General features: G+C 63.8%; 59 protein-coding genes (2 of these 59 running past the window's edge). 16 read left to right on the top strand and 43 right to left on the bottom strand.

The genetic code is table 11. The features are described 5' to 3' along the window. The 4 genes in view from EXN22_RS15915 to EXN22_RS15900 are tightly spaced (at most 19 nt apart) and all read right to left on the bottom strand, a layout consistent with a single transcriptional unit that may run on beyond the window. Window positions 1–1137: the 5' portion of an ABC transporter ATP-binding protein gene (locus tag EXN22_RS15915; protein ID WP_130264972.1), read on the bottom strand. Its footprint begins 12 nt before the window's first position; 1137 of the gene's 1149 nt are visible here — the first part of the coding sequence; it begins with the start codon at window positions 1135–1137; the stop codon falls past the left edge of the window. A 19-nt stretch (window positions 1138–1156) separates the two neighbouring features. Then, window positions 1157–1966 carry an ABC transporter permease gene (locus EXN22_RS15910; protein ID WP_130264971.1) on the bottom strand — a complete coding sequence of 270 codons (810 nt, stop codon included), beginning with the start codon at window positions 1964–1966 and terminating at the stop codon, window positions 1157–1159. Window positions 1967–1972: 6 nt separating this feature from the next. Continuing rightward, entirely contained in the window at window positions 1973–2893 is a 921-nt protein-coding gene (locus EXN22_RS15905; RefSeq protein ID WP_130264970.1) for an ABC transporter permease, read from the bottom strand. Next, window positions 2890–3915: a polyamine ABC transporter substrate-binding protein gene (locus EXN22_RS15900; RefSeq protein WP_130264969.1), complete on the bottom strand. Its 1026-nt coding sequence runs from the start codon at window positions 3913–3915 to the stop codon at window positions 2890–2892. Before EXN22_RS15900 ends, EXN22_RS15905 begins: the two co-directional genes overlap by 4 nt. 239 nt (window positions 3916–4154) lie before the next feature. On the opposite strand from EXN22_RS15900, the gene EXN22_RS15895 reads away from it, so the two are divergent. From EXN22_RS15895 to EXN22_RS15885, 3 genes are all read left to right on the top strand, one after another. Next, window positions 4155–4343, top strand: a complete 189-nt coding sequence (locus tag EXN22_RS15895; protein WP_130264968.1) for a hypothetical protein — start codon at window positions 4155–4157, stop codon at window positions 4341–4343. 116 nt (window positions 4344–4459) lie between these two features. Beyond that, window positions 4460–4747 carry a DUF1330 domain-containing protein gene (locus EXN22_RS15890; protein WP_130264967.1) on the top strand — a complete coding sequence of 96 codons (288 nt, stop codon included), beginning with the start codon at window positions 4460–4462 and terminating at the stop codon, window positions 4745–4747. Window positions 4748–4852: 105 nt separating this feature from the next. Continuing rightward, window positions 4853–5860: an Ldh family oxidoreductase gene (locus EXN22_RS15885; protein ID WP_130264966.1), complete on the top strand. Its 1008-nt coding sequence runs from the start codon at window positions 4853–4855 to the stop codon at window positions 5858–5860. Between the two features lie 24 nt (window positions 5861–5884). On the opposite strand, the gene EXN22_RS15880 is transcribed toward EXN22_RS15885, so the two are convergent. From EXN22_RS15880 to EXN22_RS15765, 24 genes are all read right to left on the bottom strand, one after another. Next, complete coding sequence (locus EXN22_RS15880; RefSeq protein WP_130264965.1) at window positions 5885–7465, bottom strand: aldehyde dehydrogenase (NADP(+)); 1581 nt, start codon at window positions 7463–7465, stop codon at window positions 5885–5887. 58 nt (window positions 7466–7523) lie between these two features. Beyond that, window positions 7524–8441 (bottom strand): dihydrodipicolinate synthase family protein, encoded by a 918-nt coding sequence (locus EXN22_RS15875; RefSeq protein ID WP_130264964.1) that lies wholly within the window; start codon window positions 8439–8441, stop codon window positions 7524–7526. A 123-nt stretch (window positions 8442–8564) separates the two neighbouring features. Beyond that, window positions 8565–9593 (bottom strand): trans-3-hydroxy-L-proline dehydratase, encoded by a 1029-nt coding sequence (locus EXN22_RS15870; RefSeq protein ID WP_130264963.1) that lies wholly within the window; start codon window positions 9591–9593, stop codon window positions 8565–8567. 98 nt (window positions 9594–9691) lie between these two features. Then, window positions 9692–10414: an amino acid ABC transporter ATP-binding protein gene (locus EXN22_RS15865; protein WP_130264962.1), complete on the bottom strand. Its 723-nt coding sequence runs from the start codon at window positions 10412–10414 to the stop codon at window positions 9692–9694. Further along, window positions 10407–11057: an amino acid ABC transporter permease gene (locus EXN22_RS15860; protein WP_130264961.1), complete on the bottom strand. Its 651-nt coding sequence runs from the start codon at window positions 11055–11057 to the stop codon at window positions 10407–10409. The genes EXN22_RS15865 and EXN22_RS15860 overlap by 8 nt, the downstream gene beginning before the upstream one ends. A gap of 10 nt (window positions 11058–11067) precedes the next feature. Further along, the gene (locus tag EXN22_RS15855; RefSeq protein ID WP_130264960.1) at window positions 11068–11739 is read right to left on the bottom strand and encodes an amino acid ABC transporter permease; all 672 of its coding nucleotides are present in this window, start codon (window positions 11737–11739) and stop codon (window positions 11068–11070) included. After that, entirely contained in the window at window positions 11732–13447 is a 1716-nt protein-coding gene (lhpI, locus tag EXN22_RS15850) for a cis-3-hydroxy-L-proline dehydratase (protein WP_130264959.1), read from the bottom strand. Before lhpI ends, EXN22_RS15855 begins: the two co-directional genes overlap by 8 nt. Window positions 13448–13457: 10 nt before the next feature. Next, window positions 13458–14276: an ABC transporter substrate-binding protein gene (locus EXN22_RS15845; RefSeq protein ID WP_130264958.1), complete on the bottom strand. Its 819-nt coding sequence runs from the start codon at window positions 14274–14276 to the stop codon at window positions 13458–13460. Window positions 14277–14517: 241 nt separating this feature from the next. Further along, on the bottom strand, window positions 14518–15267 hold the full coding sequence (locus EXN22_RS15840; RefSeq protein ID WP_130264957.1) for an AraC family transcriptional regulator: 750 nt from the start codon (window positions 15265–15267) through the stop codon (window positions 14518–14520). Window positions 15268–15323: 56 nt separating this feature from the next. Beyond that, on the bottom strand, window positions 15324–16580 hold the full coding sequence (locus EXN22_RS15835; RefSeq protein WP_130264956.1) for an NAD(P)/FAD-dependent oxidoreductase: 1257 nt from the start codon (window positions 16578–16580) through the stop codon (window positions 15324–15326). Continuing rightward, complete coding sequence (locus EXN22_RS15830) at window positions 16577–16813, bottom strand: (2Fe-2S)-binding protein (RefSeq protein WP_130264955.1); 237 nt, start codon at window positions 16811–16813, stop codon at window positions 16577–16579. The genes EXN22_RS15835 and EXN22_RS15830 overlap by 4 nt, the downstream gene beginning before the upstream one ends. Continuing rightward, complete coding sequence (locus EXN22_RS15825) at window positions 16806–17921, bottom strand: NAD(P)/FAD-dependent oxidoreductase (protein ID WP_130264954.1); 1116 nt, start codon at window positions 17919–17921, stop codon at window positions 16806–16808. The genes EXN22_RS15830 and EXN22_RS15825 overlap by 8 nt, the downstream gene beginning before the upstream one ends. Further along, window positions 17918–18850 (bottom strand): 4-hydroxyproline epimerase, encoded by a 933-nt coding sequence (locus EXN22_RS15820; protein ID WP_130264953.1) that lies wholly within the window; start codon window positions 18848–18850, stop codon window positions 17918–17920. The genes EXN22_RS15825 and EXN22_RS15820 overlap by 4 nt, the downstream gene beginning before the upstream one ends. Window positions 18851–19055: 205 nt before the next feature. Then, entirely contained in the window at window positions 19056–19727 is a 672-nt protein-coding gene (locus tag EXN22_RS15815) for a GntR family transcriptional regulator (RefSeq protein ID WP_130264952.1), read from the bottom strand. A gap of 92 nt (window positions 19728–19819) precedes the next feature. Continuing rightward, on the bottom strand, window positions 19820–20383 hold the full coding sequence (locus tag EXN22_RS15810; protein WP_130264951.1) for an NUDIX hydrolase: 564 nt from the start codon (window positions 20381–20383) through the stop codon (window positions 19820–19822). A 2-nt stretch (window positions 20384–20385) separates the two neighbouring features. Then, a complete protein-coding gene (locus EXN22_RS15805) occupies window positions 20386–21138 on the bottom strand; it encodes a GntR family transcriptional regulator (protein WP_130266838.1) in 753 nt (250 codons plus the stop codon). A gap of 44 nt (window positions 21139–21182) precedes the next feature. Then, window positions 21183–21572, bottom strand: a complete 390-nt coding sequence (locus EXN22_RS15800) for a carboxymuconolactone decarboxylase family protein (protein WP_130264950.1) — start codon at window positions 21570–21572, stop codon at window positions 21183–21185. A gap of 18 nt (window positions 21573–21590) precedes the next feature. Beyond that, entirely contained in the window at window positions 21591–22076 is a 486-nt protein-coding gene (locus EXN22_RS15795; RefSeq protein ID WP_130264949.1) for a flavin reductase family protein, read from the bottom strand. A gap of 12 nt (window positions 22077–22088) precedes the next feature. Next, window positions 22089–23570 (bottom strand): aldehyde dehydrogenase, encoded by a 1482-nt coding sequence (locus EXN22_RS15790; RefSeq protein WP_130264948.1) that lies wholly within the window; start codon window positions 23568–23570, stop codon window positions 22089–22091. Next, on the bottom strand, window positions 23567–24400 hold the full coding sequence (locus EXN22_RS15785; protein WP_130264947.1) for an alpha/beta fold hydrolase: 834 nt from the start codon (window positions 24398–24400) through the stop codon (window positions 23567–23569). Before EXN22_RS15785 ends, EXN22_RS15790 begins: the two co-directional genes overlap by 4 nt. Before the next feature lie 26 nt (window positions 24401–24426). After that, complete coding sequence (locus EXN22_RS15780) at window positions 24427–25017, bottom strand: amino acid synthesis family protein (RefSeq protein ID WP_130264946.1); 591 nt, start codon at window positions 25015–25017, stop codon at window positions 24427–24429. 176 nt (window positions 25018–25193) lie between these two features. Continuing rightward, complete coding sequence (locus EXN22_RS15775; protein WP_130264945.1) at window positions 25194–26240, bottom strand: class I SAM-dependent methyltransferase; 1047 nt, start codon at window positions 26238–26240, stop codon at window positions 25194–25196. Between the two features lie 90 nt (window positions 26241–26330). After that, window positions 26331–27197 (bottom strand): alpha/beta fold hydrolase, encoded by an 867-nt coding sequence (locus tag EXN22_RS15770; RefSeq protein ID WP_130264944.1) that lies wholly within the window; start codon window positions 27195–27197, stop codon window positions 26331–26333. 28 nt (window positions 27198–27225) lie between these two features. Continuing rightward, a complete protein-coding gene (locus tag EXN22_RS15765; RefSeq protein ID WP_130264943.1) occupies window positions 27226–28281 on the bottom strand; it encodes a sugar phosphate isomerase/epimerase family protein in 1056 nt (351 codons plus the stop codon). A gap of 110 nt (window positions 28282–28391) precedes the next feature. On the opposite strand from EXN22_RS15765, the gene EXN22_RS15760 reads away from it, so the two are divergent. Next, a complete protein-coding gene (locus EXN22_RS15760; RefSeq protein ID WP_130264942.1) occupies window positions 28392–28988 on the top strand; it encodes a TetR/AcrR family transcriptional regulator in 597 nt (198 codons plus the stop codon). Between the two features lies 1 nt (window position 28989). Here the strand turns inward: EXN22_RS15760 and EXN22_RS15755 are convergent, their stop codons facing one another. Together EXN22_RS15755 and EXN22_RS15750 are read right to left on the bottom strand one after the other, a co-directional pair. Then, window positions 28990–29586 (bottom strand): eCIS core domain-containing protein, encoded by a 597-nt coding sequence (locus tag EXN22_RS15755; protein ID WP_130264941.1) that lies wholly within the window; start codon window positions 29584–29586, stop codon window positions 28990–28992. Continuing rightward, window positions 29573–30127, bottom strand: coding sequence for a TetR/AcrR family transcriptional regulator (locus EXN22_RS15750; RefSeq protein ID WP_130264940.1), 555 nt, complete (start codon window positions 30125–30127; stop codon window positions 29573–29575). Before EXN22_RS15750 ends, EXN22_RS15755 begins: the two co-directional genes overlap by 14 nt. A 91-nt stretch (window positions 30128–30218) precedes the next feature. Here EXN22_RS15750 and EXN22_RS15745 point away from each other — a divergent pair, with 91 nt between their 5' ends. From EXN22_RS15745 to EXN22_RS15725, 5 genes are all read left to right on the top strand, one after another. After that, window positions 30219–30950 (top strand): SDR family oxidoreductase, encoded by a 732-nt coding sequence (locus tag EXN22_RS15745; protein WP_130264939.1) that lies wholly within the window; start codon window positions 30219–30221, stop codon window positions 30948–30950. Between the two features lie 35 nt (window positions 30951–30985). Beyond that, a complete protein-coding gene (locus tag EXN22_RS15740; protein WP_130264938.1) occupies window positions 30986–31594 on the top strand; it encodes a 2-hydroxychromene-2-carboxylate isomerase in 609 nt (202 codons plus the stop codon). A gap of 79 nt (window positions 31595–31673) precedes the next feature. Beyond that, window positions 31674–32303, top strand: a complete 630-nt coding sequence (locus EXN22_RS15735; RefSeq protein ID WP_177414023.1) for a LysE family translocator — start codon at window positions 31674–31676, stop codon at window positions 32301–32303. A 17-nt stretch (window positions 32304–32320) separates the two neighbouring features. Further along, window positions 32321–33193 (top strand): alpha/beta fold hydrolase, encoded by an 873-nt coding sequence (locus EXN22_RS15730; protein WP_130264936.1) that lies wholly within the window; start codon window positions 32321–32323, stop codon window positions 33191–33193. Window positions 33194–33268: 75 nt separating this feature from the next. Then, the gene (locus EXN22_RS15725; RefSeq protein WP_130264935.1) at window positions 33269–37261 is read left to right on the top strand and encodes a glycosyltransferase; all 3993 of its coding nucleotides are present in this window, start codon (window positions 33269–33271) and stop codon (window positions 37259–37261) included. Between the two features lie 12 nt (window positions 37262–37273). On the opposite strand, the gene EXN22_RS15720 is transcribed toward EXN22_RS15725, so the two are convergent. Beyond that, on the bottom strand, window positions 37274–38182 hold the full coding sequence (locus tag EXN22_RS15720) for a LysR family transcriptional regulator (RefSeq protein WP_233281740.1): 909 nt from the start codon (window positions 38180–38182) through the stop codon (window positions 37274–37276). Between the two features lie 96 nt (window positions 38183–38278). On the opposite strand from EXN22_RS15720, the gene EXN22_RS15715 reads away from it, so the two are divergent. The 4 genes from EXN22_RS15715 (at window position 38279) to EXN22_RS15700 (ending at window position 41590) form a co-directional block, all read left to right on the top strand. Continuing rightward, window positions 38279–39169, top strand: coding sequence for a pirin family protein (locus EXN22_RS15715; RefSeq protein WP_130264933.1), 891 nt, complete (start codon window positions 38279–38281; stop codon window positions 39167–39169). Between the two features lie 27 nt (window positions 39170–39196). Then, window positions 39197–39883, top strand: coding sequence for a hydrolase (locus EXN22_RS15710; protein ID WP_130264932.1), 687 nt, complete (start codon window positions 39197–39199; stop codon window positions 39881–39883). Window positions 39884–39936: 53 nt separating this feature from the next. Next, window positions 39937–40563: an isochorismate family cysteine hydrolase YcaC gene (gene ycaC, locus EXN22_RS15705; protein WP_130264931.1), complete on the top strand. Its 627-nt coding sequence runs from the start codon at window positions 39937–39939 to the stop codon at window positions 40561–40563. A 109-nt stretch (window positions 40564–40672) separates the two neighbouring features. Further along, a complete protein-coding gene (locus EXN22_RS15700; protein WP_130264930.1) occupies window positions 40673–41590 on the top strand; it encodes an AlkA N-terminal domain-containing protein in 918 nt (305 codons plus the stop codon). On the opposite strand, the gene EXN22_RS15695 is transcribed toward EXN22_RS15700, so the two are convergent. The 3 genes from EXN22_RS15695 to EXN22_RS15685 form a co-directional block, all read right to left on the bottom strand. Then, on the bottom strand, window positions 41591–41818 hold the full coding sequence (locus EXN22_RS15695; RefSeq protein ID WP_130264929.1) for a DUF6555 family protein: 228 nt from the start codon (window positions 41816–41818) through the stop codon (window positions 41591–41593). A 98-nt stretch (window positions 41819–41916) separates the two neighbouring features. Then, complete coding sequence (locus EXN22_RS15690; RefSeq protein WP_130264928.1) at window positions 41917–42477, bottom strand: ATP-dependent Clp protease proteolytic subunit; 561 nt, start codon at window positions 42475–42477, stop codon at window positions 41917–41919. Between the two features lie 49 nt (window positions 42478–42526). Continuing rightward, entirely contained in the window at window positions 42527–42700 is a 174-nt protein-coding gene (locus EXN22_RS15685; RefSeq protein WP_130264927.1) for a KGG domain-containing protein, read from the bottom strand. A 211-nt stretch (window positions 42701–42911) separates the two neighbouring features. Here EXN22_RS15685 and EXN22_RS15680 point away from each other — a divergent pair, with 211 nt between their 5' ends. Continuing rightward, on the top strand, window positions 42912–43184 hold the full coding sequence (locus EXN22_RS15680) for a DUF1652 domain-containing protein (protein ID WP_130264926.1): 273 nt from the start codon (window positions 42912–42914) through the stop codon (window positions 43182–43184). Window positions 43185–43203: 19 nt separating this feature from the next. Here EXN22_RS15680 and EXN22_RS15675 read toward each other — a convergent pair whose 3' ends face one another. Together EXN22_RS15675 and EXN22_RS15670 are read right to left on the bottom strand one after the other, a co-directional pair. Continuing rightward, window positions 43204–43818 carry a Yip1 family protein gene (locus EXN22_RS15675; RefSeq protein ID WP_130264925.1) on the bottom strand — a complete coding sequence of 205 codons (615 nt, stop codon included), beginning with the start codon at window positions 43816–43818 and terminating at the stop codon, window positions 43204–43206. Between the two features lie 233 nt (window positions 43819–44051). Next, window positions 44052–44339, bottom strand: a complete 288-nt coding sequence (locus tag EXN22_RS15670) for a hypothetical protein (protein WP_130264924.1) — start codon at window positions 44337–44339, stop codon at window positions 44052–44054. A 212-nt stretch (window positions 44340–44551) separates the two neighbouring features. Here EXN22_RS15670 and ku point away from each other — a divergent pair, with 212 nt between their 5' ends. After that, a complete protein-coding gene (ku, locus tag EXN22_RS15665) occupies window positions 44552–45415 on the top strand; it encodes a non-homologous end joining protein Ku (RefSeq protein ID WP_130264923.1) in 864 nt (287 codons plus the stop codon). Here ku and EXN22_RS15660 read toward each other — a convergent pair whose 3' ends face one another. Further along, complete coding sequence (locus tag EXN22_RS15660) at window positions 45416–45811, bottom strand: nuclear transport factor 2 family protein (protein WP_130264922.1); 396 nt, start codon at window positions 45809–45811, stop codon at window positions 45416–45418. It lies immediately after the preceding gene. A 9-nt stretch (window positions 45812–45820) separates the two neighbouring features. Further along, on the bottom strand, window positions 45821–47017 hold the full coding sequence (locus EXN22_RS15655) for an MFS transporter (RefSeq protein WP_130264921.1): 1197 nt from the start codon (window positions 47015–47017) through the stop codon (window positions 45821–45823). A gap of 113 nt (window positions 47018–47130) precedes the next feature. On the opposite strand from EXN22_RS15655, the gene EXN22_RS15650 reads away from it, so the two are divergent. Continuing rightward, a complete protein-coding gene (locus EXN22_RS15650; protein ID WP_130264920.1) occupies window positions 47131–48054 on the top strand; it encodes a LysR family transcriptional regulator in 924 nt (307 codons plus the stop codon). Here the strand turns inward: EXN22_RS15650 and EXN22_RS15645 are convergent. The 5 genes in view from EXN22_RS15645 to ligD are tightly spaced (each overlapping or abutting the next) and all read right to left on the bottom strand, a layout consistent with a single transcriptional unit that may run on beyond the window. After that, window positions 48023–48688 carry a glycosyltransferase gene (locus EXN22_RS15645; RefSeq protein ID WP_130264919.1) on the bottom strand — a complete coding sequence of 222 codons (666 nt, stop codon included), beginning with the start codon at window positions 48686–48688 and terminating at the stop codon, window positions 48023–48025. The genes EXN22_RS15650 and EXN22_RS15645 overlap by 32 nt on opposite strands. Continuing rightward, window positions 48685–49284 (bottom strand): class I SAM-dependent methyltransferase, encoded by a 600-nt coding sequence (locus tag EXN22_RS15640; RefSeq protein WP_130264918.1) that lies wholly within the window; start codon window positions 49282–49284, stop codon window positions 48685–48687. The genes EXN22_RS15645 and EXN22_RS15640 overlap by 4 nt, the downstream gene beginning before the upstream one ends. Continuing rightward, window positions 49281–50045, bottom strand: a complete 765-nt coding sequence (locus EXN22_RS15635) for a PIG-L deacetylase family protein (protein ID WP_130264917.1) — start codon at window positions 50043–50045, stop codon at window positions 49281–49283. Before EXN22_RS15635 ends, EXN22_RS15640 begins: the two co-directional genes overlap by 4 nt. Beyond that, window positions 50042–51055: an acyl-CoA dehydrogenase family protein gene (locus EXN22_RS15630; RefSeq protein ID WP_130264916.1), complete on the bottom strand. Its 1014-nt coding sequence runs from the start codon at window positions 51053–51055 to the stop codon at window positions 50042–50044. The genes EXN22_RS15635 and EXN22_RS15630 overlap by 4 nt, the downstream gene beginning before the upstream one ends. Then, window positions 51052–53446: the 3' portion of a DNA ligase D gene (gene ligD / locus EXN22_RS15625; RefSeq protein ID WP_130264915.1), read on the bottom strand. The gene runs 44 nt beyond the window's last position; only the last 2395 of its 2439 coding nucleotides appear in the window; the start codon falls outside the window, past its right edge; its stop codon occupies window positions 51052–51054. Before ligD ends, EXN22_RS15630 begins: the two co-directional genes overlap by 4 nt.

Below are 53446 nucleotides of genomic sequence, written 5' to 3'. Positions count from 1 at the left end.
AGCAGCCTTGTTCAAATCACTCGGGGCCCATTGGCTGTACACACAGGCATCCGCCACCGCCCAGCGCACCTTGACGCTATCGCCCGGCTGCATCGGCATCCCCGCCGCTGACAGCGCCTTGACCGTCATCGCCGTACCGCCGCGGGTCACCACGCTGCAGGTCTGGCTCTCGCCCAGGAACAGCACTTCCCCGACCCTCGCCGTTACCTCGTTCCAGCCCGCAGGCAAGGCCTCGCGCGCCGCTTGCTCGACACTCAGGGCCAGGGCTTTTTCCGGGCGTACCATCAGCAGCACCTCCTGACCCTCAGCCAGCCCCGGCGTCAACCGCATCGCCAGCGGCTGCCCCTCGAAACTCGCTGCGCCATTGCCATGGGCCTTGACCCGCAGGAAGTTGGAGTTGCCCAGGAACGAGGCGACAAAAGCATTCGGCGGGTTCTGGTAGAGGTCATAGCCTGTGCCCAGGCCGACGATCTTGCCGTGGCTGAAGATGGCGATGCGCTGGGACAGGCGCATGGCTTCTTCCTGGTCGTGGGTGACATAGACGATGGTGATGCCCAGGCGCCGGTGCAACTGGCGCAGTTCGTCCTGCAGGTCTTCGCGCAGCTTCTTGTCCAGCGCCCCCAGCGGTTCGTCCATCAGCAAAATGCGTGGCTCGTACACCAGCGCCCGGGCAATGGCCACCCGCTGTTGCTGGCCGCCGGAGAGTTGCGCCGGGCGGCGTTGGGCAAAGCTGTCCAGTTGCACCAGCTTGAGCATGGCGTCCACTTGCCGGTCGCGTTCGGTGGCGCTGCGCTTGCGGATGGCCAGGGGGAAGGCGATGTTGTCGCGCACCGACAAGTGCGGGAACAGCGAGTAGCGCTGGAACACCATGCCGATGTCACGCTTGTGCGGCGGCACGTTGACCAGCGAGGCGCCGTTGACCAGGATCTCGCCGCTGCTCGGCGTTTCGAAGCCGGCGAGCATCGACAGCGTGGTGCTCTTGCCCGAACCGCTGGAGCCGAGGAAGGTGAGGAACTCACCGTCCTGAATGTCCAGGCTGATGTCGTCGACGGCGGCAAAGTCGCCGTAATGCTTGTTCAGGTTGCGCAGGCTGACCAGGGGCCTGGCCTGTTGTTTCTCAGAGAGGACTGCACTCATCTTGTTGTTCTCCAGGCGCTCAGGCGCTGACCGGGTTGCGCCGGCGCAGAGCGGCGGCAATCATCATCACCAGCACCGACAGGCCGATCAGCAGCGTCGAAGCGACGGCGATCACCGGGGTCAGGTCCTGGCGCAGGGTGGTCCACATTTTTACCGGCAGGGTCTGCAGGTTGGGGCTGGCCATCATCACGCTGAGTACCACCTCGTCCCACGACACCAAAAAGGCGAACAGGGCGCCGGCGATCATCCCCGGGCGAATCGCCGGGAAGGTCACCTTGACGATCGCTTGCAGCCGCGAGGCGCCGCAGATCACCGCGGCGTCTTCGATCGACTGATCGAACAGCTTCAGCGAGTTGATGATCGAGATGATGGTAAAGGGCAGGGCGACGATCACATGGCTGACCACGAAGGCAAACAGCGTGCCGGTGTAGCCAAGCTTGAGGAACAGCGCATACACCGCCACGGCGATGATCACCAGCGGCACGATCATCGGCAGGGTGAACAGGCCATAGAGCATCTCCCGGCCAGGGAAGCGCCCGCGCACCAGGGCAAAGGCGGTGGGCAGGCCCAGGGCCACGGCAAACACCGTGGTCAGCAGCGCGACCTTGAGGCTGGCCAGGGCTGCTTCCATCCATTCGACGTTGGAGAAGAACTGGCTGTACCACTTCAGCGTCCAGCCCGGCGGCGGGAACACCAGCCACTGCGACGAGCCGAACGACAGCAGGACGATGAACACGATCGGCAGCAGCAGGAACAGCGCGATCACCCCGGTGGTGGTGTACAGGCCCAGGCGCAGGCGCCGGCTCATGGCATTGGGTGTCAGGAGCATCTTGGCTTACCTCGCGTTACTGTTGCCGACCGGGGATTCCGGTTGCAGCTTCAAGTAGAAGTAGAACAGCACCAGGGTGATGGCGATCAGCAACGCGGCGGCGGCACTGGCCAGGCCCCAGTTGAGGAACGACTGCACCTGCTGGACGATGAACTCGGGCAGCATCATGTTCTGCGCGCCACCGAGCAGCGCCGGGGTCACGTAGTACCCCAGGGACATGACGAACACCATCAGTGCCCCGGAAAACAGCCCGGACCGGCACAGCGGCAGGAACACCTTGAAGAAGTTGGTCCAGGGGCTGGCACCGCAGATGGAGCCGGCCTGCAGCACCATCGGATCGATCGCCTGCATGGTCGCCTGCAGGGGCAGGACGATGAACGGGATCATGATGTAGCTCATGCCGATCACTACGCCGGTGAGGTTGTGCACCATTTCCAGCGGCGCATCGATGATGCCGATGGCCAGCAACGCCTTGTTGATCACCCCGGAAGCCTGCAGTAGCACCAGCCAGGAGTAGGTGCGGGCGAGCAGGCTGGTCCACATCGACAGCAGCACGATGTTCAGCAGCCAGCGGCCCCAGCCACGTGGCACCAGGGTGATCGCCCAGGCCAGGGGAAAGCCCAGCAGCACGCTGATCAGGGTAACCAGCCCGGCCACCGAAAAGGTGTTGAACAGCACCCGGGCGTAGGCCGAGTTGGCGAACAGTTGCTCGTAGTTGCCCAGGCCCGGAACGGGTTCGAGTACACCGCGCAGCAGCAGGCCGATCAGTGGCGCAAAAAAGAACAGGCCAAGGAACAACAGGGCCGGCAGCAGGTTGCGGCTGCCGCGCCAGCGTGCACGCAGTGGCGGCGAGTGCTTCATCGCAGCTCCCTTGGCGCCGGCTGCGGCGCCGGACGGGGTTTGCAGGGCATTGATGGCGACTTTCATTTGACCAGCCACTCATTCCAGCGGGTGGCGATTGCCTGGCCGTTCTTGGCCCAGTAGGCGAAATCGAGGGTCACCTGATCCTGAGCGTAGGCGGTCGGCAGGTTGGGCGCGAGCTCAGGCTTGAGCAGGCTGATGCTGTCGAGGTTGACCGGCGCATAAGCGGTGAGGTTGGCAAAGTCGGCCTGGCCCTGGGCGCCGCTGGCGTTGGCCAGGAACTTCATGGCCGCGTCCTTGTTTTTCGCACCTTTGGGGATGACCAGGAAGTCAGCCATGACCAGGTTCTGCTTCCAGCTCACGCCGACCGGCGCGCCATCTTGCTGCAGGGCGTAGACCCGGCCGTTCCAGAACTGGCCCAGGCTTGCTTCGCCTGAGGCCAGCAGCTGCTGCGACTGCGCGCCGCCGCCCCACCAGACGATGTCCTGCTTGATGGTGTCGAGTTTCTTGAAGGCGCGGTCCAGGTCCAGCGGGTAGAGCTTGTCGGCAGCGACGCCGTCGGCCAGCAGGGCCAGCTCGAGCACGCCGGGGCTCGGCCATTTGTACAGGGCGCGTTTGCCGGGGTAGGCCTTGGTGTCGAACAGCGCGCTCCAGTCCTGGGGCTTGTTGGCGCCAAGCTTGCCTTCGTTGTAGCCGAGGACGAAGGAGAAGAAGAACGAGCCGACGCCGTGATCGGAGACGAAACGCGGGTCGAGGCGATCACGCTTGATGCTGTTGAAGTCCAATGGCTCAAGCAGGCCTTCGCTGGCTGCGCGCAGGGCGAAATCCGCTTCGACATCGACCACATCCCACTGCACGTTGCCGCTTTCGACCATGGCCTTGAGCTTGCCGTAGTCGGTAGGACCGTCCTGGACCACGCGGATCTTGCTGCTGGCGCTGAATGGCTCGGCCCAGGCCTGCTTCTGCGCATCCTGGGTGGTGCCGCCCCAACTGACGAAATTCAGGCTGTCGGCGGCCAGGGCGGCCTGGCAGGTCAATGTCAGCAGGCTGGCAGCCAGCACTGCGCTTGCGCGTTTGGAAAACAGCATGGGTACGCCCTCGTTTCTTGTGTTTTGAGCGGGCTTGGCACTGCCCGCCTTGTAGTGGGGAGCATCAGCAGATTTCTAGGTCTACGGGATATCATATTATGGTATTCCAAGATTTTGACAAGGGCCTGCAGGCTACCGGCTATCACCCGGCACCGGGGGCGGGACGCGGATGCCCGCAGCAGAGCCTTCGCGGTCGACCGTCTATAGTGAAGTCATGTTTTTGCGCGGGAGCCATTGCCATGGAGTTGATCAGTCGCGAGCCCTGGTGGCGTAACCCGCCCAAGCCGGGCCAGCACGAACAGGATCTGGAGTGGGGCTATCTGGAGATCTACAAGGATGGCCATGCCGTATTTGTCGACCAGCGCCCAAGTGACAAGGAGCTGGCCGAGCGCAAGAGTTGCCGTAACTTCCCTGAGGCAGATGTATAGGCCGGGGATCGCGGGGCAAGCCCGCTCCCACAGACTGGACTGCCCCCAAAAAGGCAGTGCTGAATGCTCCATATTGGTATACCGTAATACCAATAAGTCTGGATGGAGAGCGTGCAATGAAGGCTTACTGGATTGCCCATGTCGATGTCAGCGACCCGGAGCAGTATCAGCAGTACACCCAGCGGGCGCCGGCGGCATTTGCCACCTTTGGTGGCAAGTTGCTGGCCCGTGGTGGGCGCAGCGAGGCCATGGAAGGCAGGCTGACGCCCCAGCGCAGTGTGGTGATCGAGTTCGAATCCTACGAACAGGCGCTGGCGTGCTACCGGTCGGATGCATATCAGCAGGCGTGTGTATTCAGGCACGGGGTGGCCAGGGCCGAGGTGATTATTGTCGAGGGGTTATGAGGGACTGTGCGGCTATGCCGAGTTCGTCATCGCACGGGGCTAAAGCGATCAAGTCGGCGCCAGCGGGTTTAGGGCAGGCTGGACAGTCTGCCCAAGGAGATGACCATGACCCGCCTGACCCTGTCCGAAGCTCATACGCTGGCGTATTCAATCCTCTTGCACAACGGCTTTTGCGCCGACCACGCCCAGGCGGTGAGCGATACCATCGTCGCCGGTGAACGTGATGGCTGCGCCTCCCATGGCCTGTACCGGGTACTGGGCTGCGTCAGTTCGCTCAAGGCTGGCAAGGTGGTCGCCGATGCCCGCCCGCAAGTGATTGACCAGGCGCCCTCGATCGTCCGTGTCGACGCCGGTGGCGGGTTCTCCCAGCTGGCGTTCCAGGCCGGCTTGCCGTTGTTGCAAGCCAAGGCCCGCAGCAACGGTATCGCTGCCCTGGCGATCAACCATTGTGTGCACTTTTCCGCATTGTGGGTGGAGATCGAACAACTGGCCGAAGCCGGCCTGGTGGCCCTGGCGTTCACCCCCAGCCATGCCTGGGTTGCGCCAGCTGGCGGGCACCGGCCGGTGTTCGGCACCAACCCGATCGCCTTTGGCTGGCCGCGGGCCGGCCAGCATCCATACGTATTCGACTTCGCCACCAGCGCCATCGCCCGGGGCGACATCGAACTGCACCGGCGTGCGGGCAAGGCCATTCCCCAAGGTTGGGGCGTCGACGAGCACGGCCAGCCCAGCACTGACCCCAATGTGGTTCTGGACCGTGGTGCGATGTTGACCTTTGGCGGGCACAAGGGCTCGGCGCTGGCGGCGATGGTCGAATTGATCGCAGGCCCCTTGATTGGCGACCTGACCAGCGCCGAATCCCTGGCCCATGCCGGCGGCAGCAAAGCCTCGCCTTACCATGGCGAGCTGCTGATTGCCCTGGACCCGCGCAAGTTTCTGGGTGATGCCGCCGATCTGCACCTGGCCCGCGCTGAAAATGTGTTTGCAAGTATTGAGGGGCAGGGCGCGCGGTTGCCGTCGCAGCGGCGCTATGCAGCACGCGCGCGCAGCGTGGAGGAGGGGGTAGAGATACCAGAAGCCTTGTACAACGACCTCAAGGCACTGCTGGCCTGACCCCCTGTGGGAGCAAGTCCTGTTCTACAGCGCGGCGCGGCTGCTCTGGCCGTCGACCAGGCGGGCGATGCCCAAGGGGTTGGCGTTCTGCAAGGCTTCAGGCAACAGCGCATCCGGGCAGTTCTGGTAACACACCGGGCGCAGGAAGCGCTCGATGGCCAGGCTGCCGACCGAGGTGCCACGGGCATCCGAGGTGGCCGGGTAGGGCCCGCCATGCACCATCGCATCACAGACTTCGACGCCGGTGGGGTAGCCGTTGAACAGCACGCGGCCGACTTTCTGTTCCAGCAGCGGTAGTAACTCGGCATGCTCTTGCAGATCCGCCGCTTCGCCAATCAGCGTCGCGGTGAGCTGGCCGTGCAAGCCGTTCAGGGCTTGATGCAATTCACCGACATCGGCCACTTCGACCAGTATGGTGGCAGGGCCGAAGACTTCTTCCTGCAACAGTGGATCACCCTCGATCAACAGCGCCGCATCGGCCTTGAACAACTGCGGTTGGGCCTGATTGCCCTGGTGCGCATGGCCCGCCAGGTGGCGGATGCGCGGATGTACAAGCAACGCCTCGACGCCCTTGCGGTAACTGGCGAGGGTGCCGCTGTTGAGCAGGGTCTGCGCCGGTTGTTCGGCCAGTTGCGCCGCCAGTTGCTCGGTGAAGCTGCTGAACGCGGGCGCGCGCAGGCCGATGACCAGCCCCGGGTTGGTACAGAACTGCCCGCCACCGAGCACCACCGAAGCGGCCAGTTCGCCGGCGATCTGCTCGCCACGCTTGGCCAGGGCCTGGGGCAGTACCAGCACCGGGTTGATGCTGCTCATCTCGGCGAACACCGGGATCGGTTGTGCCCGCGCGGCCGCCATGTCACACAGCGCACGGCCGCCCTTGAGCGAACCGGTAAAGCCCACGGCCTGGATCGCCGGGTGCTTGACCAGCGCTTCGCCGACGCCGGCGCCGTAAATCATGTTGAACACGCCCTTGGGCATGCCGGTGAGTTCGGCGGCGCGGATGATCGCGTCGGCGACCCGTTCGGCCGTGGCCATGTGGCCGCTATGGGCCTTGAACACCACCGGGCAGCCGGCGGCCAGTGCGGCAGCGGTGTCGCCGCCGGCGGTGGAAAAGGCCAGCGGAAAGTTGCTGGCACCGAACACCGCGACCGGGCCAACACCCAGGCGATACTGACGCAGGTCGGCGCGTGGCAGCGGTTGCCGATCGGGTTGGGCGCGGTCGATCCGCGCACCGAGGCAATCCCCCCGGCGCAGCACCTGGGCAAACAGGCGCATCTGTCCACTGGTGCGGCCACGCTCACCCAGGATGCGCGCAGTGGGCAGCGCCGTTTCGCAGGTCACCAACTGGACGAAGTCATCCCCGAGGGCGTCCAGTTGTGCGGCGATGGCTTCGAGAAATTGCGCGCGCCGCCCTGGTGCCACACTGCGAAACGCCGGGTACGCCTGTTGTGCTGCGCGAGCGGCGGCGTCCACCTCCTCGGGCGTGGCTTGATGGAAGCGATAAGGCAGGGCTTCACCACCGCTTGCCGCATGGCTTTGCAGGGTGACAGTGCCAGCGGCGCTGCGCGCGCCGCCGATGTAATTGTGGCCGATGATAGCCGTCATGGAACACTCCGGAAAAAGGGTGGGGTCAGGCCAGCGCACTGCACTGGCGCGCCGACACTCAGAGGCCGACATCCGGCAGATGCGGACGGTTGGCCAGGGCCTTGGCCATGATCTGCTCGACGTAGAGCCGATCACTCTCCGGCAGGGCCAGGCGTGGCGGACGAGTCAGCGCGCTGCCGCGACCGGCGATGGCTTCGCACAGCTTGATGCACTGCACCAGGTCCGCACGCGCGTCCAGGTGCAGGATCGGCATCAACCATTCGTAGATCGGCATGGCCTCGGCAAAGCGACCGGCTTTGGCCAGGCGGAAGATCGTCTCGCCTTCTTTGGGGAACACGTTGGACATGCCCGAGACCCAGCCCTGGGCGCCGACTGCGATGCTCTCCAGCACCACGTCGTCCAGGCCTGCGAACAGGATGAAGCGGTCACCCACTTGATTGCGCACATCGATAAAACGCCGGGTGTCGCCGGAGGAGTCCTTGAAGCACACCACGTTGTCGCAGTCGGCCAGGGAAATCAGGATGTCCGGGGTGACGTCGTTTTTGTAGATCGGCGGGTTGTTGTAGACCATCAGCGGCACGTCAGTGTGCTTGGCCACGTAGCGGTAGTGCTCGGCGGTCTCGAACGGCTTGGAACCGTAGACCAGCGCCGGCATGAGCATCACGCCATCGACGCCGACCTGGCGCACCGCGTTGGCCACCTTGGCGGCCTGTACGCTGGTGAACTCGGCTACGCCGCAGATCACCGGTACCCGGCCGCGGGAGGCATCGACGGCGACCTCGGTGACGGCGATTTTCTCGTCGGCGCTCAGCGAGGTGTTCTCGCCCACCGAGCCACAGACCACCAGGCCCGAGACGCCGTCGCGGATCACGTTGGAAATGACCTGGTGGGTCTTTTCCAGGTTGATCGAGAAGTCGTCGTTGAATTGAGTGGTGACTGCAGGGAAGACGCCGCTCCAGTTTACGTGCTTGCTCATGGTGTTCTCCGGTGGTTTATTGTATTTCGTATACGATATTTGAAGTGTGTATTCAGGACCAGTGCTTTTTCATGTTTGACACTGATCGGTTTCAAGGGTGTTTTTAAATCAACAGGTTAGGCTTCAGGCGCCGGGCCAGGTGTCCGACAACCGGTAGCCCTGTGGCCAGGGATCACTCGGGTCGAGCAGCAGTTGCTGAGTGCCGGTGATCCATGCACGGCCGGAAATGCACGGGTAGATGGCCGGGCGCCCGGCGATTTCGGTGAGCGATTCGATGTGGCAGTCGAACTGCGAACCGATGATCGAACGGCCGATGAAGCGATCGCCGGCCTTCATCAGACCTTTGGCCTGCAGCACCGCCATGCGCGCCGAGCAGCCGGTGCCGCAGGGCGAGCGGTCGATCTTGCCGGGGCGGATGACCACGGCATTGGCGGCGCTGGCGACGCCGTCCTGGTACTCGATGGGCGCTGCGATCTGGCAGAAGGAAATGTGTGCCCAGTCCGGGTTCAGCGGGTGGCGGAAACCCAGTTGTTCATTGGCGGCGCGGGTGATCTTAAGGCCCATCTCGACGATATCCCGGGCTTCGTCGGGGCGTATGGCAAAGCCCAGCTGACGGGCATCGGCAATGACGAAGCTGTCGCCGCCATAGGCCGTGTCGACCTGCAGCGAGCCATGGCCTTCGACCTCGATCCAGGTGTCGAGGCGGTCGGCGAAGGACGGCACGTTCTTTACCTGCACCCGCTGTACTTTGCCGTCGCGGCAGTGGGCGACGGCTTCGATCAGGCCGCCGGGGGCCTCGAGCACCAGGTGCGTTTCAGGCTCGGTCATCGGCAGGATGCCGCTGTCGAGCAGCACCGTCGACACGCACAGCGAGTTGGAACCGGACATCGGCGGGGTGTCGGCCGGCTCCATGATGATCCAGGCCATTTGCGCGCGCGGATCCTTGGCCGGGACCAGCAGGTTGACGTGGCGGAACACGCCGCCGCGCGGTTCGTTGAGGACCAGGTTGCGCAGGCTCTGGTCGCGGGCGATCCAGCGCGACTGCTCCCAGACGCTGGCGCCGGGTGGCGGGGCAACACCGCCGACGATGACGTCGCCGACTTCGCCTTCGGCGTGGCAGTTGACGATGTGGATGATTTTCGATGAGCGCATTTACAGGACTCCTTGTGTTGTACGGGAGGGCCTTATCGCGGGGCAAGCCCGCTCCCACAGGGATAGTGGTGTGGGAGCGGGCTTGCCCCGCGATGCTTCTATTTCACCGACTTCAAGAACGCCGCCGTCTCCGGCTGCAACGGGTTGCCGATGACTTGGTCCGGCGAGCCGATTTCGTGCACCAGGCCATTGCGAAAGAACGCCACCCGGTCCGACACATCCCGGGCAAAACGGATCTCGTGGGTCACCAGGACCATGGTCATGCCGTCCTCGGCCAGCATGCGCATGGTGTCGAGCACCTCGCCCACCAGTTGCGGGTCGAGGGCCGAGGTGGCTTCGTCGAACAGCATGTAGTCCGGCGACATCGCCAGCGCCCGGGCAATCGCCATGCGCTGCTGCTGCCCGCCGGACAACTTGCCGGGGAAGGTCTTGAGCTTGTCGCCCAGGCCCACGTGGGTCAGTTGCTTGACCGCCAGTGCCTCGGCGTCCTGCTTGCTCTTGCCCAGCACCTTGCGTGGCGCGAGCATGACGTTTTCCAGCACCGTCAGGTGCGGGAAGGCGTTCCACTGCTGGAAGACGATGCCGATCTTCTGGCGCAGGCGGTTCAGGTCGGTGGCGTGGTGGTGGACCTCGACGCCGTCGACGCGGATGTTGCCTTTCTGGATCGGCTCCAGGCCGTTAATGCACATCAGCAAGGTCGACTTGCCCGAACCCGAGCCGCCGATGATCGACACCACCTCGCCCTTGTCCACGGTCAGGCTCACGCCCTTGACCACCTCGAGGTCGCCGAAGGATTTGTGTACGTTCTGGATCTCAATCATTTTCCTGCCACCTTCTTTCCAGACGGGCGCCCAGACGGGCAACCACCAGGCTCATGACGTAGTAGATGAGGCCTGCGATGCACAGCACCAGCAGGGGTTCCTGAATCCGTGTAACGATGGTCTGCGAGGCGCGCAGCAGTTCGACGATGCCGATCCACATCACCAGCGCGGTGTCTTTCATCACCCCCAGGACCAGGTTAAGCCATCCGGGAAACGCCACCCGGGTGGCCATCGGCAGGACAATCCAGCGCAGATCCTGCAGGTAGCTCATGCCCAGCGAGCGGCTGGCCCGGCGCACGCTCAGCGATACCGCCAGCACACCACCACGGACGATCTCGGTGAAGTACGCGGCGGTGTAGACCCCCAGCACGATGCAGCCGACGCTGAAGGCGCTGATGTCGAGGCCGACGATGCTCTTGAACGAGTTGAACAGTACGAACTGGATCAGCAGCGGCACGCTGCGAAACACATCCAGCAACCACGCCAGCGGCAAGCTCAACCGTGGCCACAGGGCGCGGGCCAGGCCGAACAGCAGCCCGGCGAAGGTACCCAGCAGGATGGCCCAGAAGGTCAACTGCAAGGTGATGCGTGCCCCGTCGAGCAGGAACACCAAGTCGTTCCAGGTAAAACCGGTGGAAAACATGCCGAGCTCCTCAGTAACGGAACAGCCGCCAGGCCATCAGCCGGGCCAGCGCGACGATTGCCTTGGCAATCACGTAGTACAGCGCCGCCGCCAGGGCGAAGTATTCGAAGGTGCGGAAGGTCTTGACGTTGTAGTCCTGGGTTACGCCGGTGAGGTCGTTGTTAAGGCCGACGATCACCCCCAGCGAGGTCATCAGCACTGCCCAGACCATCTGGTTGGTCAGGGGATAGAACACCACCCGCAGCAGTTGCGGGATGACGATCATCCGGTAGGTCTGAAAGGCGCTCATGCCCAGCGAGCGCGCTGCGCGCATTTGCGTGGTCGGTACGGCCTTGAGGCCGCCGCGAAAGTTCTCCGCCAGGTACCCTGCGTTGTTGAAGGTGATGCCCGCCAGCAAGGCGACCCAGGAACTGACATGCAGGCCCAGGGAGCCCAGGCCGAAGTAGAGGATGTAGATCTGGAACAGCGAGGGCGTGTTGCGCGCGATCGACACCCAGCCATTGGCAACGCCGCGCAGCAGCGGTTGCTTGCCTTCGCGCATGACGGTCAGGGCCAGGGCAATCAATACCCCGAAGATCATCGACAGCGCGGCGGTCTCGAAAGTGACCCAGGCGCCGGCGAGCATGTCGGGCAGGGCGCGCAGTGCCGAGCGCCACTGGAAGGTGTAGTCGAAGTCAAACATGGGCCCGGTCCTCCTTGCTCGCGGCAGGTCGCAGCCAGGCCGGCAAGCGGCCGCTGGCCTGGCCGCTGCAGGCCGACTCGACGCATTCGGCGAGGCTGGCGAAATGCACCGGCCGGCCGGCCAGGCCCGGCCCGTAGTGGGCATATTTGCCCGAATTGGTCATCAGCGTGCGCGCTGCAGGCGGAATTACCGGCTCACCGAGCATGCACCAGCAGGTGTCGGTCACCAGGGTCACGCCGAAGTGTTCGAGCACCGTGATGTGGCCGGCGGCGCGGGCCTGTTCGAGCACCGTTCGACCGCAAGTGATGGCCACGACCACGTCCGGGTGTTTGCGCCGGCCCTGGCACAGCTGCGCGAGTGCGGCGAATTCGCTGAAAGAGAAATGCGGGTTGCCCAGTGACACCACGTCCACCTGCGACTCACGAGCGCTGTTGAGCTCGCGCCAGCTGTGCAGCAGGTCGGCCGGATGCAGGTGTTCGGTGGGCAGGATTGCACCGGGCTCAAGCACCTGCGCCGGGTCCAGCGCTTCTGGGGTGACCCCGGCAATATGAAACAGCGGCGCGGCCGAGGTGGTGGCAAAGGCGGCGCCGAAGGCCTTGAGGTCATCCAGGCTCGGTTGCGCCTGTTCCAGCCCGTACACCAGGGGAATCCGCGAACCGGCCAGGGCGCCGATGTGGTAGCCCAGCAGTGGGTAGAAGCTGTCGTCGAGCGGCTTCAGGGCAGGCACCTCGACGATCAGTTGCGCCTTGCGCTGGCTGTCCAGGTGGCAGCCAATGCGCGGTGCACGGCCGGTCAGGGCAATGCAGATATCCAGGTAGTCGGGGTACTTGAGCGTGCGCGCACCCAGTACGCTGTTGGCGTACACCACAGCGTTGGATTCGGCCCAGACGATCTGCTCGCCTTGGCTCGGCGCGCTATCGAGCAGGTACGGCGCGCAGGTGAAACTCATCTGCGCACCCATGGCCATGTAGGCATCGCCCAGGGCGCTGGCCGGCTCGCCCAGCGCAGGATCGATGCCCAGCTCGCGCCAGCGCCGCTGGTCGACCGAGATGGCATTGAGGGTGGTCGGCACCCGTACCTTGGCGCCCCATTGCACCAGTTGCTCGGCAAAGCGCAGGCTGGCGGGGCCGGTGTAGATGCAGCCGTCGATGTGCGCCTGGGTCACGTCGAGCAACTGCTCGGCGCCTTGCAGCTCGGCCATGCGCAGGACGATCTGCATCGCTATCTGCGCCGCCTTGCCGTGGGCACCGTCGAGCAGCGCCTGATCCTGATCGCTCAGGCTCAGCGCCGTTGTGTAAGTACGCTGGCCCTCGACCCGCACAAGACCTGCGCCGCGCAAACCGGCGAAGGCTTCCCTGCCGATGCACAGCACCGGCAGGGAACGCCCGAACAGGCGTTGCGCAACCAGCACACCGAGGGTCAGGATCTCATCGGGTTCGGCCAGTACCAGTGCTGCCGGTGCGTGGCCGTTGCTGATCAGTTCCATCATCACGCTGCTGCCGGTGCACGAGCCGCGCCCGCTGGGGATGGCCAGCACGCGCCCGGCGATGCACTGGCCGCTCAGGGGATGATGACGGTCAATGACTTCGCCACTTGCGGGGTCGACCCCGCCCCAGAAGCTCAGCCCGGTATCGGCGAACAGCAAGGGGCCCTCGGCCGCGCCCTCGACCAGGCTGCGCCCGGTCAGGGGGATGGGTGTGCTGGTCATGCTGCCCACCTCAGTAGTAGACCTTTGGCACGGTCAGGTCGGTCGGGGCGATTTCAGTGCCCACCCACTTGGTGAACAGTTCGTTGTAGCGTCCGGTGCGCACCTGCTGGTTGACGAACAGGTCCAGGTAGCGCAACAGGCCATACTCGTTGCGCTTGGCGCCCAGCGATACGTAGTCGATCACGTAGGGGGCATTGCCGGCGACCTTGAGGTTCTTGTACTTGCCGGATTTGAGGGTGGCTGCGGCGACGGTGTTGGTGACCACGGTGGCGTCGATGTGCCCCTGGGCGACCGCCAGCAGGGTGTCGTTCTGCGACTGGTAGGCGCGGAAGGTGCCGCTGCCCCAGTTTTTTACATCTTTTTCCAGGGCAATGGCTTCATAGGTGCCGCTGGTGTTGCCCAGGGCTTTGCCCTTGAGGTCGTCGAAACTGTTGATGCCGGTGTTGTCGCGGGTCAGCACTACCATCTGGAAGGCGAAGTAGGGCACGGTCAGGCCGACGGTCTTGGCCCGCTCAAGGGTGTCGGAGGTAGACGCCACGATCACGTCGGCGCGGCCTGAGACCAGCGCCGGGATGCGGTCGGGGAAGGGCGTTTCGACCACTTCGGGCTCGACCCCCAGCACCTTCGCCAGGTCGCTGCAGTAATCGACGTCGAAGCCTGCGGGTTTGTTGGCGGCATCGCGAAAGCCCATGGGTGGGAAGTCCAGGGTCACGGCGCAACGCAGCTTGCCTGAACCGATGATGTCGTCGAGCTTGTCGGCCTGGGCGTTGGCAATGCAGGTGGTACTGAGAACAGCGCTGAGGGCTACGGCAAATGTGCGGTTTTTCATAGGTGCCTCGTGGTCGGGTGAGTGCTGTTGGATATCGTATTGGTAATTTCGTATACGATATTTTATGTGCAACGCCCGTGCCTGTTTTTTGGGGGGCGCAGGAATAATCCTTCAGCCCGTGAGCTAGGGCGCCTGAAGCACAAGCAGATTGTCAGGAGGGATTTGGCTGCTACGCGATGGGCGCAGCGCAGGTGTTACATATTGGAGCACTGCCTGCGCGCAGCGCCCGCCAAGGGAACACTCAGCGCTGGCTGTCGCGGTACTGGCTGGGTGATAGCCCGGTGAGGGCGCGAAACTGCCGGCTGAAGGCACTGTGGTCGGTGTAACCGCAGCGCAGGGCAATGTCGGTAATCGGCAAGTCGAGATCTTGCAGCAGGCGCGAAGCCTCTTCCAGCCGCGCCTTGTGGATCATCTGCCGCGGCGTGAGCTGGAAGATGCGCTTGCACTGGCGCTCCAGTTGCGCCACCGACAGCCCGGCGATGGCGGTCAGTTCGGCGAGGCTGATCGGGCGGCTGAAGTGGGTGCGGATATGCCCATCGACTGCGGCCAGCTTGTGAAACGCCGGGTGGTTGGACTGAGGCAGTTGCAGGTCGCGGGAGATACCGGCGAGGCCGACGATGTTGCCGGCGGCATCCTTGAGCGCACGTTTGTGGGTCAGGCACCAGATCGGCTGGTTGCCGAAGTACAGGTGCAGTTCAAGCTGGTCGGACAGCTCCCGGCCGCTGCTGAGCACGCGGCGGTCCTGCTCGGTATAGAGCGGGCCGAAGCGGGCGGGGAAGACGTGCTCGGCGGTGAGCCCGAGCAGGTCCTGGCAATGCTTGCGCCCGCAGCGCCGGGCCAGGGTCTGGTTGACGAAGGCATAGCGTGCCTCGCGGTCCTTGATGAAGAACACCACATCGTTGAGCGTGTCGAGCAGCGGCGCGATGGGTTGCAGGCTGCTGAGCAGGGTCGGCAGATCGCAGGGCGCGAAGTGGTTGAGCGTGGCGTGCATGGCGCAAAGGTCCCGGGGGCGTCCGTCCGGATCATAGGGCGCCCCCGGTGCCTACCTCAAGCGTCGCGGGTGTGCTCCAGGCACAGCAGGGTGTCGATCCGCGCCGGGCTGAACGGCGGGCGCGGCGCCGAAGGTTGCCAGCCGAACAGGTGCGCGGTGGCCGCACCGCAGATCCTGCCCTGGCAGGCACCCATGCCGCAACGGCTGGCCAGCTTGGCCTGGCGCCAGTCGCTGTGCCCGGCGAGGGCGGCATAGGGCACGTCTTCGCAGCGGCACACCAGGGTGTCGGCGGTTGCCAGCGACTTGAGCGCAGGGTCCAGGGCGAAGGCCGTGTTCAGCGCCTTGGCAAAACCCTGCCAGCGCGCGCGGCGGCGCCACAGCCGCTGCGCCGCCTGGCGATTGCCGACCGCAGCATGACCTGCGATAGCACCTTCAACCAAGGCCCGCTCGCTGCCGCCGAAACCGGTGCATTCGCCTGCCGCGTAAACGCAAGGCTGCGACGTCGCCTGCCAGGTATCGACGGCAACGGCCTGTCGCTCTATGGCGCAGCCCAGTGCCTGGGCGAGCTGGATGTTGGGGATCAGGCCGAAGCCGCAGGCCAGTCGATCGCAGGCGATTTCCACCACCTTGCCATTTTGTTTCAGGCGCACGCCTTCGAGCCGATCGCGGCCCAAGGCGGCCAGTACATGGCTGGCGCTACGGTACTGGCGGTCGAACAGGCTGATCGACTGCAGCAGCTTGTCTGGCCAGCGCGGCAACTGTACGGCGAAGCTGGCGACGGCGGCAGACGAGGCCTGTTCGGCAATGCGCAGTACCCGGGCGCCATTGTTTTTGGCAGTGGCAGCACTGGCCAGCAGCAAGGGGCCGCTGCCGGCGATGACAATACCTTGGTCACGCACCGGCAGGCCGGCCTTGATCAGCGCCTGCAAGCCACCGGCACCGGTCACGCCAGGCAGCGTCCAGCCGGGGAAGGGCAGCAGCAGTTCGCGGGCGCCGGTGCAGAGAATCACGCAGTCGTAGTGGATCTGCCAGCCGCGCTCGGCGTTCTCCAGCAGCAGGGTGTTCGGAGCGGGGTTGGCGATCACCCGGGTGCCGCTGTGCCAGTGCACATTGGCGCAGGCGAGCACCTGCTCGCGCAGCCGGCGCGCCTGGCCAGGCACTTTGGCCTGGGGGCCGTCGCGCCAGATCTGCCCGCCCGGCAGTGGGTTGTCGTCGAGCAGCACGATGCGTTCGGCCCTGGGCGCGGCGGCCAGGGCCGCGCTCAGCCCGGCGGGGCCGGCGCCAATGATCAGCAGGTTGGCGTGTTCGTTCATGGCCGGGTCTGCACCTGCATGCCATCGCGGCACAGGGTCTGGCAGGCCAGGCGCCGACGGCCGTCGATGCTCACCCGGCACTCCTGGCAAATACCCATGCCGCACAACGGCGTGCGGCGCTGGCCGCTGACCGAGGTGCGCGAGCAGCCATCGCCACCCAGGGCGAGGGCGGCGGCGACGCTGGTGCCGGCAGCCACGTGCAACGGGCGGCCATCGAGGGTCAGCTCAGGCATGGGCGAGTGCTCCAAGGAAGCGATCAGGCAGGTAGGGGCTGGCCGCCAGCGGCGGTGCCTGGTCGAACAGTTGCGCGCTCAGCAGGTCGGCGGTGGCCGGGGCGGTGGTGACCCCCAGGCCTTCGTGGCCGACCGCCAGCCACAGGCCGTCCTGGTGCGGATGACGGCCCACCAGCGGCAGGCCATCGGGGCTGGCGGCACGAAAGCCGGTCCAGGCGCGGATGCCGTTGAGGTTGGCCAGGTCCGGCATGTACTCGGTCGCGCGCTTGAGCATGCGCGCAAGCATCCAGCCTTCCACGGCCGGGTCGGTGGTGCCGAACTGGCGTGAAGCGCCGATGAACAGCTGGCCGGTCGGGCGCGGCTGGATATTGCACGCGGTCGATGGGCCGCTGGCGTTATGCGCGCTGGTCACGTAGCCCAGCTCCACCAGGGTATGGGTGACGGTGCCGGGGTAGCGATCGGTGATCAGCAGGTGGCCTTTCTTCGGCTCGATGGGCAGCTCCGGGCACAGGTCAACGGCCTGGATACCGTTGGCCAGCACCACCGCCTCGGCGCTCAGCCACTGGCCGCTGTCCAGGCGCACGCGATTGCCCTCTACTGCGCTGACCCGCGCTCGACGCTGATCGATCCCTGCTGTTTCCAGCATCCAGCCGGCAGTGGCCGGGGCATAGAGGATGCCGTCGCCGTTGATCAGCAGACCGCCTTCGAGCCCCTCGCGCAACGCCGGTTCGCGCCGGCGCATGGCGCGTCCGGCAATAAGCTGGCAGTCGACGCCATGGGCTTGCAGGACGTTGAATTTGTGCTCGGCCACGGCCATTTCTTCGGCGTTGGCCGCAAGCCACAAGGTACCGTTACTGCGGTAGGCGCAGGCCTCTGGCAGTCGCGGGGCCAGTTCGCGCCAGCGTTGCAGTGAGTATTGGCTCAGTGCCAGCTCCGCAGGATTGTCGTCGAGCACCAGCAAATGGCCCATGCCGGCGGCGGTGGCGCCATGCAGCCCGGCATCGAGCACCAGTACGCGCAGGCCACGGGCGGCCAGCGCCTGCGCGCAGGCTGCGCCGATGATGCCGGCGCCGATCACGATCACATCGGCCACGGCGGTGCCGCTCACGGGCGAATGCCCCAGGTGAACGGGTCGTCTTCTTGCAGAATCAGCGTGGCCTCGGCGCTGATGTGAGCGCGGCCGCGAATGGTCGGGATGATCCGCTCGCCGTCGGCCTCGAACGAGCCGTCGAAGGTACTGCCGATGACGCTGGCCTGGCGCCAGGTCTGCCCTGGCTGCAGTTTGCCGTCGGCGGCAAGGCAGGCGAGCTTGGCGCTGGTGCCGGTGCCGCAGGGCGAGCGGTCGTAGGCCTTGCCGGGGCAGAGCACGAAATTGCGGCTGTCGGCGTCGGGGTCACCTGCGAACAATTCGATATGGTCGATCAGGCCGCCGTCCTCGCCACGGATGCCTTGGTCCTCCAACGCCTGTTGCACGGCATAGCTGTAGGCCGTCAGTGCCTCGATGTTGTCAGCGGCGACCCGCTGGCCGTGCTCGGCAACCAGGAAGAACCAGTTGCCGCCCCAGGCCACATCGCCGACCACCCGGCCAAGGCCCGGCACCTCCAGTGCCAGGTCCTTGCGGTAGCGGTAGGCCGGCACATTGCGCACGCTGACCGAGTGGTCTTCATGCAGGGTCGCTTGAACGGTGCCGACCGGGGTTTCGATGCTGTGCACGCCCGGTCCGATCCGGCCCAGGTGTGCCAGCGATACCACCAGGCCGATGGTGCCGTGGCCGCACATGCCCAGATAACCGCTGTTGTTGAAGAAGATCACCCCGGCGCAGGCGCTTGCGTCCAGCGGCTGGCACAGCAGCGCACCGACCAGCACATCGCTGCCGCGTGGCTCGAGCATGCACGCCGTGCGCCATTGATCGTGTTCCTCGGCCAGGCGCCGGCGGCGCTGGGCCATGCTGCCGTTGCCAAGGTCGGGGAAGCCGTCGATGACCAGGCGAGTCGGTTCGCCGCCGGTATGGGAGTCGATCACGGTAATGCGTTTCATGGAAGGCCGCGTCCGTTCAGGGAAGTGAACGACAGAGTGGCCTGTGCCCTGCTGGGCAGGCTTGATGCCTTTAGACTACACCGATGACGAAATCAGCACAGTGGCTAAACCTGGGGGTGGGGGGCTGTGGGAGCGGGCTTGCCCCGCGATAGCATTCCTTCAGGCACATCGTATCGCGGGGCAAGCCCGCTCCCACAGGTTGCCATTATTTGGTGGGAGGCAAATGCTCGAAGAGCGTTTTGCAGACGCCGGCAATGTGTTCATCAAGCAGCCGGACCGCCCGCTCGACATCCTGGGCCCGGCAGGCGTCGAGGATGTCGCGGTGTTCGTGATCGGCGCGCTCCTTGCCGGCCGACAGGCTCATCTGCAGGCGCAGGTAGCGCTCCAGCTTGTCGTTCACCGAGCGGATCATGTTGACCAGGAACGGGCGCTGCGCAGGTTCGTACAGGCAGGCATGCAACTCCCAGTTGAGCTCGGCCCAACGGCCGACGTCGTTCTCGCCGACGAACTCCTGGCAGATGCGTTCGGCGCGGGCGAAGGTCGCGTCTGTCATGTTCGGGATGGCCAGGCGCAGGGCCTTGTCCTCGAGCAACATGCGCACTTCGAACATCTGCGCCAGCTCCGCTTCGGACAGGCGCGTGACCATCGCCCCGCGATTGCGCTGGAACATTACCAGGCCTTCGGCCTCCAGGCGCTTGAGCGCTTCGCGCACCGGGATCTTGCTGACGTTGAACTGGCGGGCGATGTCGTCCTGGCGGATCGGTTCGTCTTCGGCGAAATGCCCGGCAATGATTGCATCGCGCAGGTGACGGGTGATGATCTCCGAGGTCGAAGGCGTGTTGCCCAGGTCCGGGGCGTTGAGGCGAGGTACGGTCACGGTGGCATTGTCCGAAGTTATTTCTGGATATGGTATACGAAACTATCCAGGCACGGCGCCACACCTGGCCGACGGACAGCCGTGGGACGGGTTTAACGGATGAAATGCACCTTGCCGGTGTCGTCGTTGCCCATGTAGATCCCGTACACCCCGGCTTGTCGTTCCTCGATGTAGCGCTCGAGAATCTGCCGGATTGCCGGGTAGTAGATCTCCTCCCAAGGGATGTCCTCGGGGGCGAAGAAGCGGTAGTCGAGGGTTTCCGGCCCGTACTGGCCGGTGATCTCCAGGGCGCTGGTGCGAAAGATGATGTACACCTCGCTGATGCTCGGCACGCTGAAGATCGAGTAGGGTGAAAGGATCTCGCCGCGTACGCCGCTTTCTTCCCACAGCTCGCGCAGCGCCGCCTGCTCGGTCGTCTCGCCGCTTTCCATGAAGCCCGCCGGCAACGTCCAGGTACCCGGGCGTGGCGGGATCGCCCGTTGGCACAGCAGGTACTTGCCGTCCTGCTCGATGATGCAGCCGGCGATGATCTTCGGGTTCACATAGTGGATGTAGCCGCAAGCGCTGCACAGCAGGCGCTCATGAGTGTCGCCGCTGGGCCGTCCCTGGTGCAGTTGGGCAGTGCAATGCGGGCAGTAACGCGGGACGGCGGGCATGGTCAGCGGCCTATGCGGGGTTCTTTGAGGGCAATGGGCGCGGCAATGTCGCGCACCTTGCTGTTGTCGTTCTGTTTCAGGCGCAGGTAGTCCAGTGCCACCTTGGCAGCGGCGCGCACGTGATCGACCGAGGCCTGGTGGGCGGCCAGCGGGTCGCCGCTCTTGATCGCCGCGACGATTTTTTCCATTTCCTGGTTGCTGGCGCCGCGGCGGTTTTCCTGGGAAACCGAGGTAGCCCGCAGGTAGCTGATGCGCGCTTGCAACTGACGCAATTGGGTTGCGGCAACATGGTTGCCCGAGCCTTCGAGCAGCACATCGTAGAAGCCCTGTACCGAGTCGATCACCTGCTGCAGCTCGCCTTCTTCCAGGGACTTGCGATTCACTTCCAGGGCCTTTTCCAGGGCGCGGATGTCCTTGGCCTTGGCGTTCAAGGTGAACAGCTGGACGATCAGGCCTTCGAGCACGCAGCGCAGCTCGTAGATGTCGCGGGCATCTTCGAGGGTGATGATGGCCACCCGCGGACCCTTGGCGTCGGCGAACTCCACCAGGCCTTCGGACTCCAGGTGGCGCAGGGCTTCGCGCACCGAAGTGCGGCTGACGCCAAGACGCTCGCAGAGGTCGCGCTCGACCAGGCGATCACCGGGCAACAGCTGGAAGCTCATGATCGCCCCGCGCAGTTTGTCGAGGACGATTTCACGCAGGGTGACGGGGTTGCGGTTGACCTTGAAGCTGTCGTCGAGAGGCTGGCGTTTCATCATCGGTGCTCTGCTGAAGGCTGTTGCGGTTGCACAGCCCGTCGTTATCGAGTGGGCTCCGAGTCGGCCTCGGCGAAGGCTTCGCGGGCCAGCCGGAAACTGTCCACGGCTGCGGGCACACCGCAATAGATACCGACTTGAAGCAGGATTTCGCGTATTTGCTCACGACTCAGACCGTTACGCAAGGCGCCGCGTATATGCAGCTTGAGTTCGTGTGGGCGGTTGAGCGCGGAAATCATCGCCAGGTTGATCATGCTGCGTTCCTTGAGCGACAACCCGTCGCGGCCCCAGACATGCCCCCAGCAGTATTCGGTGACCAGTTCCTGCAGGGGGCGGTTGAAGTCGTCGGCGTTCTCGATCGATCTGTTGACGTAGTCCTGGCCCAGCACCTGGGTGCGGATCTGCAGGCCTTTTTCGTACGTGTCGTTGTGCATCACTGTGCTCCCAATCAGTCAGGCCAGTGGCGGCAGGGCGCCGAGCTTGCCTTTGTGATAGATCATCGGCGTGGCCGGTTGCTCGGGCAGGATCAGGTGTTTGACCGCGCCGACGATAATGGCGTGGTCGCCGCCGTCGTACTCGCGCCACAGCTCGCACTCGATGATCGCCGTGGCGTTGCCCAGCAGCGGGTTGCCCAGCGCGCTCAGGTGCCAGTCGATGCCCTTGGCCTTGTCTTTGCCCTTGCCGGCGAAGGCATAGGCTTCGGCGGTTTGCCCGGCGGCCAGCAGGTGGATGGCGAACTGCTTGCTGTCACGCAGCACCGGGTAGGTGTCGGAGGCGTAGTTGGGGCAGAACAGCACCAGCGCCGGATCGATCGACAGCGCACTGAAGGCGCTGGCGGTGATGCCGACGATGCCGCCGTCGGCGTCCAGGGTGGTGACCACGGTGACGCCGGACGGAAACGAGCCCATCACGTCTTTGTAAATGCCAGGTTCAATCATGGACGGGCGCTCCTAACGCATGACAAAGGGGTCGGGCATGGGGGCGGTGGAGAGGTTGATCCACACCGTTTTCAGCTCGGTATAGGCCAGCACCGAATCGATGCCGCTTTCACGGCCATAGCCGCTGTTCTTGAAGCCGCCGATCGGCGCCATGGCCGACACCGCGCGGTAGGTGTTGACCCAGATGATCCCCGAGCGCACATCCCGGGCCAGGCGATGGGCGCGGCCCAGGTCGCGGGTCCAGATGCCGGCGGCCAGACCAAACTGCGAGTCGTTGGCCATGACCAGCGCCTGGGCTTCGGTCTTGAAGCGGATCACTGCCGCCACCGGCCCAAAGACTTCCTCCTGCATGATTTTCAGCGAGTGGCTGTCACATTCGAACAGGGTCGGCTGGTAGTACCAGCCATCGCCTTCGACCTCGGCGCGCTGGCCGCCCAGGCGCAGGGTCGCGCCCTCGGCCTTGGCCGCCGCCACCAGGCTTTCGACCACCGCCAGTTGCTGGGCGGTGGCCATCGGGCCCATTTCGCTGCTTTCATCTTGCGGGTTGCCGATCTTGATCCGCTTGGCCCGTTCGATCAGGCGCTCGACGAACTCATCGAAGATCTCGTCTTGCACCAGCAGCCGCGAGCCGGCCACGCAGCTCTGCCCGGAGGCGGCGTAGATGCCGGCCACCGCGCCATTGATGGCGCTGTCCAGGTCGGCGTCGGCGAAGATGATGTTCGGCGACTTGCCGCCCAGCTCCAGCGACAGCTTGGCGAAGTTCTCCGCGCTGCTGCGCACCACATGGCGGGCCGTGGCGGCGCCGCCGGTAAAGGCGATCTTGCGCACCAGCGGGTGGCGGGTCAGGGCGGCGCCGGTGCTTGGGCCAAAACCTGTGACGACATTGACCACCCCGGCCGGGAAGCCGGCTTCAAGGGCCAGGCGGGCCAGCTCAAGGATGGTCGCCGAAGCATGCTCGGACGGCTTGATGACGATGGTGTTGCCGGCCGCAAGCGCGGGCGCCAGCTTGATCGCGGTCAGGTACAGCGGGCTGTTCCAGGGGATGATCGCTGCCACCACGCCGATCGGTTCGTGCACGGTGTAGGCAAACAGCTCGGGCTTGTCCAGCGGCAGGGTGCCGCCTTCGAGCTTGTCGGCAAGGCCTGCGGTGTAGTGGAAGAACTCCGGCAGATAACCGACCTGGCCGCGGGTCTCGCGGATCAGCTTGCCGTTGTCGCGGCTCTCCAGCTGGGCCAGACGTTCCTTGTTGTCGCTGATCAGGTCGCCGAGGCGGCGCAGCAGCTTGCCACGGGCAGTGGCAGTGATGCCGCGCCAGGCGGTGCTTTCGAAAGCGCGTTGCGCGGCCTGCACGGCAAGTTCGACATCGGCTTCATCAGCATCGGGCAGTTGCGCCCAGGCCTGCGCGGTGGACGGGTCGAGGCTGTCGAAGGTCTTGCCGCTCAAGGCATCGCGCCATTGGCCATCGATGCACATCTGGAAGGGTACAAGTGTCATGCGACGATCCCCTTGGCTGAATCGGAGAGGGTTCGGGCGTGCCCGAGAAAGTCCAGGAGCATCTGGTTGACCAGGCGCGGCGACTCTACCGGCATCATATGCCGTTGCTCGGCCAGCACCACGCTCTGGGCCCCGGGAATGCGCCGGGCCAGTTGCAAGCTCATGTCCGGGGTCGAACCCAGGTCCCATTCGCCGGTGGCGATCAGGGTCGGTACCTGGATGCTGCCCAGGTCGTCGGCGCGGTACATGTCCTGGGTGGCGAACAGCTGGTAGGTGGTCAGGTAACCCTGCGGATCGTTGCTGGCCAGGGTCTGGCGAATAGCGGCGATCTGCGCCGGGTTGGCCGCCTGGTATTCGCGGCTGAACCAGCGCGCCAGGGCCGCTTCGGCGTTGGCGTCGGGGCCGTGCTCGGCGGCTTGAGCGGTGCGTGCAATGACCCCGGCGCGCTGTTCGGCGCTGCGGTTGAACACGCTGTTGAGCACCACCAGCGCGGCAAGGCGCTGCGGGTAGTGCAGGGCGAAGGCGCGGGCCACCAGGCCGCCCATGGAAAAACCGATGATGGTTGCCTGGGGCACTTGCAAGTGTTCGAGCAATTCGAGTAATTGCGCGGCATAGCCGGGCAGGCCGGTGCCTGCGGCCGGACGCGGGCTCTGGCCATGGCCGAGCATGTCGTAGGCAATCACTTGGTAGTTGCTGGCCAGGCCGACGATCTGCCCGCCCCACATTTCTTTGTTCAGGCCCACGCCGTGGATCAACACCACGGGTTGGCCTTGGCCGGTCGCCAGGTAACTGGTGCCGGCCGGGGTGCGTTCAGCAGCAGGCTGCATCATCGCTCACTCCTGGGGCGTCATTATTGTTAGTGCGCTTTTTCAGCGGCCAGCTCTTCCAGGTCGATGTAGCGGTTGCCGATGCGCGGGTGCAGGCGGCCACCGTCGGCGCAACCGAGCACCACGACGATTTCGTCGGCGCGCGGGGCGTCTTCGATCTGCATTTCCAGGGTGATGTAGTGCGAGCGCAGGCCTTCGTCGTCCTTGTGCATCATCGGGATCTGGATCGAGGTGCCCGGTCCGCCACGCTTGTTGGTGAAGCTCAGGTAGCTCTTGGCCTGGACCGCTTCGCGGTAGTGGTTGCCAAAACGCAGGGTGTGGATCACCGCCGAGGCGTGTTCGATCTCGCCGTCGGCGCCGACCACGGCTGCTTTGCCGTAGGCCTGGATCTTGTCGGCGCCACCGATGGCTGTGCACAGGCGCTCAACCATTTGCGCCCCCAGATCCGAGCAGTGGGCACGGATCTCGGGTTTCAAGTCGTCGACAAAGCCGCGACCCAGCCATGGGTTCTTGATCACCACCGCCAGGCCGACCATGGTTACAGGCTTGGCGCTAGCCTTGCCGCCTTCAATCAGGGTTTGTTCGCTGTAGGTGACGATCTTGCGGATTTCGAAACTCATGGGCTGCTCCGGTTCAGGGTATTGGTCTTGCTGTCTGATGGTATACCATAATATTTGACGCGCAAGGGCTTCCTGCAAATTTCTCTGCTCGGGGGACGGGTGGGAGGTAAAAAAGCATCGCGGGGCAAGCCCGCTCCTACGGGCCGGTAGGAGCGGGCTTGCCCCGCGATCAGCGATTACTTGCGCGCTTCAAGAATCAGATTGAACGGCGTCTCGGTCGCCCGACGAAAGCGCTTGAACCCGGCCTCTTCAAACACCGCGCGCAGCCGCGCCTCGCCAGCCTGGGCGCCAAGCCCCAGGCCAACTTCCTGGGACAGCGAGTTGGGCGTACAGATAAAGGTCGAGGCGGCGTAGAACAACCGCCCGACCGGTGTGCTGTTTTCATCCAGGGTGTCGTTGGCATAGGGCTCGACCAGCAACACCGTGCCGTCGGCCTTGAGCGAATCATAGGCATGCCGGGCGGCGCCGACCGGGTCGCCCATGTCGTGCAGGCAGTCGAAATAGCAGATCAGGTCGAAGTCGTTGCCGGGGAAGTTCTTGGCGCTGGCCTGGACGAACTGTGTGCGTTCGGCCACACCGCCTTCGGCGGCACGCTGGCTGGCGATGCTGATCGACGGGGCATGGTAGTCAAAGCCGCTGAAACGCGAGGCGGGGAAGGCCTGGGCCATAATCACCGTCGAGGCGCCATGACCACAGCCGACGTCGGCAACCTTGGCACCGGCCTGGAGTTTGTCGACCACACCGCTCAGTGTCGGCAGCCACTCGGCCACCAGGTGGGCACGGTAACCGGGGCGGAAGAAGCGCTCGGTGCCGCTGAACATGCAGGGGTGATGATCGCCCCAGGCCAGGGCGCCATCGCCACGCATGGCGGCGACCAGTTTGTCCTTGTCGTGAAACAGCGCGGCGATCACCGAGGCGCCACCGGCGGCATACACCGGTGAGTCTTCGATGGCCAGGGCCATGGCCTGTTCTTCGGGCAGGCGAAAGCGCCCATCGCTGTGTTCCATGTAACCGGAGGCCGCCTGGGCGCTCAGCCATTCGCGCAGCAGGCGGGCATTGCAGCCGGTCTTGTCGGCCAGCTGTTCGGGGGTGATGAACTGGCTGTCGGCCATGGCCCGGTACAAGCCGAGTTCATCGCCGAGGATCAGGTTGGCAAGCATCGCGGCGGCGCCCATGTCGGACACCAGCTTGCCCATGAAATCGTTAAGCCTGGCTTCGTCCATTGCGTGTTCTCCTCCAGGAAGTCCAACGTCAACGGGGTTGCCAGCATTGCCGGCAACCTCGGGCCAATGTGGATGGGGCAACCCTTAAGTCTAGTTCGCCTGGAAAAACTCCAGCAGGTGCTGGCTGAACGCTTCGTCTGCTTCTTCCATGACAAAGTGCCCGCAGTCGGCGATGACACAACCGCGCAGATCCTCGGCATGCGCTTTGAGGGTCTGTAGCGGCACCTGGGCGGTGGCGTGCTCGGCGCCTATGGCCAGCACCGGCATGAGCAGGCGCTGGTGGGCGCGTTGCTGGTTCTGGGCGATGGTCTGGCGAATCGAGCGGTAGTAGGCCAGCCCGCCGCTGAGGCCGCCCGGTTTGCTGTAGGCCTTGATATAAGTGTCGACGGCGACGCGGTCGACATGGTGCGCCCAGCGCTCGAACATGAAGGTCAGGTAACGGTCCTCACGGCCACTGATCAAGGCCTCGGGCAGGTCCTGCAACTGGTTGAAGAGAAAGTGCCAGATGAAGATGTTCTGCTCGGCGCTGACAAAGATCGGCGGCGCCTCGGCAAGCCCGGGGATCACCGCTTCGCTGAGCACCAGTTGGCTGACCGCTTCGGGGAAGTCGCAGGCCAAGGCGTAGCCGACCCACATGCCGACGTCATGGCCGGCCAGGCGGTAGCGCTGATGGCCCAGTTGGCCCATGGCCCTGTGCAACAGCGCGGCAATGCTGCCGGTGTCGTGACCGTCGGCGGCCGGGTCCGACAGGCCGGTGCCCGGAAGGTCGACGGCGATGGCCTGGTAACCCTGGCGGGCCAGGGCGCTCATCACGTGCCGCCAGGCATACCAGGTCTGCGGCCAGCCGGGGATCAACAGCACCGGTTGGCCACTGCCGGCCAGCACGCAATGCAGGCGGCGGCCGGGTTCCAGGTTCAGGTAGCGGTGTTCAAAGCGAGGTTCGGGGGTTGCTGACATCGTGCTGCACTCCATGTGAACAGGGGATTCAAGCCAGGCCCAGGAGGGTCTGGATTTGTTGCGGGTCGACCGGTGCGCCGGCGAAGTCATCGAAGGTGCGGGTGGTTACCGGGATGATGTGCTCACGGATGAACGCTGCGCCTTCGCGCGCGCCGGCTTCCTGGTCCTTCAGGCAGCACTCCCATTCCAGCGTCGCCCAGCCGGGGAAGTCGTACTGCGCCAGCTTGGAAAAGATCGCCTTGAAGTCGACCTGGCCGTCGCCCAGCGAGCGAAAACGCCCGGCCCGATCGTTCCAGTCGCAGTAGCCGCCGTAGGTACCCTGGCGGCCGCTCGGATTGAACTCGGCGTCCTTGACGTGAAACATGCGAATGCGCGAGTGGTACAGATCCAGGTAGTCGAGGTAGTTCAGTTGTTGCAGGACAAAGTGGCTGGGGTCGAACAGCAGGTTGCAGCGTGGGTGGTCATCCACCAGCTCAAGGAAGCGTTCGAAACTGCTGCCATCGTGCAGGTCTTCGCTGGGGTGGATCTCGTAGCAGAGGTTGATGCCGTGCTCATCGCAAGCATCGAGGATCGGCCGCCAGCGCCGCGCCAGTTCCTCGAACGCCGCCTCGATCAGGCCTGTCGGGCGCTGCGGGAAGGGGAACAGGTAGGGCCAGGCCAGGGACCCGGAGAAGGTGCCCATGTCGGTCAGGCCCAGGCGTTGCGAGGCCTTGATTGCCAGGTGCAATTGCTCCAGCGCCCAGGCTGTACGCTCTTTGGGTTTGCCGTGCAGCGCAGGTGGCGCGAAGTTGTCGCACAGGGCGTCATAGGCCGGGTGCACCGCGACCAACTGGCCGAGCAGGTGGGTGCTCAATTCGCTGACCTGCAGCCCATGTTCGGCCAGCATGCCGCGCAGCTCGTCACAGTAGGTCTGGCTTCGGGCAGCCAGCTCCAGGTCAAACAGGCGCAGGTCCCAGGCCGGCACCTGCAAGGCTTCGAAGCCATGGCCGGCAGCCCAGCGGGCGATCTCACCAAGGCTGTTGAACGGCGGTTGTTCGGCGCTGAACTGGGCCAGGTGCAGGCTGGGTCCTTTGAGAGTACGCATGGTGACTTCCTATTGTTTGTCGATCGACAAACAATAGGTCGGCAACGGGCTTGCGTCAACTGTTTTGCAAGGTAGAATCCGCCGCAACTGATTGGATGGACACACTACCCATGGCCGGACGTCCCCGGGAATTCGATCGTGACCAGGCCTTGCACAAGGCCCTGGTGACCTTCTGGCAATACGGATATGAAGGCACGTCGATGGCCTTGCTGGTCAGTGCCCTGGGCATTGCTTCAGCGCGGATCTACGCAGCCTTCGGCAGCAAGGAACAACTGTTTCGCGAAGTGGTGGCGCTGTACCTGGCCGAGCAGGGTGGCTTTGCCGAGCGCGTTATCCAGCGCAGCTTGCCGGTGAGTGAGGCGGTGGCGCAGATCCTTGCCGATGCCATCGCCACCTACACCCGCGCCGACGGTCCGCGGGGCTGCCTGGCCGTCTCCTCGACCGCCAGCGGCGGGCCGGATATCACGGGCGTCCTCGACTGGATGAGCGAGCTGCGCCGCCAACGCACCCAGTCGATCATCGACCTGTTGCAGCAGGCCCACGGCCGTGGCGAGCTCAAGGCTGATGCCGACCCCGAGGCGCTGGGCGATCTGTTTGCCACCTTGCTGCACGGCATTGCCATTCAGGCCCGCGACGGCATTGCCGCACCGCGCCTGCAGGCGATGATCAAACCGGCGCTGAGCGCATTACACGGCGCCTGCGCCTGACTCAGCGAGCCTGGCCGGAGGCGCGCTGCCTCAGGGCCTTGCTGACCTTCGCCTGGATTTCGTAGGCCGGGGCTTCGACGGCGTTGAAGTCGCGCGAGTAGCGCCGGGCGAATTCCTCCACCCCCCATTGCTGGTACTGCTGCACATGCTGCAGCTCATGGGCCCAGAGCGCGACGTTGTCCTGGGCGTCGGCTTGGTGGCGAAAGACGATGATGTCGATCAGGGTCACGGCGTTGACGTCGGGGTTCTGCAGCAGCGCATTGGCGCTGTCCAGGGCTTGCTGATCGCCGACCTTGTAGCGCGCCGCATCGAGTACCTGGAAGTCGTAAAAGGGTTCGAGCTGAGCGCGGATGTGCAGCGGGATCGGCAGTACCGTGCCGGCCGCCGCCGTCGTGCGCGCTTGCTGCAAGGCCAGGGCCAGGGAACTGCTGGCCACGCGCCCGAGGTCGTCGAGCACGGTACCGGCCTGGCCGGGGTCGATGGGCGAGCAGATGCAACTGCCCAGGCAGATTTCGTACTGGCCGACCGGGCAAGCGGCGAGGGCGGCAAGCGGGACAGTCAGGGCCAGGCTCAGCAGCAGTGACTCAAGGGGCTTCATGCAGGGCCCCGGTGATGAAGTCGCGGGAGGCCTTGAGCACCTGTTGCTGAAGCGGCTCGCTGGCAAGCATGCGGGCAATCACCAGCGCGCCCACACACTGGCTGACCAGCGCCCAGGCCAGCTCCGGATCTTCCAGGGTCTGCGCCCAGGCGTGCTGCAGACTGCACAGCCAGTGTTCGGCTTCAGCGCGCACCGGTAACTCTGCGCGGGCGATTTCCGCACCCAGGGTGGGGATCGCGCACCCGCCTTCGACGTTGTGCAAATGCGCCATGCTCAGGTACTGGTCAAGGCAACGCTCGAGCCGTGCGCGGCTCATGGGTTGCTGGGCAATCGGGCTGCTGGACAGCTCGCGGCGCACCACCTCGGTGAACAGGTCGTCCTTGGACGGGAAGTGGTTGTAGAAGGCGCCGCCGGTCAGGCCGATGGCCTTCATCAGCCCGGCCACGCCGGTGGTCGCGAAGCCGCCGCGTTTGGCCAGGGCACCGCTGCTTTCCAGCAGTTTTTGCCGAGTCTGTTGTTTGTGGGTGGTGGAATAGCGCACGCCGACATGCTCCGCAGGGCTGGCTTGACGAAGCCTGAATCATAGCATAGCGTTCGTTTACTAAATGATCGTTTACCAATGGAGGCGACACATGACTCAAGGCAAGAAGGTGGCACTGGTGGTTGGGGCCGGCGATGCCACCGGCGGCGCGATTGCCAGGCGTTTTGCCCGCGAGGGTTATGTCGCCTGCGTGACCCGGCGCAGTGCCGACAAGCTGCAGCCGCTGGTGGACGAGATCCGCGCGGCCGGTGGCGAGGCGCACGGTTTTGCGTCGGATGCGCGCAAGGAAGAGGACGTGGCGGCGTTGGTCGAAGAGATCGAAAGCACCCTCGGCCCGATCGAAGCCTTTGTCTTCAACATCGGCGCCAACGTGCCCTGCAGCATTCTCGAAGAGACCGCGCGCAAGTACTTCAAGATTTGGGAGATGGCCTGTTTCGCCGGCTTCTTGACCAGTCAGGCGGTGGCCCGGCGCATGGTCACTCGCGAGCGTGGGACTATCCTGTTCACCGGTGCCACCGCCGGTTTGCGCGGCGCTGCCGGGTTCGCTGCTTTTGCCGGGGCCAAACATGGCATTCGCGCCCTGGCCCAGAGCATGGCCCGTGAGCTTGGGCCGCGCAATATTCATGTCGCCCATGTGGTGGTGGACGGTGCTATCGATACTGCATTCATTCGTGACAGCTTTCCCGAGCGCTATGCACTCAAGGACCAGGACGGCATTCTCGACCCGCAGCACATCGCCGACAGCTACTGGTTCTTGCACAACCAGCCTAGGGATGCCTGGACCTTCGAGCTCGACCTGCGGCCGTGGATGGAACGCTGGTAAGCCCTCTGCCAATAACAACAAAGGAACTGCTGCCAATGAGCAAGACCGTGGAATTCTTCTTTGATCTGGGTAGCCCGGCCAGCTATCTGGCCTGGACCCAGTTACCGAAACTGTGTAATGAACAGGATGCCCAACTGCTGTACCGGCCGATGCTGCTGGGCGGGGTGTTCCAGGCCACCGGCAATGCCTCGCCGGTGATGGTGCCGGCCAAGGCCCGGCATGTGTTTGTCGATTTTCAGCGCTACGCCAAGCGCTATGGCGTGACCTTGGCATTGCCCCCGGGCTTTCCGATCAACACCCTGGGCCTGATGCGCGGCACTGTTGCCGTGCAGCGCTATCAACCAGAGCGATTCGAGGCCTACCTGAGGGCGATGTTTCAGGCCCTGTGGGTACAGCAACGCAATCTTGGCGACGTGCAGGTGCTGGCGGGTGTGCTGCAAGCGGCCGGTTTCGATCCCGAGCAGTATCAGGCCTGGACCGCTGAGGCCGAGGTCAAGGCAGCACTCAAAGAGGCCACCGAGGAGGCCGTGCGCCGCGGCGTGTTTGGCGCGCCTACCTGCTTTGTCGGCGAGCAGATGTTCTTCGGCCAGGACCGCCTGGATTTTGTGGTCGAGGCGCTGGCGAAGCGGGACAGTCAAGTGTAGCGGCATTATTTTCAGCAACTGTATGGCTGAGGCAGGTCAGGACTCCGTTAGTGTCAGTGCAGCCCAATAAAAAAACTGGATGCCTGCCATGCTCGGCTCACTGGACCTGCTCAGCGCCTTCGTGCTGTTCGCCTTCGTCTCCTCGATCACCCCGGGGCCCAACAACACCATGTTGCTGGCCTCCGGGGTGAACTTCGGGGTACGTCGTTCGATTCCTCATGCGCTGGGCATCAGCGTCGGCTTCATGGTCATGGTCCTGGCGGTGGGCTTTGGCCTGGGCGAGGTGTTCAAAGCCTACCCACCGATCTATACCGTGCTGCGTTATGTCGGCGCCGCTTATTTGCTGTACCTGGCCTACAAGATCGCCACTTCCGGGCCTCTGTCGGTGAGTAACCCCGACAGTCGCAAACCGCTGGGCTTCTGGGGCGCAGCGGCCTTTCAGTGGGTCAATCCCAAGGCCTGGGTCATGGCTGTAGGCGCAATCACCACCTACACCCCGGCCCAGGGTTACCTCACTAATGTTATCGTGATTGCCACGTTGTTCGCCCTGGTAAACCTGCCCAGTGTCTGCGTCTGGGTGATGTTTGGCAGCGCCTTGCGCACGGTACTGCAGAACCCGCGCTGGTTGATGTTGTTCAATCTGCTGATGGCGGCGTTGCTGGTGATATCCCTGTACCCCCTGCTGTTTGTAGAATCGAGCTTTTCCTGACGTGAGTGCGCTGGCACATGCAGTTGATTCCCTGGTCCCATGACACAAGTGCTGGCTTCACCCTGCGCGGCTGGAGCTCCCCAGCCAGTGGCAAGCCGTTGCTGCATTTTCTGCATGGCAACGGCTTTTGCTGCCTGGCCTACCAGCCGTTGCTGGCGCGCCTGGCCGAGCATTTCGACCTGTGGCTGTGCGATGTCCAGGGCCATGGCGACAGCGATCATGGCGGGCCGTTCGCCGGTTGGAACCGCACCGCGACGCTGGCCATCGAGGCTTTCGAAGCGGGGCGTGGCGAGTACGGTGAAGTACCGCGCTTTGCCGTCGGCCACAGCTTTGGCGGGGTGCTCAGCGGCCTGATGCTGGCGCAGCAGCCCCGGCTGTTCCAGCGCGCGGTACTGCTCGACCCGGTGCTCTTTACCTCTTCGATGATGGGCATCATGGGTGCTGCGGCACTGGTCGGCCTGCACCGTCGCCATGCCCTGGCCCGCAAGGCCGCCACCCGCCGCAGCCACTGGCCCGATCGCAGCGCCGCGCGATCGTCGCTGGAGGGCCGGGGGATCTTCAAGGGCTGGAGCGAATCGGCGTTGCAGTCCTACATCGAGCACGCCATTGGTGACTGCGGCGAAGGCGTAGTGCTCAAGTGCCGGCCCAGCCGCGAAGTAGAAATCTTCAGCTCCTTCCCGCGGCGCATGTGGGCTTCGCTGGCCCAGGTACGCACCCCGACCCTGGTGCTCTACGGCGAAAGCACCTATCCCTTCGTGCCGCAGTCGGTTCAGCGTTGGGCTCGCAACAACCCTCAGGTCACGGCCAACCAAGTGCCGGGCGGGCACTGTTTTATGCAGGAAGATGCGGCGGCGTGCAGTGAGTGGGTGGAAAAGTTCCTGTTAGGTTGATCAGAATCGGGATCAGGATGAAGGTACAATGCCATCATTGTTTGTCAGCCTATCCTGGACCGAAAGAACTTACGCATGATGCCTGCGCTCGATACCTTGATCAGTTTTGCCACTCGCTGGGGACCTCAATTTGGTGGGATCAACAGTTTCAATAGTGACCTGCTAGGGGCGTTTTCTGCGCTGTACTATCGCCAGGCCCGGACTGTCTGTGTGGTGCTTTGGGCCAGTGAGCAGGAGCGCGATGATGCCGCAGCCCAGCAGGTAACGCTGATTTCGCTGGGGCTGGAGGAGCAAAAGCAGTTTGCATCCGGCCACGAGCATCTGGCTTGGCAAGCGTTGGCAGCGGCAGGGATTGAGATAGATGCGCGGTGCGTCTGGTTGGGGCATGACCGCATTACCGGTGCCATTGCCTTAGCGTCGAAAGCGCGAGGTGGACGGTCGGCATTGATCCACCATATGAGCTATGAACGCTATGAGCCCTTTGTCGAGAACGCCCAGCGGGCCAGGTCCAAAGAGGATGAACAACGGCAGTTGTTTCAGGCTGCGGACGTGGTGATGGCTGTTGGCCCGCTGCTACGCGATGCGTTGTACGACATGCTCGACCATGAGTCGATCCCAATGTTGGTTCCAGGATTGGCGGAAATCACTGCCAAGCGTGAACCCAAGACATTGAAAGGATTCTTGAGTGGGCGTCTGAGTGCTGACGCAAGGAAAATCAAACAGGCGCATCTGGGGGTTGCAGCGTTCTCCCAGGCGATTCGTCAAGCAGACGCACAACCGGAAATGCCCAACAGGTTTCAGGGCAAGAACGAACCAAAGTTGTTGTTGCGTGGCGTAGATTTCGAAAACATCACGCAAGGCGCCGGTGACGATGCGGAAGCGGAACTGCGACGTTACGCACAGGAGCAAGCGGGGCGTGTGGTCAACATCCAGCCTCTGCCTTTTACTGCGCAACGGCAGGTACTATTCGACGACTTGCGAGGTTCATCCGTTGCAATGATGCCGTCCTGGCATGAAGGGTTTGGCCTGGTAGCCTGGGAGGCGATCGCCGCAGGCGTGCCGCTGGTGCTGAGTGTGAAAAGTGGTGCGTACAAGTTGCTCGAAGAGCTTGAACACGGGGCTTACAAGTCCTGGGTCACGACAATGGATGTCGAAGGCAGTGAGCAGGCGCCTTATCACTCAGCAACTGATGTCGAACGGCTGGTCAAGGCGCTGACGCTGATTGCACATGACCCGTCCAAACGCCACGATGCCTTTCGCCTGCGGGAGAAACTGTGCGGCCTTTATTCGTGGGCGCAGTGCGCGCAGTCCTGTGGGCAAGCATTGGGTTGGGTGTTGGAGAGTGCTCCCGTGCAGGCGCATGAACAGCGTCCGAATGCACCGCTTGCTACCGACACGACTTCGCCTATCGAGACGGTCGCGAGTCAGGTCCTGCCTGGTTTTGTATTACCCAAGGCAACCTGGCGGCCGAGACAGGGCTTGAGCGACAGTCAGCTCTTGCGTGCCGAAGAGGCAATCGTGCCTTTCGATGCCAACCGTGAACCCTTTCTGCTAACGCAGTTGGAGTGGGTACAGCGATCTGATTTTACCTTGCAAGTGCGTTTGCTCTGTGGCCCAGGGGGTGTCGGCAAGACGCGCATGGCGCTGGAAATGTGCCGACGGATGCAACTACAGGGATGGAATGCAGGATTTCTGGCGGGTGAGTGTGACACCGACAAAGTGCAGGAGCTGGCTCGGAGCCTGGTTGCAAGTCCAACCCCCAGTTTGATCGTGATCGACTACGCCGAGACCCGCCAGCCGCTTCTGCTTGCCCTGATCAAGGGGCTCAAGGACAAGTCGCAGATTCAGCCAGTACGTTTACTTCTGTTAGCCCGCGCCGGGGGCGAATGGTGGAACGTGCTGCCCGGCAAAGACAGTCAGTGTGAAGACGTGCTGGAAGGGCCCGCTACCAGCGGCCCGTTCATTCTGCCGGCACTCCATGCAAGTCCCGACTCGAGGCAATCGGCTTACAATCAGGCTTTAGCGGCATTCGCCGAAAAGTTGGAAGTGCATCCGCCGGAGCACATACCGGATCTGGAGGATTCACACTTCTCCAGGCCTCTTTACATCCAGATGGCGGCGTTGATGGCCCTGCGTGGCGAGCGGCCGAAGTCTGCCGAGGCGTTGCCGCGAGCACTGGTCAACCATGAGCGGCGTTACTGGGCCAAGATGCTGGGGGCAACCGCAGACCAGGGAGAGGAAGTCGTTCATCGGGCGAGTGTATTGATGACACTGTCCACTTTGGCCAATGGCATCGCTACTGAGCGCATGCTGGAAGACATTCTTGACGTTTCGGACGTCGAGCGAACTGAACTCAAGTCCCTTTACCGGATGCTTACCCCCTTGTATCCGGATCACCATCAGGGCCTGCAAGGCTTGCGACCTGATCTGATTGGTGAGGCGTTAGTGGCGCAGAGCCTGCTGGGCGCGCGTGGAGTGGAACTGCTTGATCAGGTACTGGCTAGCGGTAGTCACGCGCTGAGACGTTCCAGCCTGACAGTGGTAGCCCGTCTGCTGCGCGAACGCGAAGATCTGTTACCGGTAATCGAAGAAGTTTTGCGACGGCACTTTGTTTCATGTGTCGATGATTGCATTGCAGTCTGCCTCGAGACATCCGGTCCTTTGCTTGAGGTCGTTGAGCGCGCCTATCAGGGGCTACCTCCTCGATTGCAGTCGCAGGCTTCGGGTGCGCTGATGCAATGGTTGAACTACGACATTGTACCGTTGGCCAAACTGAGTATTTCTGTGCGGCAGAGCCAAGTCCTCCGGTGCCTCCAGAAAATGAGTAAAAAAGAGACCTCGCGCAGCATTGAGGATTACGCAGCAGCTCTTGGGCATTTAACCTTTGCGTTAAAGAACGATGGGCAGACACGCGAAGCATTAGCGGTTGTTGAGCAAGCACTTGCGCTCGGACCAAAGCTTCGTGGCTCGCGTGACAATGACCTGAGGCAGAATTGGCACTTGAGGTTGCATTCGGAGTTGCTGACCGTCCAGGGTCAAAATGACGAGGCATTGGCCAGCGCCCAGAAAGCCCTGCGGCTCAGTAGGCAGATTATTTCGGTGCATGGAAATAAAGATTGCATTGAGCTCTCGAAGACATTGGGGATCTGTGCAAGTTGCTTGGCCGATTGTGGAAAGTCCGAAGAAGCCTTGCAATTGAGTCAAGAAGGGCTTCAGTTAACAAGAAGCGTTGGACGAGCTGTTTCCAAATCCAACCAGAACGATCTGGCCGTCAGCTTGAGTATCTACGCCAGGTGCCTGGGGATGAACGGGCATATTCACAAGGCGTTGGCTGCAAATAAAGAGGGCTTGGGGCTGCGTCGCGCATTGATGGAGAGCGAGCCCGAGAAGCATCGGCAGAACTTTGCGCTGACATTGATGACTTACGCTGCGCGTCTATCGGATGTCGGTGAGATAGAGGAAGCATTACGGCTGACCAAGGAGAGTCTATCGATCAATCGGGCGCTCGCAGAGTCCAAACCTGAGCGATTCGGCAAGGTCCTGGCTGATACACTCTCGAACTGTATGGTCATAGAGGCGGAGGCGGGAAATTTCGACGCTTCAGTGACGCTGTCAGAAGAACTGCTGGCGCTGTACGAGCTTCTGGTTCAAAGCAATCCTGAGAGGTTTCGGTATTCCTTCGAAGAGGGCCGCTTGGGGGGCGCGTATGTTCGATGGTTAAGGGATGGGGGCTCGATGGAGGAAGAAGCACGACGGCCTGTCGCTGTAGGTGGCAATGTCCAGAAACAACGTTCGTTGGACTATGAGCAACATTGGCTGTTGGCGTTTTCCGAGTCGACATTGCAATCAGTCAAGCGTGCCAAGGAGTGTTGGGAGAAATTGGACTTCTCCCAGCAATTTTCGGTGCGTAACAAGCATCTATTGTTGAACGCTTTCAGTGACCATAGATTCGGTCTAAGTGACGAGCACTGGCGTGCACAACTTGTCGAATTGCGAGAGACGCGCAAAGGCTATATTCCTGCCTGGATGAGCGAAACGGCTCGTCTCCTGGCATTCCCCTTGCTCTAAGTCTGCAGTCACTTACGCGATATCACTGGCCTCAAACTCCGCCGCCAGAAAGTCCAGCAAGCTGCGCACCGACGGCAGCAGCCCGCGCCGCGAGGCAAACACCGCGTGTACCACGCCGCACTCCGGGGCCCAGTTCGGCGTGGCTTGCAGCAGCCGCCCGGCCTCGAGCTCTTCGCGGATCACCACTTGCGGCAGGTGCACCACCCCCACACCGGCCACCGCCGCCTGACGCAACACCACCAGGTCATCGGTGACCAGGCGCGGGGTGTGCCGCAGGCTTGCGCGGGCGCCGTCGGGGCCGAGCAGGTGCCAGTGGTAGTCGCGCTGCGGGTAACCCCAGTGCAGGCTGGGCAGGGCGCTCAGGTCCGCAGGTACCGGGCGCTGTGGCAAGCGTTCGAGCAAGGACGGCGCCGCCACCAGGTACTGGGTGCTGCGCGCCATCACCTTCATGACCAGGTCGCTGCTTTCCAGTGGCGGCACGCGTACGCGCAGGGCGATGTCGATGCCTTCCTGGATCAGGTCGACCTGGCGGTTGGTGCTTTCGATGTGCAATTGCACCAGCGGGCACTGGACCATGAAGCGGGTGAGCATGGCCCCGACCCAGAAATCCAGCAGCGCCGTCGGGCAGCTCAAGCGCACGATGCCCTGGGGCTCGGCGCGGTTGCGCTCGATCAGCTCGGCGGCGCCTTCGGCTTCGACCAGCATGGCCACGCAGTGGCGGTAGTAGGCCTGGCCAATCTCGGTCACTGAAAAGTGCCGGGTCGAGCGCTGGATCAGGCGCACGCCCAGGCGTTCTTCCAGCCCGGCGATGCGCCGGCTGAGCTTGGACTTGGGCATGTCCAGGGCGCGGCCGGCCGGGGCAAAGCCACCGTGATCGACCACTTGGGCAAAGTAGTACAGGTCGTTGAGGTCTTCCACCAGTGTTCTCCAAATGGAACGCTGAAGACAGTTTAACCGATCTACCGCCGATGTCGTTGCGCTCGTATGGTTATAGCCATGCACGAGAGGAGGCATCTGATGAAAAAGATCCAAGGCGTCTACAGCAGTCCGCACCCGCACTGGGTGGGTGATGGCTTCCCGGTTCGTAGCCTGTTTACCTACGACAACCTGGCCCAGCACATCAGCCCGTTCCTGCTGCTGGACTATGCCGGGCCCCACGACTTCACCCCGACCACGGCGCGTCGCGGTGTCGGTCAGCACCCCCATCGCGGATTTGAAACCGTGACCATCGTCTACCAGGGCGAACTGGAACACCGCGACTCCACCGGTGCCGGTGGCTTGATCGGCCCGGGCGATGTGCAGTGGATGACCGCTGCCGGCGGGATCCTCCATGAAGAGTTCCACTCTCCGGCATTTGCAGCCAAGGGCGGCACCCTGGAGATGGTCCAGCTGTGGGTCAACCTGCCGGCCAGGGACAAATCGGCGCCGGCCGGTTACCAGACCTTGCTCAGCAGTGATATCCCGGTCGTGCCACTGGGCAACGGTGCCGGCAGCCTGCGGGTGATTGCCGGAGCGTTTCGCGGCCACCAGGGCCCGGCGCAGACCTTCACTGCGATGGATGTCTGGGACCTGCAGCTCAAGGCCGGTGCGCCACTGCGCTTGCCCAGCGCGGCCGGCCGCAGTACCGCGCTGGTGGTGTTGCGTGGCCAGTTGCTGGTCAACGGCGAGCGTCAGGTCGGTGCTGCGCAACTGGTGCTGTTCGACCGCGCCGGCGATGAAGTGCTGCTCGAAGCGCAAAGCGACGTCTCGGTGCTGTTGCTCAGTGGCGAGCCGCTGGAGGAACCGATTGTCGGCTACGGCCCGTTCGTGATGAACAGCGACGCCGAGATTGCCGAAGCCTTTGACGATTTTCGCGCCGGGCGCTTCGGCCTGATGAGCGGGCAGGTCGGCCCGCGTCACCACAACTAGTCTCATAACCCCGAAGGAGAAGATGCCATGAGTACGTTTGCCAACGTTGCCAACTTCAACGGCCAGGTCCCGCGTATTGACCCTGAAAATGCCGCAATGCTGCTGATCGATCATCAGAGCGGCCTGTTCCAGACGGTCAAGGACATGCCCATGACTGAACTGCGGGCCAACGCCATCACCCTGGCCAAGGTCGCAAGCCTGGCGAAGATCCCGGTGATCACCACCGCTTCCGTGCCCCAAGGCCCCAACGGCCCGCTGATTCCGGAAATTCATGAAGCTGCGCCCCATGCCCGCTACGTGGCCCGCAAAGGTGAAATCAACGCCTGGGACAATCCCGAGTTCGTCGAGGCGGTCAAGGCCACCGGCAAGAAGCAGCTGATCATTGCCGGCACCATCACCAGTGTGTGCATGGCCTTCCCGAGCATCAGCGCCGTTGCCGAAGGCTATCAGGTGTTTGCCGTCATCGACGCCAGCGGTACCTATTCGAAGATGGCCCAGGAAATCACCCTGGCCCGGGTGATGCAAGCTGGCGTGGTGCCGATGGACACCGCTGCGGTGTGTTCGGAAGTACAGCGCAGCTGGAACCGTGCCGACGCGCAACAGTGGGCCGAAGCCTACAGCGCGGTGTTCCCGCACTATCAGTTGCTGATCGAGAGTTATCTCAAGGCGCAGCAAGTGGCCAACGAGCACGAACAACTCGATTCCCAACGCTGATCCCTCATGGCCGGTGCCTCTGGTACCGGCTTACCACTGCAAGGAGTTAGACCATGAGCAAGCCATACGTGCGCCTGGACAAAAACAATGCTGCAGTCCTGCTGGTAGACCACCAGACCGGTCTGCTGTCGCTGGTACGGGACATCGAGCCGGACAAGTTCAAGAATAACGTGCTGGCCGTCGGCGATCTGGCCAAGTACTTCAAGCTGCCGACCATCCTCACCACCAGCTTTGAAACCGGCCCCAACGGCCCGCTGGTGCCCGAGCTCAAAGCGCAATTTCCCGAGGCGCCGTACATCGCCCGCCCTGGGCAGATCAACGCCTGGGACAACGAAGACTTCGTCAAGGCGGTCAAGGCTACCGGCAAGAAGCAGTTGATCATTGCCGGTGTGGTAACCGAAGTGTGCGTGGCCTTTCCGGCGCTGTCGGCCCTGGAAGAGGGCTTCGAGGTGTTCGTGGTCACCGATGCCTCCGGCACTTTCAATGCCCTGACCCGTGACTCGGCCTGGGATCGCATGTCCCAAGCCGGTGCGCAACTGATGACCTGGTTTGGTCTTGCCTGTGAGTTGCACCGCGACTGGCGCAACGACATCGAAGGCCTGGGCACGCTGTTCTCCAACCACATTCCCGACTACCGCAACCTGATTACCAGCTACAACACCCTGACCAACGGCAAGTAACGCCGTTCATTGATCGGTCGGCCGGGCACTGTTGCCCGGCCGACCTCGTTTTTCAACGCCGTTGCCCCGGCACTGGCGCGCCGATGCCCGGATGGGTAATCATCGTTCAATGAAACCTGCCTCTTCCTTACGTGGCCACCGGCGCGGTGTGCGTCCTGGCCCCAGCATCAGTTGCTGGCTGAGTTACCAGCCGCCGTTGCACTGGCCGTCGCTGCTGGCGTTTTTCGCTGCCCGGGCGATCAACGGGGTCGAGCGCGTTAGCGCAGGGGTGTACGAGCGCAGTTTTGTGGTTGGCCAGCGCCATGGGGTGATCCAGGTCCGCAAGGCCCGTGGGCATCGCTTGCAGGTGACGGTGACGGGGCTCAGCCCCGCGGCCTTGCCGGGGCTACTCGCCCGGGTGCGCCGGGTGTTCGACCTGGAGGCAGATCCCCGGCTGATCGAGGCCCAGCTGGGTGTTGATGCATTGATGGCAGGCCTGATCGCGCAACGCCCCGGGCTTCGTGTGCCACGGGGTTGGGATGCCTTCGAGCAGGCCATGCGCACCGTGCTCGGCCAGCAGATCAGCGTTGCCGGTGCCATTACCCTGGCCGGACGCATGGTCGCCGGCTACGGCATGCCGCTGGCCACGGCGTTGCAGCATGACTCGGGTTTGACTCACCTGTTCCCGGTGGCGCAGGCCATTGCCGAGGTCGACCTCAGTGGTTTGGGCATGCCGCGCTCACGCGCGGCGACGCTTTCGACCCTGGCCCGGGCGCTGCTCGACGACCCGCAGCTATTGCGCGCCGAGCGCGATTTGCAGGGCTGGGTCGAGCGTCTGTGCCGTTTGCGCGGGATCGGCCCGTGGAGTGCCCAGTACCTGGCGTTGCGCCAGATGGGCGCGGCCGATGCCTTGCCCCTGGGGGATGTGGCGCTGATCAAGGCCCTGCGCCTGCTCGAAGGCATCGATGCGCAACTGGCCCACCGCTCCCAGGCCTGGAGCCCGTGGCGTGCCTACGCTGCGCAACACCTGTGGAGCTCATTGAGCTGATCAACCGGACTGGCGCCACTGCACATCGGTGATGCCATAGCGCTCGGCCAGGGGCTTGCTGACTTTCTTGACCTTCTCCCGGCCGTAGCGGCCTATTCGACCGATACCGGCGTCGCAACTCGCCCAGTGCCAGGCTTCGGCGTTGTCCATCATCTCGGCGCGGATGATGAAGGACTTGTGATCGCCGTGCAGGTGGTAGTCGATGACGAACAGTTTCGCGTTATTCATGGCTGTGGAAGATCCTTACAGAGCAGTGACCAAGAAATTCCCTTCAATGCCTCTAGTGAGTGCTGCGCCGACGGAAAAATTCCATCCGATTGCGCCCGTCAGTGCGCGCCGCTGATGGTCAGGTGCCGAGCATCCTTGGCAAACACCACCTGCTCGAGCCGGTGAGCGATGCCGCAGGCCAGCGAGTCGTAGGCGGGGATGACCTTTTCCTCGGTGGTCAGGCAATGAAAAATGTCCAGCTTGCGTTCGGCCTGGGCGGTTTCCAGTTCGAAGATGCGCACGTAGCGCTCCAGGTCATTGTTCAGGCTCGACAGGTATTCGCGCAGGCGCGAATGGTCCACCGCGCTCTGGCTGAAGTGCCAGGTCATGGGGTGGATGAGAAAGCGCGAGTGGGGTGCTGCGACCCGCTCGCCGGCCGCCAGGTACATGATGATGCCCATCGATTCGATATTGCCGGCGTTGACCGCGCACAGCGGCACCGGCAACGACTTGAGAAAGCTGTAGAGCGAGAAGCCGAAGTTGGTGCTGCCACCGGTGGTGGAGAGAAACAGCAGCAACGAGCTGGCACCCTCATCGACGGCCTGCAGACACCGGTCACGAAAGCGCTCGGTGGTGTCCTGATCGATCTGGCAATGAAAGTGGATGACGTGTTGGCTCATGGCAGTGCCTGGGGACCGACGCACAGGATGTGCGCCGGTCTTTGCTCCGTTAGCTACGGCCGCCACCACTGGGTTTGCGGGCCTGGTCTTTGTCCATGTCAGGCTTGCGGGTCTGGCCACCTGCGCTACCACCGGAGGCCTGGCCACCTTTTTTCCCGGCATCTGACGCTTTTTGCTTGTCGTTAGCGAAATTCCCGGGATTGGAAGTGTCTTTGTTAGCCATGATTCTCTTCCTCTTGTGAATGTTCGCAAGGCGTTTGCCTTACACAACTTGGGAGGCAGGGGCGTCGGGCAAAGTTTGAAATTTTTCGCCGGGGCGGGACGAACGGCAAAGCTGCGCCGTTTATCCGAGACAGCGCCGTACGGGTTGAACTTGCCAGGCTCGCCGTGTCTCTTCCATAGACCACCGCCGCACTGCATGGGAGGATCGCAGCATGTCACTGATGGGCGTTTCCACACTGGAGTTGTGCCACTTGATCGAACAGGCCTTCCTGCCCGATCGCTGTGTGGTGTCCTGCACCGATAGCGAGCACCTGACCATTCAGTTGGGCCAGGGCGATAGCCTGAGCGATTGCATGACGGTCACTGGTGTCCAGGTGCACAGCCTGACCACCTGTCACGAACTGGCCGCACTGGTTGCCCAGATGCGCGAAGAACAGCGCCTGGGGCGTAGCCAGATTCCGTTCCAGCCCCAGGCGCCGATTTGAGCCATCCAGGCTGACACACTTAACCAAGGCTGGCCGGGCGCAGGTACTCAGGGCTGAGCACGTTGAACCAGAACAGGATCATCGACACCAGGATGGTCACCAGCACCAGCAATCCCACTGCCCAGACACTGGTCGAATACAGCAGACCATCTTCCTTGCGCAGGCGCAGGAAGGTCGGCAGGCCGACATACAGCAGAAAGGTCGCGTATGCCGATGCTGCGCCCAACACGATCAGCGCCAACCAGCGTCCGGGGTACAGCCCGGCGACACCGGCGACGAAATAGGGCGTGGCGGTATAGGCGGCAAAACCGATGCACTGGTTGAGGCTGGGGCGCGCATCGAAGGTGCGCGACATCCAGCGGATGAAACCGCCCATGATCATCACCCCGAACACACTGGTAGCATACAGCAGCACGCCCAGCTCGGCGGCGCTGGCCACGCTCAGGCGTACCCGCTCGGTACCGGCCAGGCTCCAGCCGATACTGGTGGTGCCGATGAACAGGCACAGTGCCGGAATCAGCGCCATCAGCAGCAGGTGCGGCAGGTAGTGGCGCGGGTGCAGTTCCTCTTCCTGGCGAATTTCCATCCAGGCGTCGTCGGGGTGGGTGAAGAGTTGAACCAGATGGGTACTCATGGTGACCTCCGGGTAAGCAGGGTAGGAAACACCTCTCCCTGTTCTATGGAGGTCGGCCGGGTGCAGAGGGTTCATTTTTTGCACCAAGGCTGACAACACCGCTCTTACAGGCCATGGGTGGGAGCGGGCTTGACCCGCGATGCGCCGCGCTCGATCTCAAGGGCGCCACCAGCCTTGCGGCCTACACCTGGCAGGTTTCTCTTCGTGCACTCACCGGCCTCATCGCGAGACCTTTATTGCAACTCCAGCTGCAACTGCAAACCACCGTCATCACAACGCCGGTGGTACTGAACGATCCCGCGATAGGTTCGGCCCTCCCAGACAAACGCGACACTGTGCGAGCGTTCGAGCTTGGCTGGCACTGGGGCTTGAATCTGCAGGCGCAGGCCGGGCAGGCCATTGATGCTCAGGGGTGCCAGTTGCACTTCGCACTCGGCGCTGTGGGCCACCGGGCCGAATAGCGTGTCCTGGACAAAATCGATCTGCAAGCAGGTCGGGCAGGCCGGGCTGAGCTTTCTCATGGCACAGGCCTCCTACGGTTACTGGGGCGCGCGTGTGTGAGTGGATTGACAGTCAGCTAATACTTTTAAGAAAGGCCGCAGACGTCAGAGTTCAGCGCTATTGCGCAGGACAACCGCCGGTCGGGCCCGCGCGCGGTTCAGGCAAACCTTGGGCGCCAATGTCCTTCCAATGAGAATAAGTGCCGCCCTGGCGCTGGTTCGGGAGCTTCGTCATGGTCAGAGCCCTCTGGAAAGGTGCAATCAGCTTCGGTCTGGTTCACATCCCGGTGTCGCTGAGTACCGCGATCAGCAACGATCGGGTCGACTTCGACTGGCTCGATGAGCGCAGCCTGGAGCCGGTGGGCTATAAGCGGGTAAACAAGGTCACTGGCAAGGAAATCGCCCGCGAGCATATCGTCAAGGGCGTGCAGTACCAGAAAGGCCAGTACGTGGTGATCAGCGAAGAGGAGATCCGCAAGGCCCGTCCCGAGGCGACCCAGACCATCGATATCTTCTCGTTTGTCGACAGCGACGAAATTCCCCTGCAGCAGTTCGATACCCCGTATTACTTGAGCCCCGAGCGGCGTGGCGGCAAGGTCTACGCCTTGTTGCGCAAAACCCTGGAAAGCACCGGCAAGGTAGCCCTGGCCAAGGTGGTGCTGCACACCCAACAGCACCTGGCGCTGCTGCGCCCTCTGGAGGACGCCATGGTCATGATTACCCTGCGCTGGCCCGAGGAAGTGCGCAGCCTCGATAGCCTCGGGCTGGAAGCCAGCGTGCGCGACCCGAGCATCGACAAGCGCGAGCTGCAGATGGCCAAGCGCCTGGTCGAGGACATGAGTGGGCACTGGACGCCCGCGGAGTATCGCAACGACTTCAAGGACACCATCATGAGCCTGGTCGAAGAAAAGGCCAGCCAGGGCAAGATCACCACGGTTGCGGCGCTGGAGGGCGAAGGCGAGCAGAAAAGCGCCGATATCATCGACCTCACCGAATTGCTCAAGCGCAGCCTGGGTGGGCGCCAAGCGGCGTCGAAGAAAGCAGCGCCAGCGGCGAAAAAAACCGCAGGCACCGGCAAACCGCGCAAAAAAGCCTGATCAGGCAGTAACAGGCGTTTCATGCAGATGGCGCCAGCGCAGGGCGCCATTGTCACGCTCGAACACTGCCGTCGAGCGTCGCACCGAGCGATTGCCTGCGCCATCGGCCTGCCATTCGCGATAACTGACCACGCTCAGGCTCGGCCCTTCGGCGATCAGCTGTAATTCGTCAATGGTGATTTCCAGTCCGGCACGCTTACCGTGCGCCTGCTCGAACAGACGCCGCAGCCCTTGGTAATCGAAGACCTGGCCGGGCAGGTTGATCATTGTGAACTGCGCGCTGAAGCGTGCCATCAATGCCTCGAACTGATCCGCCGGGGCAGTGCCGGACAGCCATTGCTCGATGGCCACATGGGCGCTGAGAACTTCCTTGAAAGCGGGATGGGTCGGGTTCATGGGCAGGGCTCAAATAGTTGCAGTGGTAAGCCCCAGGGCACGAGCCCCGGGCAGTTTCAACACCATCGGCAGCGGCAGCAGGGTCAGCAGCGCGGCGAGGATGAAAGTGTGTGCGAAGGCCTGGACGTCAGGCAGCAGATGATTGAGCACGGCGCCGAGCACGGCGACGCCGAGGCAGAAGCTCAATTGCCGATTGAGGTTCCACACGGCGCTGGCCTGACCCATCTGCTGCGGCGCGATGGCCAGGAAGGCCAGGCTTTGTGCGCTGCTGCTGCACAGGCTGCTGCCCAGGCCGAGCAGGGCGAAGATCACGGTGAGCCAGGCGTGGTGTGCGGCGACCCAGGGTGAGGCCAGGCACAGCAGTGCGCCGCACTGAATCAGCATACCGGCGCTGAGCAGACGCTTGGGTCCGGTCCGGTTGAAGCGCCAGCGCACGAAGGCGATCGCGCCCAACGCGCCCAGTGCCCAGGGCAACATCAGGGCACCGGTGGCCGTGGCGCTCAGCTCGAGGCGTTGTTGCAGGTACAAGGCCGCCACAAGGTTGGCGCCGATGAACACCCCCGGCACGCACAGGTAGATCAGCATTGCCGTGCGCAGCAGCGGTTGGCCGAGCAGACGCAGGTCGAGTATCGGTTGTGGCGCCGGCAAGGGCTGGTTTGCCGGCAGCCAGGCCAGCACCAGCGCGCCGGTCATCAAGGTCAGTGGCAGCATGGCAAAGAAGATCCAGCGCCACGCGTGTTGGTCGACCACCAGGCCACCCAGTACCGGCGACAGGGCCGGGACCAATAGGGCGACCATCATCACCAGCGAGGTCAGGTGGTGACGTTGCTCAGGTGCATACAAGCGATAAGCCATGGCCTGGCCCACCGGGATCAGCAGGCCGCCACCCACACCTTGCAGCAGGCGCCAGGCCAGCAGACTTTCGATCGAGCCGGCGCCACCGGCCAGGGCCGAACCCAGGGCGAACAGCGCCAACGACAGCAGTAGCGAGCCGCGCTCGCCCAGGCGGGTGGCCAGCCAGGTGCCCAGTGGGATCGCAAGCGTCAGGCCGAGCATGTACAGGTTGCTGACCCAGCTCAGTTGCGCCACCGAGGCGTGCAGCTCCTGGCCCAGCACCGGGTAGGCGGCGTTGAGGGCGAACATGTTGAGCAGGTCTAGGGTAAAACCCAGCAGGTAGACCAGGGTGACTTTCGAGCGATAGGGCATGACAACGCCGACGGGCTGGAGGAGGGTGCAGTCTAGAAGGTTGTCGATGCTTGAATAAGATGCGAAAAGTCGGCAGATTGTTCGAATTATTTTGACAATGGCGAAGGCGAATCATGGTCAGTCTCGACCGCTTCGAACTGTTCTGCGCCGTGGTCCAGGCCGGTTCCTTCACTGGCGCCGCCGAGCGCCTGCAGCAAACCCGTGCGGCGGTGAGCTTCAGCATCAAGCAGCTGGAAGCGGAGCTGGGCGTGACCCTGCTGACCCGTACCACGCGCAGCATTGCTTTGACCGACGCCGGCGAGCGCTTCTACCAGCGCTGCCTGCAGGTGGTTGAAGACGCGCGCCTGGCCATCGACGAGGCGCGCGCCGAGCATGGCGGGCTGCAGGGCAGCCTGCGTATTACCTCCACGGTTGAGTACGGGCTCAAAGTCCTCGCCCCGGCATTGCAGGCCTTTTGCCGGTTGCATCCTGCGCTGAGCGTGCGCCTGGAGACCCATACGGCCCAGGTCGACCTGGTGCGTGAGCGATTCGATGTGGCCATTCGCCTGGGCCAGGCGCAGGACTCCCAGTACCGTGGGGTGTGCCTGGCGACCTACACCGTGCGCCTGGTGCTGGCGCCCAGTCTACTGGCCATGCATGGTCCGCAACTGATCGACTCACCCGGGGACCTGGCAAACGTGGCGCAACTGGTACACAGCCGCTTCGAGCAGAACAATCGCTGGACGCTGGTCGACAGCCAGGCACGTAACCGCCTGTATGCGCCTCAGGGCACGGCGTTGCTGGTCGCCGACAATGCGTCGATCCTGCGTGCCTTTGCCGTGCAGGGTGCAGGCGTGGCGCTGTTGCCGGACTGGCTGGTGGCCGATGACCTGGCCAGTGGTCAGTTGCTCGATGCGCTGCCCGGCTACCGTTTCGCGCCGCAGAGCGTCTATGCCCTGTATCCGTCCAGCCGCCACGTGCCGCGCAAGGTTCGCGCCTGGATCGACTTCATCAAGGCCTGGTTGCTTATGCCGGGGGCGGATCGTCCAGGTTGTTGAGAAAGTCACCGAAGCCGCCGCGCACGCGGCAGTCCCGGCGGCTACTGGTCGACACGCTGTTGCGCGCGGTCCAGACAATATGCGCGCCGCTTTGCTGCAGGTCGTAGACCAGTTGAACATCCTCGTGCAACGGCAGTGCCTGGAAGCCACCGACCTTTGCATAGGCGCGGGCGCAGATGCCAAGGTTGGCGCCATGAACATGCCGGTGCCCTTCGCGGGCCTGGTAGTGGGCCAGGTAGCGTTCACGCAACGTCGCGTCCTGATGGGCCTGCCAAGACTCGACATGTACGGTGCCGCACACCGCATCGGCAGCGCAGGCCAGTTGGCACAACAGCCAGTCGGTCGGCACGCAGCTGTCGGCATCGGTAAAGGCCAGCCAGCGCGCGCCACGTTCGAGCATCAATGCCGCACCGGCTCGGCGAGCGTGACCGACGTTGTGTGCTTGCACCTTGACTACTTCCACGCCATAGGCGCGGGCAATGGCCTCACTGCCATCGTGGCAGGCGTCCAGTACCACCACCGTCTGCACCTCTTCGCCCAGTGTCGACAACGTCTTCGCGGCGCGGCCGAGGGCGCGCAGGCAGCAACCGAGCAGTTGTTCTTCATTATGCGCAGGGACAATCACGGCAATCATAGGCAAGGCTCGTCGAGGTCGATGCCTGAAGGCTGCACGCACCAGTATTCAAGGAGAAAATCGGCCTCTTCATGACGCAGGTTGCGGTACAGCGGCATGCGCTCGGCCAGCAAGGCATGGACCTGATGACCGGTTTGCGGGCAGCCGTCGATTGGATGCAGCCAGTGGCACAGCAGTAGGGCGCCGTCGGGCGTCAGGCTTGCGGCGGCGCGCTCCAGTACTTCTAGCCACTGACCGGGATCCAGGTAGTAACCGATCTCACTGAGCACGATCAACTCGAATTCGCCGGCTGGCCAGTCGCCGGGCAGGCAGCCTTGCTCGACCCGCGCGTTGTGCCAGGGCCGCAGGCGTTCACGGGCCAGTTGTACGGCAGTGGCGTTGAGGTCCTGGCACAGCAGGCTCTCGCAGCGCTCGGCGAGGGCTGCGCTGAGCTCGCCATTGGCACAGGCCGGCTCGAACACCCGGTTGTAGTACTGGCGTGGCAGGCTGGCCAGCAGCAAGTCGCGCTTGCGCTTTTCGTACCAGCGGGTGCGAAACGCCCAAGGGTCGTCGTTGTGCTCGAACAGTTGCTCGAAGTGACTCGCCGATACGCTCATGTGAACACCAGTTCGAAAGGTTGCAGCAGGCGCGCCAGCGTCTCGCGGTCAAGCACTGGCGGGGTCTGATCGTCGGCCTGCAACTGGCTGACATGGGCGGTGACGGCTTGCTGTTTGAGGGCCAGCACCGCACGGTCGAGGAACAGTTTGTGGGCGCGTTGCCAGGGTAGCCGCGGGTCGCTCGGCCGGGCCCAGTGCCAGGCCCAGATCGGCACCTCGATCAGCCGGGCACCGACGGTTTCGCAGGCGCGCGCGCAGGCACGACCCACCGCCTCGTGGTCGCAGTGGCCGTCCAGGCGCCAGGTGGTCAGTACCCGGTCGCTGGCGCGCAGCAGTTGCACCAGGCGTTCTGCCAGCCAGCGCTCGTGGTTGGCCACGGCGCTGTCGGCCAGGCCCAGGCGCAGCCAGGCCAGCTGAGTCAGGTCCAGCCCAAGGCGGCGCAAGGCATCGGCGCTTTCGCGCGGGCGTTGCTGGCGCAGGCGTTCGCTGCTCCAGCGGCATGAATCAGGATGGCTGGCCTCACCGTCGCTGACCGAGATCAGCAACAGGTCCTGTTCGCGGCCGCGCATGCCAGCGAGCACGCCAGCGCAGCCGAGCACCTCGTCATCCGGGTGCGGGGCGACCACCACCAGGCGGCTGCCGAGCGGCACCAATTGAGCATGGGTAATGGCCGGCACCGCCTGCAGGGCCGCCGACGCTTGCCAGTGCGAAAGCGGCGTACCCGGCGCCTGGATCGGGTTCTGCGCAAGCTGCAGGGTCATAGCCGCCAGCCTCCTTCGGGGGTTGCACTCAATTGCCGGCCAAGCTCGGCCAGATCGCGCTCGGCATGGCTCTGGCGCAGGAATACCGGCAGGTCGGCGCTGAGCCGGGCGAAATGGCTGTCGCGGCAGAACGGTGTTGCACCCAGGGCCCGGCCGACATGATCGAGCACGCCAAGCGCGGCCCCTTCGACCTGCGCGCGCAGGCGCCGGACGACGAGTTCGGCATCGCTGCCCGGGTGGCCGTCGATCCACTCGGCGGCTTCGCGCAACGCTGCGCGGGCGCCGGCCAGGGCCGCGTCCACCGCACCCAAGTGCGCCTGGGCGTGCGGTTCTTCACGGTGGCGACAGTGGTCCAGGAGAACGTCGCCCAGGGTTTGCGCCGCACCATACCAGCAGGCGGCGATGCCCCCACCGCCATGCCAGAAACCCGGGCGGCTGAGGTACTGGCCGCTGCTGCCGACCCGTTGCGCCGGGCAGTGGTTGAACTCGACATCGACGCTGGCGGTAACGGCCATGCCGATGGCTTGCCAGCCCTCGTTGAAGATGCGCAAGGCTGGCTGATCCAGGGCCACTGCCACCAATTGCGGGCGCTCCTGTTCATCCCAGGCGGTGAGCAGCGCCCGGTCGATCTGCAGGGCACCGGAGCACCAGGCTTTGCGGCCTTGCAGGTGCACGTCGTTGCCGTTGCGCCGGACGATGCGCACGCGTGCGTTCGGCGGCTCGGCGGCCCATACGCCCCAGCTGCCGGCCGGGGCCAGATGGCTGGCGCCGCACTCATGAAGGATCGCCAGGGCATCGGTATGGCCTTCGAACAGCTTGGCCAGGGCCAGATCAATCCCGGCGACCTCGGCCAGCACCTGCCAGCGCTGCAGGGTGCGGCCATGGCCGGGCAGGGGCAACTGGTCAAAGCCGCTTTCGCGGCATTGCTCCAGGCAGCGTTGCAACTGACGGTCGAGATTCAACGCCTGTGGACGGCGAGCGAATGCCTGCAACAGCTCCCGGGGCGTCATGATTGAACACCCATGCGCCGGCGCAGCTCCTTGCTGATCGACTGGCGCACCAGGCCATAGCCGGCCCACGGATCATCGCCTTCGGCCAGGCGCGGGCCCAGGTTGAGCAGGTTCCATTGGTTCGCGCCCTTGAGTTCGGTCAGTTCCTCGCGGCGAATCGGCACCGATACCGGCAGCCCTTCGCGGGCGCGGATTGAATAGGCGCAAACGGTGGTCGCGCCTTTGCCGTTGCGCAGGTAGTCGATGAAGATCCGACCGACCCGGTTCTTCGGCCCGGATACCGCCGACAAGCGCTCGGGGAACAACCCGGCCAGGTGCTGGACCATGGCCTTGGCAAAGCCCTTGACCTCGTCCCAACCGGCACGCCGGCTTAGCGGTACGACGATGTGCATGCCCTTGCCGCCGCTGGTCTTGAGAAATGACTGCAGGCCCAGTTCGTCGAGCAGCGCCAGGGTCAACTGGGTGGCTTCGAGCATGGCCTTCCAGGGAAGCGCAGGGTCCGGGTCAAGGTCGAGGATCAGCCTGTCGGGCTTGTCGAAGTCCTTGGCGGTGGCGTTCCAGGTGTGCAGTTCGAGGGTGTTCATCTGCACGGCGCCCAGCAGGGTTTCGGCCTGGTCGATGATCATCAGCACCTGGCCGGCCTCGGCCTTGTCGTGGTGTTCAAGGCCGGGGATGTTCAATTGCGCAGCGTTTTTCTGGAAGAACAGTTCGCCAGCCAGGCCGTCGGGGGCACGTACCAGGGCCACGGGGCGGCGTTTAAGATGCGGCAGGATCCACCGGGCGACCTGGGCGTAGTACTCGGCGACCTGGCCCTTGCTGATACCGCTGCTGGCATCGACGATGCGTTGCGGGTGGGTCAGGTGCAGGGTAGAGGTTTTACCTGTCGGGGATTTCACGGGCTGCTCCAGGCCGATGGCCTTGGCCGGTTTATCGTCGCGCAGGCCGTGGAACACTGAATGGCGGACGACGCCGTCACGGGTCATCTGCGCATAGGCGATTTCGGCCAGCAGTCGTGGCTTGAGCCAGTGCACTCCTTTGGCTTCGACGCCGGTTGGCGGGTTTTTGAACCGCGGCTTACTGATTTCCAAAGGCGCCAGGCGGTGGTGAATATGCGCCAGTGTGGTGCGGGTGAAACCGCTACCCACCTTGCCGGCATAGCGCAGCTCACCGCGCTCATCATGCAGGGCCAATAGCAGCGCGCCGAAGGACTTGCGTGAGCCCTTGGGTTCGGTAAAACCAACGATGACGAACTCCTGGCGCTGCTTGCACTTGAGCTTGATCCAGTCGCCGCTGCGCCGGCTGATGTAGCGGCTGCCCAGGCGCTTGCCGATCAGGCCTTCCATCGCCAGCTTGCAAGCGCTGTCGAGCAGCGACTCGACGGGCTGGTCAAAATCGGCAGAGAAGCGCAGGCGTTTTGCATCGGCTTTCTCCAGCAGTGCCGCCAGGGCACTGCGGCGCTGTTCCAGTGGGCACTGGCGCAGGTCCTTGCCGTTGAGGTAGGGCAGGTCGAACAGGTAGTAGATGATCTGCTCGTCGCGTTGCTGGTCGAAGGCATTTTGCAGGGCCTGGAAGTCCGCCACGCCGTGCTCGTTGGCTACCACCATCTCGCCATCTAGCCAGGCCGAGTGCAGGCCGAGCTTGGCCAAGGCCCGGGCCTGGCTGGGCAGTTTGGCAGTCCAGTCATGGCCATTGCGGGTGAACAGGCGGACATCTTCACCTTCAATGCGGGTGAGGATGCGGTAACCGTCGAATTTCACTTCGTAGCGCCAGTCGCCCTCGGGCGGTGTCTCTACCAGGGTGGCCAGTTGCGGCTTGAGCACGTCGGGCAGGGCAGCCTTGCTGGCGCGGGATCTATTCGTCGGCCGGGGTGTACGGGTGACCAGGGTACGGTCGCTGAGCACACTGTGCGGCTGGGCCTGGAGGATATCGTAGCTGGCCTCTGGGCGCGCCTGGGCGTCGGCGGACTTGATCAGCAGCCACTGCTCCTGCTTGCCCGCCAGGTGGGTGCGAAACAGGTTCCAGATTCCCGAAAGTTTCTCGCCTTGCAAACGAAAGCGCAGCTTGCCCTTGGCATAGGCTTTGTGCGGATCGTCTTCGGGAATCCACACGCCACGGTCCCAGACGATCACATCCCCGGCGCCATAATGACCTTCGGGAATATGGCCCTCGAAGTTGGCGTAGTCCAGGGGATGGTCTTCGACGTGCACAGCCAGGCGCCTGATCTTTGGATCCAGCGATGGGCCCTTGGGGATCGCCCAGCTTTTCAGGGTGCCGTCCAGCTCCAGGCGAAAGTCGTAGTGCAGGTGGCTGGCGTCGTGCTTCTGGATGCAGTACTGCAGCGCGTGTGGCTCATTGCGGGTCAAGCCCGCGCCCACCGGCTCAGGGGTGGCA

The sequence above is a fragment of the Pseudomonas tructae genome (genome assembly GCF_004214895.1).
Classification (GTDB): Bacteria; Pseudomonadota; Gammaproteobacteria; order Pseudomonadales; family Pseudomonadaceae; genus Aquipseudomonas; species Aquipseudomonas tructae.
The sequence above is the reverse complement of the archived record's forward strand: the minus strand, read 5'-3'. Positions and strand labels throughout refer to the sequence as shown.

What these genes read in the sequence shown, in the direction of transcription:
- EXN22_RS15855 (WP_130264960.1), bottom strand. Translation starts at nt 11,739, where the DNA reads ATGTTTGACTTCGACTACACCTTCCAGTGGCGCTCGGCACTGCGCGCC.
- EXN22_RS15640 (WP_130264918.1), bottom strand. Translation starts at nt 49,284, where the DNA reads ATGAGCGTATCGGCGAGTCACTTCGAGCAACTGTTCGAGCACAACGAC.
- EXN22_RS15655 (WP_130264921.1), bottom strand. Translation starts at nt 47,017, where the DNA reads ATGCCCTATCGCTCGAAAGTCACCCTGGTCTACCTGCTGGGTTTTACC.
- EXN22_RS15805 (WP_130266838.1), bottom strand. Translation starts at nt 21,138, where the DNA reads ATGAAACGCCAGCCTCTCGACGACAGCTTCAAGGTCAACCGCAACCCC.
- EXN22_RS15780 (WP_130264946.1), bottom strand. Translation starts at nt 25,017, where the DNA reads ATGAGTTTCGAAATCCGCAAGATCGTCACCTACAGCGAACAAACCCTG.
- EXN22_RS15660 (WP_130264922.1), bottom strand. Translation starts at nt 45,811, where the DNA reads ATGAACCCGACCCATCCCGCTTTCAAGGAAGTTCTCAGCGCCCATGTG.
- EXN22_RS15795 (WP_130264949.1), bottom strand. Translation starts at nt 22,076, where the DNA reads ATGATTGAACCTGGCATTTACAAAGACGTGATGGGCTCGTTTCCGTCC.
- lhpI (WP_130264959.1), bottom strand. Translation starts at nt 13,447, where the DNA reads ATGACCAGCACACCCATCCCCCTGACCGGGCGCAGCCTGGTCGAGGGC.
- EXN22_RS15865 (WP_130264962.1), bottom strand. Translation starts at nt 10,414, where the DNA reads ATGATTGAGATCCAGAACGTACACAAATCCTTCGGCGACCTCGAGGTG.
- EXN22_RS15890 (WP_130264967.1), top strand. Translation starts at nt 4,460, where the DNA reads ATGAAGGCTTACTGGATTGCCCATGTCGATGTCAGCGACCCGGAGCAG.
- EXN22_RS15695 (WP_130264929.1), bottom strand. Translation starts at nt 41,818, where the DNA reads ATGAATAACGCGAAACTGTTCGTCATCGACTACCACCTGCACGGCGAT.
- EXN22_RS15690 (WP_130264928.1), bottom strand. Translation starts at nt 42,477, where the DNA reads ATGAGCCAACACGTCATCCACTTTCATTGCCAGATCGATCAGGACACC.
- EXN22_RS15735 (WP_177414023.1), top strand. Translation starts at nt 31,674, where the DNA reads ATGCCTGCCATGCTCGGCTCACTGGACCTGCTCAGCGCCTTCGTGCTG.
- EXN22_RS15740 (WP_130264938.1), top strand. Translation starts at nt 30,986, where the DNA reads ATGAGCAAGACCGTGGAATTCTTCTTTGATCTGGGTAGCCCGGCCAGC.
- EXN22_RS15820 (WP_130264953.1), bottom strand. Translation starts at nt 18,850, where the DNA reads ATGAAACGCATTACCGTGATCGACTCCCATACCGGCGGCGAACCGACT.
- EXN22_RS15710 (WP_130264932.1), top strand. Translation starts at nt 39,197, where the DNA reads ATGAGTACGTTTGCCAACGTTGCCAACTTCAACGGCCAGGTCCCGCGT.
- EXN22_RS15675 (WP_130264925.1), bottom strand. Translation starts at nt 43,818, where the DNA reads ATGAGTACCCATCTGGTTCAACTCTTCACCCACCCCGACGACGCCTGG.
- EXN22_RS15800 (WP_130264950.1), bottom strand. Translation starts at nt 21,572, where the DNA reads ATGCACAACGACACGTACGAAAAAGGCCTGCAGATCCGCACCCAGGTG.
- EXN22_RS15755 (WP_130264941.1), bottom strand. Translation starts at nt 29,586, where the DNA reads ATGAAGCCCCTTGAGTCACTGCTGCTGAGCCTGGCCCTGACTGTCCCG.
- EXN22_RS15700 (WP_130264930.1), top strand. Translation starts at nt 40,673, where the DNA reads ATGAAACCTGCCTCTTCCTTACGTGGCCACCGGCGCGGTGTGCGTCCT.
- EXN22_RS15725 (WP_130264935.1), top strand. Translation starts at nt 33,269, where the DNA reads ATGATGCCTGCGCTCGATACCTTGATCAGTTTTGCCACTCGCTGGGGA.
- EXN22_RS15630 (WP_130264916.1), bottom strand. Translation starts at nt 51,055, where the DNA reads ATGACGCCCCGGGAGCTGTTGCAGGCATTCGCTCGCCGTCCACAGGCG.
- EXN22_RS15765 (WP_130264943.1), bottom strand. Translation starts at nt 28,281, where the DNA reads ATGCGTACTCTCAAAGGACCCAGCCTGCACCTGGCCCAGTTCAGCGCC.
- EXN22_RS15880 (WP_130264965.1), bottom strand. Translation starts at nt 7,465, where the DNA reads ATGACGGCTATCATCGGCCACAATTACATCGGCGGCGCGCGCAGCGCC.
- EXN22_RS15810 (WP_130264951.1), bottom strand. Translation starts at nt 20,383, where the DNA reads ATGCCCGCCGTCCCGCGTTACTGCCCGCATTGCACTGCCCAACTGCAC.
- EXN22_RS15830 (WP_130264955.1), bottom strand. Translation starts at nt 16,813, where the DNA reads ATGCCTGAGCTGACCCTCGATGGCCGCCCGTTGCACGTGGCTGCCGGC.
- EXN22_RS15760 (WP_130264942.1), top strand. Translation starts at nt 28,392, where the DNA reads ATGGCCGGACGTCCCCGGGAATTCGATCGTGACCAGGCCTTGCACAAG.
- EXN22_RS15785 (WP_130264947.1), bottom strand. Translation starts at nt 24,400, where the DNA reads ATGATGCAGCCTGCTGCTGAACGCACCCCGGCCGGCACCAGTTACCTG.
- ku (WP_130264923.1), top strand. Translation starts at nt 44,552, where the DNA reads ATGGTCAGAGCCCTCTGGAAAGGTGCAATCAGCTTCGGTCTGGTTCAC.
- EXN22_RS15845 (WP_130264958.1), bottom strand. Translation starts at nt 14,276, where the DNA reads ATGAAAAACCGCACATTTGCCGTAGCCCTCAGCGCTGTTCTCAGTACC.
- EXN22_RS15775 (WP_130264945.1), bottom strand. Translation starts at nt 26,240, where the DNA reads ATGGACGAAGCCAGGCTTAACGATTTCATGGGCAAGCTGGTGTCCGAC.
- EXN22_RS15770 (WP_130264944.1), bottom strand. Translation starts at nt 27,197, where the DNA reads ATGTCAGCAACCCCCGAACCTCGCTTTGAACACCGCTACCTGAACCTG.
- EXN22_RS15840 (WP_130264957.1), bottom strand. Translation starts at nt 15,267, where the DNA reads ATGCACGCCACGCTCAACCACTTCGCGCCCTGCGATCTGCCGACCCTG.
- EXN22_RS15860 (WP_130264961.1), bottom strand. Translation starts at nt 11,057, where the DNA reads ATGTTTTCCACCGGTTTTACCTGGAACGACTTGGTGTTCCTGCTCGAC.
- EXN22_RS15875 (WP_130264964.1), bottom strand. Translation starts at nt 8,441, where the DNA reads ATGAGCAAGCACGTAAACTGGAGCGGCGTCTTCCCTGCAGTCACCACT.
- EXN22_RS15745 (WP_130264939.1), top strand. Translation starts at nt 30,219, where the DNA reads ATGACTCAAGGCAAGAAGGTGGCACTGGTGGTTGGGGCCGGCGATGCC.
- EXN22_RS15645 (WP_130264919.1), bottom strand. Translation starts at nt 48,688, where the DNA reads ATGATTGCCGTGATTGTCCCTGCGCATAATGAAGAACAACTGCTCGGT.
- EXN22_RS15910 (WP_130264971.1), bottom strand. Translation starts at nt 1,966, where the DNA reads ATGCTCCTGACACCCAATGCCATGAGCCGGCGCCTGCGCCTGGGCCTG.
- EXN22_RS15885 (WP_130264966.1), top strand. Translation starts at nt 4,853, where the DNA reads ATGACCCGCCTGACCCTGTCCGAAGCTCATACGCTGGCGTATTCAATC.
- EXN22_RS15895 (WP_130264968.1), top strand. Translation starts at nt 4,155, where the DNA reads ATGGAGTTGATCAGTCGCGAGCCCTGGTGGCGTAACCCGCCCAAGCCG.
- EXN22_RS15680 (WP_130264926.1), top strand. Translation starts at nt 42,912, where the DNA reads ATGTCACTGATGGGCGTTTCCACACTGGAGTTGTGCCACTTGATCGAA.
- EXN22_RS15905 (WP_130264970.1), bottom strand. Translation starts at nt 2,893, where the DNA reads ATGAAAGTCGCCATCAATGCCCTGCAAACCCCGTCCGGCGCCGCAGCC.
- EXN22_RS15670 (WP_130264924.1), bottom strand. Translation starts at nt 44,339, where the DNA reads ATGAGAAAGCTCAGCCCGGCCTGCCCGACCTGCTTGCAGATCGATTTT.
- EXN22_RS15835 (WP_130264956.1), bottom strand. Translation starts at nt 16,580, where the DNA reads ATGAACGAACACGCCAACCTGCTGATCATTGGCGCCGGCCCCGCCGGG.
- EXN22_RS15870 (WP_130264963.1), bottom strand. Translation starts at nt 9,593, where the DNA reads ATGCGCTCATCGAAAATCATCCACATCGTCAACTGCCACGCCGAAGGC.
- EXN22_RS15685 (WP_130264927.1), bottom strand. Translation starts at nt 42,700, where the DNA reads ATGGCTAACAAAGACACTTCCAATCCCGGGAATTTCGCTAACGACAAG.
- EXN22_RS15715 (WP_130264933.1), top strand. Translation starts at nt 38,279, where the DNA reads ATGAAAAAGATCCAAGGCGTCTACAGCAGTCCGCACCCGCACTGGGTG.
- EXN22_RS15635 (WP_130264917.1), bottom strand. Translation starts at nt 50,045, where the DNA reads ATGACCCTGCAGCTTGCGCAGAACCCGATCCAGGCGCCGGGTACGCCG.
- EXN22_RS15900 (WP_130264969.1), bottom strand. Translation starts at nt 3,915, where the DNA reads ATGCTGTTTTCCAAACGCGCAAGCGCAGTGCTGGCTGCCAGCCTGCTG.
- EXN22_RS15790 (WP_130264948.1), bottom strand. Translation starts at nt 23,570, where the DNA reads ATGACACTTGTACCCTTCCAGATGTGCATCGATGGCCAATGGCGCGAT.
- EXN22_RS15730 (WP_130264936.1), top strand. Translation starts at nt 32,321, where the DNA reads ATGCAGTTGATTCCCTGGTCCCATGACACAAGTGCTGGCTTCACCCTG.
- ycaC (WP_130264931.1), top strand. Translation starts at nt 39,937, where the DNA reads ATGAGCAAGCCATACGTGCGCCTGGACAAAAACAATGCTGCAGTCCTG.
- EXN22_RS15650 (WP_130264920.1), top strand. Translation starts at nt 47,131, where the DNA reads ATGGTCAGTCTCGACCGCTTCGAACTGTTCTGCGCCGTGGTCCAGGCC.